Here is a 56,974-nt window from a genome sequence, read left to right on the forward strand (position 1 = left end):
GCGCGCCCCGCCCCCCGCCCCCCCCCCCCCGCCCCCCCCGCCCCCCCCGCCGCCCCCCGCCCCCCCCCGCCGCCCCCCCCCGCGCCGCCCCCCCCCCCGGGGGGGGGGGGGCCCCGGGTTCCGGGGAGGCGGGTCACCGGGCGGTGTGGACCTCCGCGAGGTAGCCGCCCGGGAACCGCACCATCGCGCTGTCCCGGCCGCCCGCCGTGACCGGTCCCCACAGCACCGAGGCGCCGGCCGCCTTCGCCCGGTCCAGGGTGGCGCCGAGGTCGGCGACGCCGTAGCCGGTCAGCTCGCGGCCGAACGGGTGCGGCAGGTGGCCGTCCGTCACGGTGACCGTGGTGGTGCCGAAGCCCGAGGTGAGGCGCAGCAGCCGGTACGTCGTCCCGGGCAGTCCGATCGCGGCGCCGTCGGCCCGCCGGTCGTCGGAGGTGATCCGGCCGCCGGTGAAGGCCAGGTAGCTGCGCAGGAAGGAGCCGACCGCGTCGGGGGACAGGTAGAGCCGGTTCTCCGGCACGCTCGCCAGGTCCGGGTAGGACGGCGGGGTGGTGTGCACGTAGAGCTGGGCGCTGATGCCGCCGGGGAACTGGACGACGGCGTCCCGGCCGATCGGGTCGGCGAACGGGGCGACCGTCACCGACGCCCCCTCCGACCGTGCGGCGGCGACGGCCCGGTCGAGGTCGGTGACCAGCCAGCCGGTGCGCTCGGTGCCGAACGGGTACGGGACGGGCGTGGTGTAGTCGAACACCGAGAGCGTGCCGACGGGGGAGAGCACCAGCTCCGAGAGCGTACGGCTGGGGGTCGGCGTCACCTGGGTGGCGTTGGGGCCGATCGTGGTGCCGCCGAAGGTGGCGACCCAACTGGCCACGAAGGCCTGCTCGGTGCCCGGTTCGACGTAGACGTGGGTGGAGTCGTACTGCGGGCCGACGGCGAACTGCCGGTGCGTGCCGGGTGCGCGAGCCGTGTCGCCGTAGGCCGCCGAGGCGGTGGGAACGGCGGTCAGCGCGGCGATCGCCGCCGCCAGTGGGACCAGCCGGCGGGCGAAGCCCTTCATCATGGGGAGGATCCTTCCGGTCGGGGCGTGTCGGGGTGTGTCGGGGTCAGGCCGTCGGCGGTGCCCAGTGGGCGTCCGGGGCGGAGACCCGATGGGCGGTCAGCGCGGTGGCCAGGAGGAACAGGGCGGCCAGGGCGAGGGCCGTGGCGGGCCACCCGTGCAGGACGAGGACCGCGCCGGCGAGTCCGCCGAGCAGCATCGCGAGGGCGGAGAGGATCCGCCGCCCCGGGCGCGGGGCCGTGCCCCCGGCCGGGGCCGAGTCGGCGGCGAGGCCGGTCAGGGTGAGGGTCAGCACGGTGGTGGTCAGGTCGGGCACGCCCAGGCGCCTGGCCACGGCGTTCTGCAGGCCCATGCCGAGGCCGAGCAGGACGATCAGCGCGTAGTTCTTTTCGTCGCCCGCGCCGCCGTCGGCCAGGGCTGCGATGACGGCGGCGGCGGCCGTCAGCACTGTCTGGACTCCGGCGGCCCGGGCCAGCAGCCGCCCGCGGTGGCCCGCCAGGCGGCTGCCGAGCCGCCCGCCGGCGAGCGCGCCGGTCAGGAAGGCGGCCAGCGAGACCAGCGAGGCGGGGGCGGACAGCCCCGGGGCGCCCGCGAGCGAGAACCCCAGGAAGACCACGTTGCCGGTCATGTTCGCCACGAAGACGTGCCCGAGGCCGAGGTAGCTGACGGCGTCGACCACGCCGGTGGCCATGGTCAGCAGCAGCATCAGCGGGGGCAGCGGCCCGTGCCGGTCCGTGCGGGGCGGGGCGAGCGTCCGGCGGACGTCAGCCAGCAGTTCGCGCACCGGCCGCCACCCCCTCCGCCGTCGGCGGGCGGTGCAGGACGGCCCGGGTGAGCAGCCCGCTGGCCGGGCCGAGCGCGGCGCACGCGAGCGACAGCCACAGCGGCCAGCCGGTGAGGCCGACCGCGTGGTCGGCGGACCACCGGCCCGGCCCGGTGAGGGCGAGCGACCCGGCGGTGACGACCAGCACCAGCGGGTACTCGTAGCCGTCGTCCTGCACCCACAGTCCGTGCGGCCGCTTGACGGTGATCGCCACCGTCATCACGCCCATGGCGACCATGGCCGCCAGCGGGATGAGCGCGCCCAGGGCCAGGAACAGGCCCGAACCGATCTGCCCGGCGCCCGCGGCGAGCGCGGTCAGCCGCCCGCCGGCGAAGCCGTCGTGCCGGAACTCCTCCGTCCCGCCCGCCAGGCCGTTGCCGCCCAGGCGGTGGCTCACCTTCTGTACCCCGTGGCCGGCGATGAGCAGGCCCACCACCACGCGGAGGATCAGCAGTCCGGTATCCGTCATGTCCTGTTCCTGGTCCCTGTGTTCCTGGTCGTTGTGTTCCGGCGTCCCTGAGGCCGGGTCAGCCGGCGGCGTGCTCGCCGATGACGGCCTGGGCGTAGACGACCCCGAGGCCGTAGGCGCCGGCGTGCTCCTTGACGATCTCCATGACGGCGCCGTAGGTCTCCGTCCGGGCCCAGTCGCGCTGGAGCTCCAGCAGCACCTGCACCCAGGTGACCGGCACGGCGCCGGCCTGGGTCATCCGCTGGATCGCGTGCTCGTGGGCCTTGGGGGAGACGCCGCCGGAGGCGTCGGTGACGACGTAGACCTCGTAGCCCTGCTCGATCATCGACAGCACGGGCAGGACCAGGCAGACCTCGGTCCACAGCCCGGCTATCACGACCTTGCCGCGCCCGGTGGCCTTGACGGCCTCGACGACCGCCTCGTCCTCCCAGGCGTTCATCGAGGTGCGGTCGAGGATCTTCGCCTCCGGGAAGACCGCGCCCAGCTGCGGCAGCAGCGGACCGGAGAAGGACTCGGCGGCGACGGTGGTGAGCACGGCCGGGACGTCGAAGGCCCGGGCGGCCTTGGCGAGGCCGACGGTGGCGTTGATGATCGCGGTGCGGTCGCCGCTGCCGGTGCCGAAGAACATCTGCGGCTGGTGGTCCACGAACAGCACGACGGCGTTGTCAGGGGTCAGCAGGTCGGGGCTCGGGGTGGCGCTGACCTGGGTCAGGTCGACCATGGTGGTGGTCCTTTCGGTGCGGGCCGGAGGAGTCCGGCGCGTTTCGGGAGGTCCTGCGCACGGTGGTCCGTGGCGGAGGTTCGGGGGAGCGGTGCGGTCAGAGCACGAAACAGGGGTCGAAGGGCTGCTGCCGTTCGGCCGCCAGGCCGCGTTCGACGCGCCAGTGGCGGTGCAGCTCCGACTCGGCGACGACCTGTCCGAGCAGTTCCGCCTGGCGGGCGCCCGCGCCGGAGGCCTGGTAGCCGCCGAAGCGGGCCACCGGGCTCCAGGCCGGGCTGACCGGCGGGAGTTCCTCGTCCAGGCCCTCGTACTCGGCCGCGGCGTGGACGATCCGGCCGCCGACGACGGTCAGCACGGACTCGATGTGCGGGATGTCCTGCTCGGGCACGGTGAAGTAGTCGTCGGTCAGGACCGCCAGGTCGCCGTAACAGCCGGGCCGCAGCACGCCCTTGACGTCCTGCTCGCCGGTGAGCGCGGCGCCCGCCGTGGTGTACATCGCGAGGGCGGTCGCGCGGTCGACCCGGTTCTGCGCCGGCCGCAGCGCCCGGCCGCCGACCGTGCGGCCGGAGACCAGCCAGTGCAGGGCGACCCACGGGTTGTACGAGGAGACCCGGGTGGCGTCCGTCCCGGCGGCCACCGTCAGGCCGCGGTCCAGCATCGCGCGGATCGGCGGGGCCTCGGCGGCGGCGCCGGGGCCGTAGCGGCGCTCGAACACCTCGCCCTGGAAGGAGAGCCGGTTCTGGACGGACAGCGAGCCGCCGAGCGCCGCGATCCGGTCGAGGCTGTCCGGGGAGACGGTCTCCGCGTGGTCGAAGAGCCACCGGTTGCCGGCGGGGAACAGCCCCTCCGCGGCGAGCTTCTCGAAGACCGCGAGGTCACGCCGGATCGTCTCGTCGTAGGTCGCGTGCAGCCGGAAGCCCCAGCCGTGTTCCATGAGCAGCCGGACGGCCTGCTCGAACTCGCCCTCGTAGCCGCCGAGTTCCGGGCGCGGCTCGGCGAAGTTCTCGAAGTCGGCGGCGGCCCAGGTGAGGTTCTCGCCGGCGCCGTTCAGCCGCAGCCACGCATCGCCGTCCCCGGGCCGGACGGTCCCGATCCAGCGGGTGAGGTCGTCGAGCTCCTGGCCGGCGGTCTGTGGGAACAGGTGGTAGGCGATCCGCAGCGAGAGCTGTCCGTCCCGGGCGAGTTCGGTCACCGTGCCGTAGTTCTCGGGGAAGTTCTGGAAGCCGCCGGCGGCGTCGATCGCGGAGGTCAGCCCGAAGCGGTTCAGCTCGCGCAGGAAGTGCCGGGTGGAGGTGCGGCGGTCCTCGCCCTCCAGGGCCGGGGCCTTGGCGAGCGTCGAGTAGAGGATCAGGGCGCTCGGGGCGGCCAGCAGCATGCCGTTGGGCTCGCCGCCGCGACCCCGGACGATCTGGCCGCCCTTCGGGTCCGGGGTGCGCGCGGTGAAGCCGGCGGCCTTGAGCGCGGCGCGGTTGAGCACCGCCGACTGGTAGAGGTGCAGCACGAACACCGGGGTGTCCGGCGCGGCCTCGTTCAGCTCGGCGGGGGTCGGCAGCCGCCGCTCGGCGAACTGCTCGGCGGACCAGCCGCCCACGACGCGCACCCACTGCCCCTTCGGGGTGCGGGCGGCCTGCTCCCGGAGCATCGCGAGCGCCTGGCGCAGCGACCGCACGCCGTCCCAGCGCAGCTCCAGCACGTAGTTGAGGCCGCCCCGGATCACGTGCAGGTGCGCGTCGTTGAGGCCGGGCACCACGCGTCGGCCGAGCGCGTCGACCACGGTGGTGGACGGGCCGATGACCGGGGCGACGTCCGCGTCCTCCCCGACGACGGTGATCACGCCGTCGCGGACGGCGAGGGCGCCGGCCCGGGGGCGGCGGGCGTCGCCGGTGTGGATCCTGGCGTTGCGGACGACGACGTCGGCGGCGTCCTCGACGGAGCGGGGCGTCAGCCCGCCGACCGGCATTGCAGGCACCTCGGAGGCCTCCTGTCACAGGGGTTGGGGTGGCCGCCCGGGGGCGGGCGGCGGAGGGCGGCGGCCGGGCTGGCCGGGCGTTGGCCCGGCGTTCCCGATCACATGACAGAACGTTAGATCCGTTGCAGGGCAAGGAGTTTGCGCACAGCGCACCGCCTCCGTTCCGTCCGCGCACCGCTGTCCCCGGAACGGTTCCGTACGAGCCCCGGAACGGCCGGGGCCCCGGCCCCTCCGCCGTCCGGTGGGACGGGGAGGGACCGGGGCCCGGGGCCGGGACCGGCCGTGCGGTCACTTCGCGAGGAAGGCCAGCAGTGCCTCGTTGACCTCCTCGGCGTGGGTCCACAGCAGGCCGTGCGGAGCGCCCTCGATCTCCACGTACTCGGCGGAGGGCAGGGCGCGGTGGAACGGCCGGCCGGTGCTGTCGATCGGCAGGATGCGGTCGGCGGTGCCGTGCACGATCAGGGCCGGCACGTCGATGCGCGGGATGTCCGCGCGGAAGTCGGTGTACCAGGTGGACGGCGCGGCGGCGGAGGCGTGGGAGCCGCTGGCGGCCGCGGTGTTCCAGCTGTTGCGGACGGCCTCCTCGCTGATCCTGGTCCCGAGGTTCTCGTCCAGGTTGTAGAAGTCCCGGAAGAAGGCGGTGAAGTAGGCGTAGCGGTCGGCCTTCACGGCCGCGACGATGCCGTCGAAGAACTCCTGCGGGGCGGCGCCGTCCGGGTTGTCGGCGGTCTTGAGCAGGCACGGCTCCAGCGAGCCCAGGAACGCGACCTTGGCGATGCGCGCGGAACCGTACGCGGACACGTAGCGGGCGACCTCGCCGGTGCCCATCGAGAAGCCGACCAGGACGACCTCGCGCAGGTCGAGGGTGTCCAGCACGGTCTTGAGGTCGGCGGCGAAGGTGTCGTAGTCGTAGCCGGTCGTGGGCTGCGAGGACCGGCCGAAGCCCCGGCGGTCGTAGGTGATCACCCGGTGGCCGGCGGCGAGCAGCGCGGCGCTCTGCCGCTCCCAGGAGTGCCCGTCGAGCGGGAACCCGTGGATGAGGACGACCGGCTGCCCGGAGCCCTGGTCCTCGTAGTACAGCTCGACGGGTGCGGAGTTCTCCTGGCCGACGGTGATGAACGGCATGGATGGTGCTCACTTTCTCTTGCGTGTAGCGTGCGGCCGACGGTCGGTGCGGCTGCGGTGCACGACACGCTAGGGCCGCTCGCGCCGGGCCGGTTGCCGCTGAGCGCACCGCGTGTTGCCCGGCAGCGCCGCCGAAGGTGCCCGGGCCTCGGCGGTCAGCGCAGGGAGCGGACCGCCGGGCTGGTGGCGACCAGGGCGGCGCAGGTGAGGACGGCGGTGCCGGAGGCCAGGAACAGGGTGGTCGTGCCGTACGGGAGCAGGGCGCCGGCCAGGACGTAGGAGAACGGGTCGAACGCCACCGTGGCCAGGACGACGAGGCTGAGCACCCGGCCCAACAGGTGCTCGGGCACCCGCTCCTGGAGGGTGGACACGACGACCACGCCGAGGAAGCCGGAGCCGAGGCCGATCAGCGAGGCCACGGCCGTCGCGGTGAGGACCTGGGTGACGGCGGCGAGGCCGAGCATGCCCGCGCCGATCGCGGCGACGCCGCCGACCACGGTCCGGCCGCGCCGGGCGGGCGGGCGCCAACCGGCCGCCAGGGAGCCGGCCAGTGAGCCGGCGCCGAAGCCGGAGAGCACGATGCCCAGGGCGCCCGCGCCGCCGAGGCGTTGGTCGGCGAGGACGGCGCCGCCCACCAGGACGGGGCCGACGACCGCGAGGTTGATCAGGGCGATGGCCGCGAGCATGCCCCGGACCACGGGCTCGCGCCAGGCGTACCCCAGCCCGGTGGTGAGGGCGCGCAGGTTGCCGGGCTGCTCGTCGCCGTCGCCCTTGTCGTCGCGGTCGCCGGTGCGTCGGACCACCCGGGCGAGGGTGCTGAAAGCGGCGGCGGCCAGGGCGGCCATCGCCGTGATCCCGCCGAGCGTGGCGGGGAAGCCGGCCGCGGCGATGCAGCCGGCGGCCACCGCCGGGCCGACCAGGTCGCCGCCCGACTCCGCGCCCTGCACCAGCCCGTTGACCCGGGCGAGCTGCTCGGTCGGCACGACGGCGGGCAGCAGTGCCAGCGCCGCGGGGAAGTACGCGGCGTCGGCGGCGCCGAGCAGGCCGCCGAGCAGCGCGACGGTGGTCAGCGACGGCGCGGCGAAGGTGACCAGGGCGCCGAGGGTGAGCAGCACGGCGACCCGGAGCCAGGCGGCGGCGGCCACCACCCGGTCGGGGCCGAGGCGGTCGACCAGTACTCCGGCGGGCGGCAGCAGCACCGCCCGGGGCAGGGCCACGGCCACCAGGACGAACCCGGTGGCGAGGCCGGGCTGCGCCAGGTCGAGCACGTAGAGGGTCAGCCACACGATGAACAGCGCGTCGGTCACGGCCGCCAGGCCCTGGCCGACGACCAGGCGCCGCAGGTGCGACCGGCCGAGCCGGCCGTGGCGCTCGCCGATCGTCACTCTCCGCTCCTCCGTGGTCGGGACGGTCAGGCGATGTGGGTACCGCCGTCGACGGTCAGGGTGGTGCCGGTGACGTAGGACGACGCGTCGGAGACGAGGAAGACCAGTGCGGCGGCGAGTTCCTCGGGCCGCCCGAGGCGGCCGGAGAGCACCCGGGGCAGCACCGCCTCCAGGTAGCCCTCGGCGTAGCCGTCGGTCATCGGGGAGGGGAACAGGCCGGGGGCGAGGGCGTTGACCCGGATGCCCCGGCCGGGGGTCCACTGCTGGGCGAGGTCGCGGGTGAGCCCGAGAAGCCCGGCCTTGGAGGCCGAGTAGGCGGCCTGCGGCAGGCCGCCGGTGACCAGGGCCAGGATGCTGGAGACGTTGACGACGGCACTGCCGGGCCGCATCACCGCGCCGGCGGCCTGGGCCATCCAGTAGGCGCCGTTGAGGTTGGTGTCGACGACCTCGCGGAACTGCTCCGGGGTCTCCTCCTCCGCAGGTCGTTCGCCGCTGATCCCGGCGTTGTTGACGAGGATGTCCAGCCGCCCGAAGGCCCGTACGGCGGCGGTCACCAGCGCGCGGCAGTCGGCCGGTTCGGTGACGTCGGTCCGTACGGCGAGGGCCCGGCGGCCGAGCGCCTCGACGGTCGCGCGCACGGCCTCCAGGCGTTCGGCGCGCCGGGCGGCGAGCACGAGGTCGGCACCGGCCTCGGCCAGCGCGGTCGCGAAGGCCACACCCAGGCCGGAGGAGGCGCCGGTGACCACGGCGACGCGGCCGTCCAGCCGGAAGCGGTCGAGGACGCTCACCGGCGCCCGGCGACGTAGTCCACCGCGTCGCCGACCGTCCGCAGGTCCTTGACCCGGTCGTCGGGGATCTTCACCTCGAACCGGTCCTCGACCGCCACCGCGATCTCCATCATGGCCAGGGAGTCGACGTCGAGGTCGTCGGCGAAGGAGGTCTCGGCGCTCACGTCGGCGGAGTCGACGCCGAGGACCTCCTCGATGATCTCGGCGATGGCGTCCAGGATGTCGTGGTCGTTCGTCACGGGTTCCTCCGGAGGGTGACGGGGGTGCCAGGGGGCGGTCAGACGCCGAGGCGGCGGCGGTAGTCGACGAGGGTGCGCAGGAAGCCGTCCACCTGCTCCTCGGTGTGGCCCGCGTGCGGGAACAGGCGCAGCAGCGCCTGGTTGCGGGTGACCGCCGGGTAGGAGAAGACGGGCACGAGGTAGCCGTCCTCGACGAACCACTCCCGCATCTGCAGGGCGGCGGCGTCGTTCCCGATCGGCACCGAGAGCATGTACGACTCGGTGGGCGTCGTCGCCGTGCCGGCCTCGTGCATCCGGCGGCGCAGGCGGGCGGCATGGGCCAGGTAGTCGTCGACGATCCGGGGATCGGCGGCCAGGGCGGCGATCGTGCGGTCGGCCGCGTGGGCGGTCGGCGGCTGGATGGCGGCCGTGAACATCGAGGTGCCGGAGAGGAGTTCGAAGGCGTCGACGGCCGCCGCCGGACCGGCGATGGCGCCGCCCTCCAGCCCGATGGCCTTCGACAGCGACACCATGACGAAGTCGGCCCGTTCCCGGATCGCGGCCGCCTCCCGGGCGTAGGGGCGGTGCTCCGGCCCGTAGACCATGAAGCCGTTCGCGTCGTCGATCATGCTGACGGCGCCGTGCCGGTCGCACTCGTCGAGGATCTCCACGATCGGCCCCATGGTGCCGTCGGCCGAGTAGATGCTCTCGGCGATCACCACCGTCTTGCGGGCGCGGACCCGGCGCAGGATCCGGGCCAGGTCGGCGACGTCGTTGTGCCGGAAGGCGTGCACGTGGCGGCCGTAGTCGAGCCCCTGGAGGCCCTTCCAGATGCTCCAGTGGACGTCCCGGTCGACGACGAAGACGGTGTCGTGGTTGCGGACCTCGATCCCGTCGTCGAAGTGCGCGGAACTGCTCATGGCGTGCACGAACCCGATGTTGGCCAGCAGTCCGGTGGCGAAACTGATGGCGCGTTCCTTGCCGGTGTGGCGGGCGATCGTCTCCTCCAGCACCTGGTGCGGGCGGCAGATCCCCTGGGTCATCCGGGAGCCGCTGGTGCTCAGCCCGTGGGCCAGCGCCCCCTCGGCGAAGTGGCGCCGCACCGGGAGGTGGCGCTCCAGGTCGAGGAAGCTGATGCTGGCGAAGTTCACCAGCTCGCGGCCGTTGCGGACGACGGTCGGCCCGACCGGGCCGTCCACCACCGGCGGGCGGTACGCCGTGTCGTGGGTGTTGGCCTCGACGAAGGCGGCGAAGGCCCACGGGGCCAGGCGGTCCTCGGGCGGTGCGGTGCTGCGGGGCGCGGTCATGGTGAGGTCCCTCCTGCACGGTGGGCGCGGGGCGGCAGGGGTGGTGGCGGTGCTGCTGGTGCGGGCTGTGCGGGCTGTGCGGGCAGTCCGGGCGGTGCGGGCGGTGCGGGCTCCAGGGCGGCGGCGAGGTGGCCGAGCGAGGCCGTTCCGGCCAGTTCGTCCGACGCGATCCCGGTGAGGCCGGACCGGCGGAGCAGCGCCAGCAGACGGGGGACGGCGACCAGGGTGACGCCGTGGTCGGCCAGACAGCGGTTCAGGTCCACGGTGTCCGGGCTGCCGGGTCCGCCTGGTCCGCCGGGGCCACCAGGTGCGGCGGCGGTGGCGACGGCGGCGGCCAGCGCCCGTTCGGCGGCCGTGCCGGGCGGGCGGCGCGGGACCCGCAGCGCTTCGGCGCGGGTCGTGGTGGTGGCGCCGGGCCCGGCCGGGGAGAGTACGTAGCGGCCCGGGGCCAGCAGGCCCGGAACCTCGTCGAGGTGGTCCAGCACGTGGCGGTGCAGGTCCTCCGGGGTGACGCCGGGGGCGGTGCGGGCCCGGGCGACGAGGTGCGGCTCCTCGTCCGCCCCCGTCACCTCCCCGCCGGGCGCCACCGTCACATCGAGCACCCCGGGGCAGTCGCGCAGCACCGCCGCGACCGCGGCCGGGCGCACCCAGCCCTGCGGGGCGCGCCACCACCCGGGGGCGGCCGGTGCGGTCGGGCGCGCCGGGACGGGGCACTCGGCGCCGTCGGCCGCCGCGCGCAGCAGGGCGCACAGCCGGACGGGCAGGGCGGCGGCCTGCCCGGCGTCGAGCAGGTGGTCCCCGACGGTGACGTCGAGGGTGACGGCCCCCGCGTCGAGGGCGAGGTCGACGTAGAGCGTGTCGCAGGGCTCGTCGGGCGCGCTGCGGAGCCAGCCGTCGCCGGACCCGTCCGGCGCGGTGCCCGGCGCCGGCGCCGGCGCCGGTGCCGGGACCGGGGGGTCGAGGTACCCCGGGGCCAGGTACCCCGGGACGAGGTAACCGCGCGGCCAGGAGTAGCAGTTGTACTCGATGGCGGGCACCGTCCTGACCCCGCGGCGACGGTCCGTCCGCGCCTGGGCGGCGACCAGTTCGGCGGGCCGCCAGTGGCCGTACCGGTAGGCCGTCGCGGAGGCGGCGGCGACCGAGGCGACCACCTCGCCGAAGGCCGCGCCCGGACGCAGGTCGATCTGCACCGGGACGGTCAGGGCCCGGACCCCGATGCTGCTCCGCACGGCGGCCCGGGCCCGGTTGGAGACCACCACCGAGGCGAGGAAGCGGAGTTCGCCGGTACGCGCGGCGACGTCGTGGGCCAGCGCCGCGAGCACGACGACCTCGGGGCTGACCAGGTGGCGCCGGGCGATGTGGCGCAGGTGCCGGTAGGCGCCCACCGAGCGGTGCTGGAGGCGGTGGCGCCCGGTGCCGTCCGGGGACCCGCCGAACGGGGCCAGCACCCCGGTGGGGTTGTCCGCGAGGCGCGTCAGCCACTCCCGCTCCGCCGCGCGGGCCCGCTCCGGCGTCTGGGTGGCGAGCGCGTCGAGCGGCTGCGAAGCCGTCCCCAACGGTGCCGCCGTGCCGCGCAGTTGATCGTGCAGCTGGTCGAGTAGCACGGCCAGCCCCCACCCGTCGATCAGCACGTGGTGGGCGGCGATCAGCACCGCCCGCGGCTGCCCCGCCGTCAGCAGCACCCGGGCGAGCCAGGGCGGGTTCCGCTCGGGGTCGATCGGGCGGGCGGCCAGGGCCGCGGTGGCGGCCTCCAGGGTGGCGGCGGGGGGCCCCCCGCCCCCGCCCGGGCGGGCGCCGGGCCCCGCGGGGGGCGGGGCCCTCCGCTTTCGGCGGCGCGGCCGCCCACGGCGACCACCCGGCCGTCGCCGAGCCTGCTGACGCTGTGTCCGCGGCGGGCGGTCGCCAGGGGCGGGGCGGCCGTCCAGGTGGCGGCGACCGGGTCGAACAGGGCGGCGGTGGCCAGGGCCGCGCCGGTGGCGTCCGCTCCCCCGGCGACCAGCACCGTGCCGCTGGTCAGCCGGATCGCCTCGACGCCCCGGGCGGCGGACGGGAGGCTGCCGCCGGCGCTCCAGCTCCCCGGTGTGGCGGGCGAGCCCACCGCCTCCTCCTCCGGGATGACGTGCAGCCGGTCGGCGAGGCTGCCGTCCCGGCCGATCCAGTCGGCGAGGGCGTCCTGGGCGGTGGTCCGGCTGCGGAAGGTCGCGGCGGCGAGGCCGCCGGCCGGCGGGTGGGCCTGGACGTTGTTGCGGAGGTTGGCGACGACGTAGCGCCGGTCGGTGAGGCGGACGGTTTCCTCGGGCGGGAAGGGCTGCCGGAGCCTGGACTCCCGCTGCGAGACCGGCGAGCGGCTGGTGCTGCTGCCCTGGAGCAGTTGGTTGAACACCGCGGGGCTGACGTCGTGGAAGCGCTTGGGCGCGGCGGTGCCGGAGCCGGCCGCCATCGGGACGACCCGGCGGGCGGCGGCGGCGCTCGCGGGCATCCCGCTGTCGATGACGTGCAGGTCGTACCGGGCGCTGCGGCGGACCACCCGGGGCGAGAGCAGGGTGCCGGCGGCCGCGGTCAGTTCCAGTCCGGCGTCCTGGTTCTCGTACGCCGGCCGGGAGAGCTTGGCGGCGTCGTCCATGTCCTGGAACTGCGCCATCGCGAACTTGTCGCCGGTGACGGAGACCCGGACCAGGCCGCTGTCCGGCGCCGGCGCGATGGCGAACCGCCGTCCGTCGCTGGGCCGTTGGGCACCGATCCGGTCGAGGCGGACGTCCAGCGGGATCGCGCGCTGGCGGACGAGGAGCGTGCCGAGCGGGTGGAGCACCAGCTGGTCGGTGTCGGGCAGGTGCCGGAGGGTGACGAGGGGGTTGAGGCCACCGGTGGGCAGCCTGGTCTGCCACCCCTCGGTCTTGCCGAACTCGCCTTCCAGCAGCGGGAGTACGGCTACCGGCGGGAGCGTGGTGTTGTGCTCCTCGCCCCAGCTGATGTCGAAGTCGGCGGAGATCTCGAAGAACAGCAGGGAGATGGAGCCGCGTCCGTGCGCGCGCCAGGGCGAGGGGCCTTCGAGCGCGAAGTCCAGGTCGATGCCGAAGACCCCGACGCCGAAGGCCTTCAAGGTGACCCCGGCGGAGATCGCGATGGTGAACGCGAACGGCGAGAAGCGGAACATCGCGTCGAAGGAGAGGTGCCCTTCGATGCCGAACCCGCCGAATCCCAGCCGGAGTTCGGCCGCCGCGCCGAACTGGACGGTGTTGCTGGTGACCGCGAAGTAGCCGGAGACCCGGATCAGTTGGCCGGGGCGGTTGAGGATGTCCACCGAGAGCCGCTTGGGGACGGGGAAGGGCAGCGGCGGCGGTTTGAAGGACGGGTGGAAGCCGCCGACCGTCAGGACGAAGTCCGGTGAGTCGCCCCAGGCGACGAGCAGGCCCATCCCGCCGTCGATGGTCATGGTGAGGATGTGGGAGTCGAAGAGTTCGGCGAAGAACCAGAGCCGCGACCGGTCGACCTCCAGCGCGCCCACGAAGTTGACCTGGAGCGCCAGCAGCGGGAGGTCCTGGCTGGGCAGGACGCACCGGAGCACCCCGAGGACGGCGATGTTCCCGGGCGGGATCTCGACCACGACCCCGAGCGAGACGCTGACCAGCGTCGGGGTCCCCCAGCCGATCTTCGCCATCGGCCCGATCAGGAACCGGCCCTCCTCGGGCGGGAAGAAGCGGCGCAGGTCGGAGAGGATCCGGGGGGCGTTGGCGATGACGTCCTTGGGGAACATCACCGATTCGACCGCGCCGGTCCGCACGCCCTCCGCCAGGGCCTGGAGGTTCATCCCGCGGTTGAGGCCGATCAGCCCGCCGACGGCGAGCAGGGTGAACCCGTAGCCGAGTTGGATACCGGTGGCGCCGAAGTCGGTGGTGATCACGATCAGCAGCGAGAAGCCGTCGCTGCCGTCGGGCATCCGGGTGGTGATCAGGCCGATCGCCTTGAGCTCGACCAGTCCGGCGAACTCCAGGTCGAGGGCGCCGGCGTACTCGCCGTGGTCCGGGTCGAAGGACAGGTACCCGCCGCCCTTGACCGGCCCGGCGTCCACGGCCAGGCCCACGCCCTTGGGCGGCTTGAAGCCGAAGGAGAGGTCGACCGGGCCCAGGTTGCCGTCACCCTTGGACCGGAACGCGATGTCCGCGGAGAGGCCGATCTGCTCCACGACGGCGGTGACCGGGCCGAGTCGGGCGCGGAACGACACCCCGAGGCCGATCGGCAGCCCGTCCGGGCCGGGCGAGGCGGAGATGGTCAGGCCCTGGATCTCCAGCGGGCCGAGCTCCAGGTGCGTCGGGAGCTGGATCTCCAGGTTGGAGGTGCCGCGGAAGTAGAAGCCCTGCCGGTAGGAGACCCCGACGGTGAGGTCTGCGCCCACGGTGAACCCGCCGGCCGGCAGGACGGCGCCGACGAAGCCGTCCGCGCCGGCCGGCGAGAAGACGAACTCCAGCCCCTCCAGGCCGAATTCGGCGAAGAAGTCGACGGCATCCCCGACCAGCCGGACCCCGCCCGCACCGGCGATCCGGCGCAGCTGGAGCCGCGTGCCGCCGGCCGAGCCGAACAGCACCTGCGGCTCGCCGGTCGGGCCGGACCGCTCCACCTGGACGTCGATCGACCCCTTGGCGTGGACCGGCCCGGTGGACGACTCGAAGCCGAGGACCATCTCGATACCCCGGCCGGGCCGCACCAGCAGCGCGACGCCGCCCTGGAGGTCCAGGTCCCCCCGGATGGTGACGGCGATGTCCGGCCCGAGTTCGAAGCGGAAGCCCTGGCGGCCGGTGAACGAGGGCAGCAGCGCGAGGCCCGGCGGGGCGCCGCCGGCGGCGGGCAGCGGCAGCAGCCGGACGGCGGCGGCCATCGAGGCCGAGGGCTGGACGCGTTGGAAGAGCACGGCGGCCAGCGTCGTGGGCGGCGGGCCGAACGGGTCCGGCGGCGCGCCCTGGAGCGCCAGCGCGGTCGACGGCGGGACCTCCCCGGTCTCGACGTTGGCGCCGATGGTCCGCAGCAGGTTGTCCAGCTGGGAGAGCAGCGCCGGCTGGTCGAAGTCGGCGGTGCCCCAGCCGAAGGCGTCCTTGAACACCTGCGAGGGGTCGGCGAGCGTCCGGGGCAGGTCGCCGAGGTCGAGGCCGAGGTGCACGTACGGCGGGCGGTTCCCGGCGGCCGGGGCGTACCGGGCCTTGACCACGCCGAGGCCGCGCAGGGCGAAGCCCAGTGTCGGGTGGTAGCGCTGGAGGTAGGTGACGATCAGGAAGTCGAGGAGCTGGCCGGGGAAGAGGGTGGGGAAGCCGTCCGCACGCAGCACGTCGGGGATCGCGGAGGCCGGTGCGTCGGTGATCGCGTGGATTCCCTTGACGACCGCCTGGACGGCGCCGAGGGCCCGCTGCACGTCGTCCGGCGAGAAGGAGGCCGCGGCGGAGGCACCGCCGTCGCCGACCGTGCCGTCGACGTTCAGCCCGCCGTCGCCCAGCAGGGTGTGCAGGCTGTCGTAGAGCGTCTCGACGGCGCCGCGCAGGTCCACGAAGGGCTGCGGGACGTCCGTGACGGACCAGCCCAGGCGGCGCAGCAGCCCGGCGAAGGCGGCCGGTCCGGCCAGCGCGTCGCGCAGCGGCAGCAGCGCCTGCCCGACCTCCGCCAGGATCCGTTCGAAGGTGCCCGGCTCACTCATGCCTCTTCGCCTCCTCCTTGGACTCCGGGTAGAGCTTGCTGTCGAGGAGCGCGTGGAAGGCGGGGTCGACCCGGTTGACGATCAGCCAGGCGCAGACGTGGCAGAAGTCCTGGGCGCTGCCGCGCATCTTGCAGCGGCCGGTCGGCCGGTAGTGGGAGGCGGAGTAGGTGGCGCCGCCCTCGTAGATCCCGATCAGCCGGGCGCCCTTGCAGGGCGGGCTGAAACCCGGGATGTCGACGGGGGTGTCCTCGCCGGAGTTCCGCTTCTTGTTGTCCGGGTCCAGGTTGAGCGGGGCGCGGCTGTTCCGGAGGAAGGTGAGGACCTCCGGCTCCACCACGAGGAGCGGCTGGTGCTGCCCGTCCTTCAACGGCGCGAAGACGATCGATCCGGCCCGGAACGTCGGGAAGGGGGCGCTGCCCGCCCTGGTGAGGATGATCGCGCCCTCCGCGGGGAGGACCTTGCCGACGATCAGCCCGTCCAGGTAGTGGGCGGGCTTGGTCTCCAGCGGGAGTTGCTGCCCGAGGGGTTTGATGCCGAAGTCGCGCAGCCGGACCTCGGTGAGGAGGGCCTGGGCCTGCTGCCACTGCGCGGTGTCGCGGGTGCCGATGGCGAGCCGGACGCCCTGGACCGGGCTGGTCACGTTCTGCGAGTCGGCGAGCAGGACGGCGGCGAGGCGGATCCGGGGCAGCTGGAGCCACTTGACCTTGTCCGCGTCGATCCGCCGGTCCTTCGGGTCCGTGCCCGGGCCGATCCGCAGGAATCCGAACACCGAGACGTTGTCCGCAGGCAGGTCCGCCGCCAGGCTCCCGTCACTGCCTTCACCGTCGAACTCCTCGTACTCGTCGGCCAGGTTGAAGCTGTGGCCGAACTCGTGGGAGACCGTGCCGATGATGTCGTCGACGTCCACGGCTATGTCGGAGGGCGGGTCACGGCGCAACTCCCGGCGGTCCGTCGCATTGGCGTAGACGTAGGAGAGACCCTGGTACTTGTTGACTGTCTGGGCCGTCACCGTCCGGCCGTTGAGATTGGTCCCGCCGGTCACGCCGTCGTTGACGATCATGGCGATCAGGCCCCGGCTGCGCTGGAACCTGCCGTCGTCGGGCTGCCACTGGTCGCCGACCGCCACCGCCACCGTCGAGTCGGCGACCTGGAGGCTCCGGACGTAGCGCAGGAGGGTGTTGGCGGGGTTGACCAGCCCCGCTCCCATGTACAGCTCCGGCGGGTGCCGACGCGGGTCGAAGGTCAGGCTCCGGGTCGGCCCGCTCTCGTAGAACTCGTACAGCCTGGCGACGAACTCCTTGACCCCCGCGGTTCCCACGCCGTCGTCGGCGGGCCTGCCCACCGGGCCCGTACCCGAGGAGCGGTCGGCGAGCCGGCGGCCCAGCTGGAAGCCGAAGACGGTGTCGCGGGCGTGCAGGATCCCGACCGACTGGTGCTTCTTCCACGCCGTGACGAGGTCCTCGCTGACCCTGGCCGGGTCGACGTCCAGATCCTGCGCCCGCCACGTCGCCACCAGGCCGGACCGCTGGTCCCCGCGCATGGGCAGCCCCACCCGGCGGACCAGCTCCTCCAGCGTGTAGAGCGCTCCGCCGCCGATCGCGTTGGACGGGATCGGGAAGCCGGTGCCCCTCGCCCGGCCCGCCTCGACCGTCTCCTCGCCCGCCGCGACCCGGAATCCGCAGGTGACGGTGTGCTGTGCGGAGGGGGTGAAGGACGCGAAGGCGTTGAAACCGCCCCCCAGCATCCCGTACGGCTCGTGCGCGGGCTTCTCGAACAGCTCGTGGATCGTCCTGGTGACGATGGAGTCGAACTTCGCCCGCTCCTGCTCGCGGAAGCCCTCGGCGAGGAACAGCACGTTGTGCTTGCGGTCGAGGACCGTCAGGTCCTTGGCGCCCCACTCCTGGGTCACCGCGTGCGGCGCGGCGTAGTCGACCACCTGGACCGGCAGCAGCTGCGCCCCGCCCAGGCCGGGGAACAGGCCCGAGAGCATCCAGGAGGCGCCCGGCTGGGTGGCCGCCACACCCCGGACCCGGCCGTTCGGCGTCACGGCGAGCTGCCGGGTGTCGGCCGGCACCAGCTGGACGTACCCGTGCCCGGTGATGTCACCGATCAGGTCCGTCCCGGTACCGGCGTCGTCGCTGAACTTCGCGTACAGCGACGGCTGGGCGTGCGCGACGGTGGCGTCCAGCGCGGTGGTGAGGGAGTCGTTGCCGAACCACCAGCCGACGACCGACCGGTGGACCTGGAGCCGGCCGACGAGGTACTCGCCCCCGGTGTGCGCCTGGAAGAGGAACACCCCGGGGGTGGTGGCCGTGACCACCCCGGTGTCCTTCCGGTACGTCGGCACCCCGTCGAACCGGTGCCCCTTGGCGTTGAACGGTGCGAAGAACTCGACGTCGCACGCGCCGGGCTGGACCGGCACGACGTCGAACCCGCCCGTCGCGGGCGTGCGCTCGGTACGGGTGGCCAGGGTCAGGGTCAGCGGCGGCGTACCGGCCAGCGCCATGTGCAGGTCGCAGTGCGGGAAGAGCACCAGGTCGGCAAAGGGAACGGGAACGGGATCGGTCACGGCGGCGACTCCTGTCTGCCGTCCACACGTCGGGCCCACCGGCGCCCGCGGGTGCCGGTACTCCGCCACCATAATGACCGGGACATGCGAATCCAACGATCCGTCAAGTCAATGCCCTGAAAGGGTATTTCCGCGCCGAGTGACGATCGGCCGGTGTCGGAGCACCGGCGGTTCGCTGCCACTTCCCGCCCCTTCCAGCCCGTTTCCGACCACCTCCGGTCGGAGGTGGTCGGCGGGCGCCGCAGCCCCGTCCCGTCCCGTGGCGGTCAGCCGAGGGGCTTGTCGAGGACGGCCTTGGCGTGGCTGAACGTGTCGATCGAGTACTCGCCGTGGTAGCGGCCCATGCCGCTCTCGCCCACGCCGCCGAACGGCAGCTCGGGGACGGCCAGGTGGGAGACGGTGAGGCCGAAGACGAGGCCGCCCGAGGAGGTCTCGGTCGCCAGCCGCTGCTTGGTGCGCTCCGACTCGGTGAAGGCGTACAGCGCGAGCGGCTTGTCGCGCTCGTTGATGAAGGCGATCGCGGCGTCCAGGTCGGGCACGGCGATGATCGGCAGGATCGGGCCGAAGATCTCCGACCGCATCACCGGCGCCTCCGGGGAGACCTCGGCCAGCACGGTCGGCGCGAGGTAGCGCTGCGCGCGGTCGTGGTCGCCGCCGATGACGGTCCGGCCGTCGCCGAGCAGGGCGGTGAGCCGGTCGTGGTGGCGCTCGTTGACGATCCGCCCGTACTCCGGGCTGCTCGCCGGGTCCGCCCCGTACAGGGCGTGCACGGCCTCGGCCAGGTGCGCCTCCAGGGCGGTGGCGGTGTCGCCGATGGCGAGGATGTAGTCGGGGGCCACGCAGGTCTGCCCGGCGTTCTGGAACTTGCCGCGCGCCAGCCGCTGGGCGGTGACCGCGAGGTCGGCGCCGGGCTCGACCACCACGGGGCTCTTGCCGCCGAGCTCCAGGGTGACCGGGGTCAGGTGCTCGGCGGCGGCCGTCATGACGATCCGGCCGACCTGGCCGTTGCCGGTGTAGAAGATGTGGTCGAAGCGCTGCTCCAGGAGCGCGGTGGTCTCCGGCACACCGCCCTCCAGTACGGCCACGGCCTCCCGGTCCAGGTAGCGCGGCAGCAGCCGGGCGATCGCCGCGGAGGTCGCCGGGGTGAGCTCGCTGGGCTTGACCAGGGCGGTGTTGCCCGCCGCGAGGGCGCCCACCAGCGGGGCGAGGGCCAACTGCAGCGGGTAGTTCCACGGCGCGATGATCAGCACCACGCCGAGCGGGTCGCGGACCACCCGGGCCTCGGCGGGCAGGAAGGCGCCGGGGACGGCGGCCGGCCGCGGCTCCAGCCATTCCTCCAGGTGCGCCACGGTGTGGTCGATCTCGTTCAGCGTGAAGCCGACCTCGCCGCGGTAGGCCTCGGTCGCGCTCTTGCCCAGGTCGGCGTGGAGCGCGGCCAGGAGGGCCTCGGACTGCTCGCTGAGCAGCGCGCGCAGCGCACCCAGCTGGGCGAGGCGCCAATCGAGCGGCCTGGTGCGGCCGGTGGCGAACGTGGCGCGCAGGCGTGCCACCACGGTGGCCGGGTCGGTGGACACGGCGGCGACCAGGGTGCGGGCCAACTCGGCGGAGGAGCCCGGGTTCTGGCCGGTGTAGAGGTTGCGGTCGATCACGGTGTGCGGCGTGAAGGGCGCGGCCTCGACGAAGTCGGCGCCGAGCTCGACCAGGCGGTCCTGGACCAGCCACTTGGCGCCCGCGGCCAGGCCCACGGCCTGCTCCTCGGCGTTGGTGAAGGCGGTCATCCGGTAGCCGGCGAACGGCCAGCCGCCGTCCTCGTCCCGGGCGGCGAGCAGCGCGGCGGGGGCGTGGCAGACGACGCCCAGCGGCTTGCCCGAGGCCAGCGCCCGGGTGAGCAGCCGACCGGAGTCCTCGTCCACGGCGAGGTCCTCCATCGGGCCGTGGCCACCCGGGTAGAAGACCAGGTCGTACGCCTGCGGGTCGACCTCCGCCAGCTTCGCGGGGTGCTCCAGGTCCGCGCGGACGGCCTCCAGGTAGGCGGCCAGCCACTCGGCCTTCTCCTGGCCCCTGCCCGCGGCGCCGCCGTTGGCCTCGACGCTCAGGCTGCCCCGGTCGACGGGGGCCGGGACGCCGCCGGGGGTGGCGATGGTGATCTCGAAGCCCGCCTCGGTGAAGATCCGGTGCGGCTCGGCGAGCTCCTCGGCCCAGAAGCCGGTGGGGTGCGGGGTGCCGTCGGCGAGGGTCCAGTGCGTGGCGCCGGTGACGACGAAGAGGGCGGAAGTCATGGGTGGTGCTCCAGGTCGGCAGGGAAGGGGCGTTGTGGGGTGGGGAGGGGTGGGGCGGGGTCGGCCGGTCGGTCAGGACTTGTCGGGGCCGGCCTCGGTATCGGCCGGCACGGCGACCGCCGCGGTGACCGCCACGGCGTGCGGCTGCTCGTCGGCCTGTGCGCCGGCCTCCGTACCAGCCTGCGCGGTGAGCGGCCGGTGGTGCTTGCTGAGTCCGACCATCGCGACCCCGGCGGCCAGCAGCAGCGCGACCGCGGCGATCACGAAGCTGAGGGTGAACTGGCTCTCCGCGGGCAGCGCGGCGCCACCGAGCGCGGCGTAGCTGACCGTCTTGGAGGCGAGCAGCGAGGTCACCACCGCGCTGGCGATCGAGCTCCCGACCGAGCGCGAGATGGAGTTGATCCCGTTGGCGATGCCGGTCTGCTCCAGGGGCACGCTGGCCGCGATCAGCGCGGGCATCGCGGCGTAGCCGAAGGAGATCGCGATGCCGGTGAGCATGCCCGCCGTGATCACCGCGGCCTCGGCGCCGTGCCCGAAGGCCAGCCAGGCGAAGCCCGCCACGCCGATCAGCGCGCCGACCGCGAGGGTGGAGCGGGCGCCGATCCGGCGCACCAGCAGTCCGCCGACCGGGGCGGCGGCCAGGGCGATCAGGGCGCTGGGCAGCAGGTACTCGACGGAGGCGCGCAGGACCGAGGCGGTGAAGCCGTAGCCGGTCAGCCGGCCCGGCATCTGGACGAGGTAGGAGATGCCGATGAACTGGGCGAACGAGGCGAAGCCCACGAAGAGCCCGGTCAGGTTGGTGAAGAGCACCTGGCGGTGGACGAACATCCGCATGTCCACGAGCGGGTTGCGCACCCGTCGCTCGACCAGCACCCAGAGGGCGGCGAAGACGGCGGAACCGGCCAGCGAGCCCAGCGTGCGGGCGGAGGACCAGCCCCACTCGTGGCCCTGCGAGATGCCGAGCAGCAGCAGGACCAGGAAGACGGCCAGGGTGAGCGCGCCCAGCACGTCGACCCGGCCGCCGGTGGGCGAGCCGCCGTGCGGTACCACCACGGCGACGGCCGCCAGGGCGAGCACGGTCAGCGCGGTGGAGAACCAGAAGACCAGGTGGTAGTCGGGGTGCGAGCCCTGGGTGAGCAGCCCGGTGGCCACCAGCGAGAGGCCGCTGCCGAACGCCAGCGTTCCGCTGACCAGCGCCATCGCCCCGTGCAGCTTCTCCTGCGGCACCTCGTCGCGGATCACGGAGAGGGCGAGCGGGAAGATCGCGGTGGCGGAGCCCTGCAGCACCCGGCCGATGATCAGCAGGGCCAGCGAGGTGGTGGTCGCGGCGATGACCGAGCCGACCACCATGACGGCGAGGACGGCGAGCAGCGTGCGCTTCTTGCCGAACTGGTCGCCGACCCGGCCCAGCAAGGGGGTGAAGACGGCAGCCGAGAGCAGCGCGGCGGTGGTCACCCAGCTGACGCCGGCGGCACCGGTGTGCAGCTCCTTCTGCAGCAGGGCGAGGATCGGGACGACCTGGGTCTGCGCCATGGCCACGACCATCGCGGCCAGGCCCAGCGCCAGGATCAGGGGCGTACTGCCGCGCCGCCCGGTGGCGGCGGTGGCCGTGGCCGTGGCCGTGGCAGATCTGGGCACGGCGCGATCGGCGGCGTGGCTCATCAGGTGGGGGTCCTTCCAGGAGGGGCCGGCCGCGCGCAGGCATGCGTCGGGCCGGCGCTCGAAGACAGCGGGCGGGACCTGGACGGTTGAAGCCTGCAAGGTTGATGTCTTCAAGCAATGCCTTGAAGGTAGACCTGAAAGATTGAAGAAGTCAAGCAATCCCGCCTACACTCGACCCATGACCCAGAGCGCCGCCCCGACCGCCACCCCGACCGCCACCGGCTCCGCCGCCCCCACGCCGGTCGAGCTGATGGACCAGGTCGCCGGCGCCGCGGCCGCCTACTACCGGAACTTCGCCGCACTGGCGGCCGAACGCGGCCTCACCCTCATGCAGGGCAAGACCCTCAGCCTGCTGCGCGAGCCCCGCCCGATGCGCACCCTGGCCGACCTGCTGGCCTGCGACGCCTCCAACGTCACCGGCATCGTCGACCGCCTGGAGGCCCGCGAACTCGTCCGCCGCGAGGTGGACCCGGCCGACCGGCGGATCAAGAACGTGGTGCTGACCGAGGAGGGCGAGCGCACCGTACGGCAGATCCGGCTGGACCTGATGTCCGGCCTCACCGGCCTGGCCCAGCTGGACGAGGCGGACCGGCACACCTTCCAGCGGCTCCTGGGCCAGGTCTTCCCCGGCTGACCGAGGCCCCCCGACCGGCGGGGCCCTCAACTCCCGTTCAGCGAACCGGCGGCCGCCTGGGCCACCGACTCGACCAGGGCGATGCCCCCGGACTCGTCGGCATTGCCGTCCGAGAGCACCGCGATCAGCAGCTGGTGCCCGTCGTGCTCCACCGTGCCGATGCTGTTGATCACCCACAGGCCGTCGGCGTCACGCGGCAGCCAGCCGTCCTTCACCGCGGACGTACCGCCGGTCGCCGCCGCGCTCACCCCCCAGCGCTGGTCGCTCTCGACCTGGCCCAGCAGCTGCTGGACGTAGCCGCGCGAGGCCGGGGAGAGGATCGAGTCACCGGTGAACACCTGGCACAGCAGCTGCGCCTGGTCGGCGGCGGTGGTGGCGGTGAGACCCCAATAACCGTCCGCGCCACCGGTGGTGGCGGTCAGCCCGAACCGCCGGTCGGCGGCGCTGCGCAGCGCCTCGTCCGCAACGGGGGCGGGGGCGGGCGTGGGCGTGGGACTGGGCGCGGGACTCGGGGTGGCGCTCGGGTCACCGGCAGCGGTAGCGGTAGCGGTCGGGGCGGCAGCGGCGCTCGGAGCGGACGTGGCGGGCGCCGAAGGCGCGGACACCGCGGCCGGGTCGGCCACGACGGACATCCGCGGCCGGCTCTCGGCGGCACCGGAACTCCCTTGCAGCACCCCGCTGATGATGCCTGCGGCCGCGAGGAGGCCGACGGGAGCCAGCAGCCTCGACAGGGGGACGCTTCGCTTCGTCATGTCCAGTGACGCTAGAGAGCGCCGCTTTGAGCAGTCTGAGGACGGGATGGGTGTTTCCTGACACCTGGTCCGCTCCTCGCGGCCGTCACCCCGCCGGGTGGCGGACCGTCACGCGACGCCGAGGACCCGGGCGACGTGGCGCGCCAGCTGCGCCCGCAGCTCCTCGCGGGAGGCGTGCTCCGTGCCGGCCAGGTGTTCCACCAGGTCGGCACGGGTGGCCGCGAGCAGCGCGTGGGCAGTGAAGCCGCCGTCGGCCGCCCCCGGGATCCGGTGCAGGAGTTCCCGGACGAGGGTGTGCCACCGCTCGTAGTGCTCCGTCCGGTAGGGGCTGTCCGCTCCGGTTCCCTCCAGGGCCAGGGCGAGGTGACGGTTGTCCAGTTTGAAGCACAGCAGGGCGTCGAGCAGGGCCGGTACGCGCTCCGGCGCAGGCGTTCCCGGGCCCAGCGGGGGCGGGCCGGCCTCGACGGCTTCCGTGAGCGGCTGGAGCCGCGCCGCGTACAGGGCCCGGATCAGGCCCGTGCGGTCGCCGAAGGCGCGGAAGAGCGTCCCCTTGCCGACCCCGGCCGCCGCCGCGATGTCGGCCATGGTGACGTCCTCGGCGCTTCCGCCGTGGGAGAAGAGCTCGTCGGCCGCCGCGAGGGCCGCGGCCCGGTTGCGGGTCGCGTCCTTGCGTGGCTTGCGCTCGGTCATCTGCTTCCTCCGATTGCGATCCGGACCGCCGGTCCGTATCGTTCTTGAAGCGGACCACTGGTCCGTATCGTAAGCGACGGAGGACCCATGCCCGCGAACACCCCACCGGCGGAGCTGTACCGCCACGGCCTGCGCCTGCTGCTGGACAAGGACATTCCCGCCTGGGTCGGCCTGTGGGCCGAGGACGGCGTGATGGAGTTCCCCTTCGCGCCGCCGGGCCTGCCCCGGCGCCTGGAGGGCCGGGAGGCCGTCGCGGCCTACATGCGCGACTACCCCGACCACATCGACCTGCACGACTTCCCCGAGTTGCGGATCCATCGGACCACCGACGCCGCAACGATCGTGGTCGAGATGCGCGGCGTGGGCCGCGTCGTCCGCACCGGGGACCCCTTCGACATGTCCTACATCGCCGTCGTGACCGTGCGGGACGGGCGCTTCACCGCCTACCGCGACTACTGGAACCCGCTCGCCGTCCAGCAGCCCGGTCTCGACTTCACGGGGAGCAGCGCGGGATGAACGACACCAGCACCGTCCTGGTCACCGGCGCCACCGGCACCACCGGGAGCCGCACCGCCGCGCGGCTCGTCGCCGCCGGGCACCGCGTCAGGGCCGCCGGCCGCAGTGCCGCACCAGTGCCCGGCACGGAGCCGGTGCGCTTCGACTGGTTCGACCCCAGCACCTTCGACGGCGCCCTCGCCGGCACCGACCGCGTCTACCTCGTGCCACCCGTGGGGGACCCGGAACCGGCGACGGTCATGCTGCCGTTCCTCCGCCGGGCCCGGGCCGCCGGCGTGCGCCGCGCGGTGCTCCTCAGCTCCTCGGCGGTGCCCGCGGGGGGCCCGGCGGTGGGCGTGGTGCACCGGGCCCTGCCGGGCCTGTTCGACCAGTGGGCGGTGCTGCGGCCGTCCTGGTTCATGCAGAACTTCACCGGCGAGCACCTCCACGCGCGCGGCATCCGCGCGGACGGCACCATCCTGACCGCGGCCGGGAACGGGCGGGTCGGCTTCGTGGACGCCGACGACATCGCGGCCGCGGCCGTGCACGCGCTCACCGACGACCACGCGCCCGACACCGACCTGGTCCTGACCGGGCCCGAGGCGCTCAGCCACGACGACGTGGCCGCCGTCCTCACGGAGGTCACCGGCCGTTCGGTCGTCCACCGCCACCTGACGTACGACGAACAGCGCGCCCGACTCGCCGCGCTGGTGCCGGAGGAGTTCGCCGCGATGCTGGCCGGGATGGACCGGGCCATCGCGGAGGGCGCCGAGGACCGCACCACCGACACCGTCCGCCGCCTCACCGGTCGCCCCGCGCGGAGCTTCCGGCTGGTCGCCGAACGGGAGTTGACCGCCGCCCGCTGACCCGCACCACCCGCCCGCCCGGGTACGGCCGGGGCCGGCGGGGCGTCACTGCCAGGCGCGGTTGACCGCTTCGCGGGCCTGGCCCAGGTACTGCTGGTAGGTGCCGAGGTTCCAGGCCGCCCAGGAGGCCCAGCCCCGGCCGGTGCCGTCGTTGTCGATCCGGTAGGCCTTGCGGGCCGACCAACCCATGTCCTGCCAGTTCTCGGCGGTGACGATCTCGGGGTCGTGGTAGTGCACCTCGGGGTACCAGCGCTCGTTGATCTGCCAGGCCCCGAGGTCCTTGGTGCCCGGGTCGGGGTCGGTGGGCAGGTTGGTGTGGACGGCCAGGCGGTTGCAGCCGGACTCGGCCATGGCGATCGCGACGGCGTAGATCGCGTCGTCGTTGCGGCCCTCACCGGACCTGTCCTTCGCGAAGCCCGCCGCCTTCGCCTCCCGGGCGCAGGCGTCGATGCCGCTCTGGTCCCCGGCGGCGTGGGCGGTGAAGCCCGTCGAGCTGACGGTGAGCGCCAGGGCGACGGCCGAACCGGTCAGCAGTGCGCGAGTCTTGCGGAGCACGCGTGTTCTCCCTTCGACGGCGGCCCGGGATCGGGCCGGGTACGAGGAGGGACGCTAGGCGGCACCGGTAGACAAGCGATCAACGCGGAACGCCCGTACCGCAGGCCCCGTACGGCCGCCGCCCCGGCCACCGTGGCACCCCGTGGGCGCGCGGGAGCGGCCCGGATAGGGTGGAACGGCACGTCAGAGGGCCGGGAGCGGCCGGGAAGGGCCTGGGGCATGGGGAAGAAGAGCGAGCTGGACGACCTGCGGGCGCGGGTGGCCACGCTGGAGGCCGAGGTCGACCGGCTGCGGGGTGAGGCGGCGGCGGCCGGCCGGGCGCCGGCGGTGACCGCCGGGCAGCCCCAGTCGATGACCCGCATCGCGGACGCCGTCGGTGTGATGGTCTCCGGCGGCCGGGCGGATCAGCCGACCCGGGTCCTCCAGGCACGGACCGGCAGCCCGGAGCGCAGGACCGTAGCGGCCCCGCAGGCCCCGCAGGCCCCGGAGGCCCCGCAGGCCCCGGAGGCCCCGGAGGCCACCGAGCCTGCGGAGACCCGGAGCCTCCCGGTCCCCGCGCACGGCCAGTTCCTGGAGAGCCTGCTGTCGGGTCGTTAGGACAGTCGGCGGCACTCAGATGCCGAGCAGGCCCGCCAGCCTCCCGTGCTCCTCCGGGGTGAGCGGGCGCACCTGGCAGGTGCAGCCGCGCAGGTCGGAGGAGCCCATCTCGGCGTTCGAACCGGCGTCGGTGGTGAGGAGGTTGACGTTGGAGAGGCGCCAGGAGTCCGGGCCGTCGAGCTCGGGGTACCACCAGGAGGCGGAGACGCAGACGCTGTCGTCGCGCAGCCGGTCGGTGACCTTGACCCGGAAGTAGGCCGCCCGGTCGTGCCGGGTGACGGCGGCCCAGGCGCCGTCGGCGAGGCCCCGGTCGGCGGCGGCGCGCGGGGACAGCTCGGCCCGGGGGTGGGGCTCCTTCTCGCGGAGCTGGCCGACCTGGCGGAACTCCGAGTTGAAGTAGAAGGTCGAGTGGCGCGAGGTGAGGATCAGCGGGTGGTCCTCGTCCGGCTGCTCGCGGTCGGTCCACCCGGGCAGCGGGTCGTAGCCCATCATCCGCAGGCCGGGGTGGTGGAAGGTGAACTTGCCGGAGCGCGTCCTGAACCCCTCCTGTTCGTACTTGCGGTAGCGCAGGCCGGTGGCCCGGTACTGCTGGGCCTGGAGGGCCTTCCAGTCCATGCCGATCGGCGCGAGCCGTGCGTCCAGGGCGTCCTGGGCGCTGTCCCAGAACCCCTCCAGGCCCAGCCGGTGGGCGAGTTCGTTGAGGATGGCCTCGTCGGGCCTGCTCTCGCCGAGGGGGTCGACGACCCGGTTGCGGCTGGCCACGTAGTTGGCGTGCTCGACGATCTGGTCCCGCTCCGTCCAACTGGGCACCGGCAGCACGATGTCCGCGTAGCGCACCGTCGGCGTCAGGAAGAGGTCGGCGGCCACGATGAAGGGGACGGCGCGCAGGGCCGCCTCCACCTTCGCCGAGTCCGCGTAGCTGACCAGCAGGTTCGACCCGAAGATGAGCAGGCTGTTCACCGGGTACGGCTCGCCGGTGAGGCAGGCGTCGAAGACCGCCCCGGGGTGCGCCCAGCCGGACATGCCCAGGATGGAGTGCCCGGCGACGAGCCGGTCGCCGCCGGCGCCGTCCGGGAGCAGGTCGTAGCCGGGCATCGCGCGCCTGCCGATGATCCCCGGGGGTTCCCAGAGCACGTCGCCGCCGGGGACGTCGACGTTGCCGCACAGTCCGGAGAGCTGGACGAGCAGTCGCGCGGTGCCGAAGGAGTCCCGGCTCTGCTGCGCCCCGGTGCCCAGTTCGATGCCCGCGCTCGCCGCGGTGCCGTACGCCGTCGCGGCCCGGCGGATGAGGTCCGCCGGGACGCCGGTGATCCCGGCCGCCCGTTCCGGTGTCCACTCCCGGACGTGGGCGCGCAGTTCCTCGGCGCCGGTGGCGTACCGGGAGACGAACTCCCGGTCCTCCAGGCCCTGTTCGACGATCTCGTGGAGGAGTGCCAGGGCCAGGGCGGTGTCCGTCCCGGGCCGCAGTTGCAGGTGGAGTTCGGCGCGCCGGGCGACGGGGGTGCGGACCGGATCGACGACGATCAGTCTGGTCCCCCGGCTGACGGCGTCGAGCAGCCGGGTGCCGATGACGCCGTCCCCGTGCGTCGCGGGCTTGTTGCTCCCCCACAGCACGACGAGTTCCGGACCGCCCTCGTAGTCGACGAAGCTGAACGCGCCCATCGAGAGGATCCCGGCCATGACGCGCGGGTAGAAGCACACGTGGGCCGGCCCGATGACGTTCGGGGTGCCCAGCGCGTTCCCGAAGCGGAACAGCCACTCCTGGTAGTTGCGGTCGGTGCCCTGGGCGAGCACGATGCTGCGCGGCCCGGCGCCGGCGAGGTCGGCGCGGAGCCTGGCGGCGATGGTGTCGAGCGCCTCCTCCCAGTCGATCTCCTCGAACTCGCCGCTGCCCCGGCTGCCGACCCGCCGCAGCGGGCGGGTCAGCCGGTCGGGGTGGCGGGCGAGCGCGGGCGCCGCCCGGCCCTTCGCGCAGAGGAATCCGCGGTTGTTCGGATTCTCCGGGTCCCCGGCCACGGTGAACTCGTCACGGTTCCCGGGAATTAGCAGAACCCCGCACCCGCCGTGGCAGCTGCGGCAGATGGATCGGACGGCTTCGTTGGTCATTCGGTCGGCCCCCACGTCGAATTAGGGAGAAGCGACGGCGCCCGCTATCGCGAGATCTTGGAATTCACGATCTTGGAATGGTCGTGCACCCGTGGACCGCCGACGGTGTTTTCGACGGTGACCTGTCAAGTCGGGTCGGGCTGAATCAACGTCAACTGTACTGTCCGGAAGCCGACTTGGCAGTGGAGTTCACCGTCGTCGACCACCCTGCTTCCGGGCGTTATGCGGCTTTTCCACCGGATGTTCCACGGGCCGCACGCCCTTTTTGCCCACGTTTTCGAAGTCCTGCATGATCCTTGAAACAGGAATCTTGCGCCCCGTTCAAAGCTGGCCCTAGGATGCCGCCAGTAGGCACCATGCGAAGTCCTTTTTGGAGGGCGTCATGGCATCCTTATCCCCGAAGAATTCCCGGGTCGACTTCTTGCCGGGCGCCGTTCCCACGTCGGACAATCGGTCTGATTCGACTCTTCCCAAACGTTGGTACAACTTTCTCGGCGATCTTCCCGGACACCTGCCGGAAGTCCGCAACGAGGGCAATCCGAGCCCTGCCGAGATTGCCGCGAAGGTGCGCCCGAAGGCCATCCTGGAGCACGACCGGCCGGCCGCACCGTGGGTCCCGATCCCGCAGCCGGTGCAGGACTGGCTGCGGCACGTCGGCCGGCCCACCCCGCTGCACCGGGCCCGGCGCCTGGAGCAGCGGCTGGGCACCGGAGCGCGGATCTACCTCAAGCGCGAGGACGTACTGCCGACCGGCAGCTTCAAGCTCAACTCCGCCATCGCCCAGGCGTACTACGCCGCCGAGGAGGGGCGCCGGACCCTGGTCACCGAGACCGGGGCCGGCCAGTGGGGCATGAGCGTGGCGCTGGCGGCCGCCATGTTCGGCCTCGACGCGGAGGTCTTCATGGTGCGCTGCTCCCTGGAGCAGAAGCCCTACCGCCGGCACTACATGGAGCTCCTCGGCGCGAAGGTCCACCCCTCCCCCTCGCCGTTCACCCCGGTCGGACGCGAGCTGCTCGCCCGCGTCCCCGACCACCCGGGCAGCCTCGGCACCGCGATCAGCGACGCCATCCAGTACGCGCTCGGGAAGGAGTCGGCCGCCTACCTCTCCGGCAGCGGCACCCCGCACGTCTACCTGCACCAGACCCTGCTCGGGCTGGAGGTGCGGGCGCAGCTGGAGGAACTCGGCGAGGACCTCGGCGCCCCCGGGCGGGGCGACCACCTGGTCGCCTGCGCGGGCGGCGGCAGCAACCTCTGCGGCCTGATCGGGCCGTACCTGCGGGCCCGTACGGACGGCGCCGACCTGAGCTTCCTCGCGGCGGAGTCCACCGCGGCGCCGCGGCTCACCGCCGGGGTCTACCGGTACGGCCGCTCCGACGTGGCCGGCTTCACGCCCGAGGTGATGGGCTACTCGATGGGGATGGACTACATCCCCCCGGCCGTCCACGCCGCGGGCCTGCGCAACCACCACAGCTCCGCGATCGTCAGCCTGCTGCGGCACGAGGGCGTCCTGGACGCCGTCGCCTTCGGCGACCCCGAGTCCTTCGCCGCCGGGAGGCTGCTGCTGCAGACCGAGGGCATCCTGCTGGCGCCCGAGTCCAACCACGCGCTCGCCGCCGCCCTCGGTGTGGTGGCCGAGGCCGACGCGCGGCGGCAGCGGCCGGTCGTGGTGGTGCTCGCCAGCGGCTCGGGCCTGCTGGACCTGCAGAGCTACCACGACGTCGGCCGGCCGGCGTAGCACCCGCACCGGGGCGGCGCACGGGCGCGCCCCGCACCACTGGAACTCGTTGCTAGGGGGGGCAATGCGGTTGGCACTACAGGCGCGGCCCGGCGTGCACTGCGAGACGACGACGCTGGGGGCCATGCTGCGCCACGCCGGCGCCGACGTCTCGGAGCCGATGCTGTTCGGGCTCGGGCAGGGCATCGACTTCCAGTACTGGGAACCGCCGGCACCCGGGCTCACACCGATGCTCACCGGGCGCACCGGCGCCGGGGAGCTGGCGCGGAACGCCTGCGCCGCCCTCGGCGTGGAGCTGCGGGAGTCGCAGGAGGCGGACCAGGCCGCCGCCGAGCAGCGGGCCGCCGAGCTGCTGCGCGCCGGGTCCGTGGTCGGCGTGACGGTGGACATCTACTACCTCGACTACTTCACCTCCAAGAGCCACTTCGCCGCCCACTGCATCGCGCTGTACGGCCTCGACGACACCACGGCCTATGTCATCGACACCGAACAGCAGGGCGGGGCGAGGGAGTTGAGCGTCGAGTCGCTCCGGCTGGCGCGCGGCTCGACGGAGGGGTTCATGCCCTCGCCGAACCGGCAGCTGCACCTCGGCCCGCTGCCGGAGCGGCTGACCGCCAACCCGGAGCCGCTGCTGCTCGACCGGGCGTGGGGCGCGATGCGCGCGGCCGCGCGGACGGTGCTCGACGACCGGGGGCCCCGGTTCGGGATCGCCGGGCTGCGCCGGGCGGCGGCGGAGATCCCCGGCTGGCGGGACGCGCTGGCGTCCGACGTCGAGCTGGTGCCGGCCACCGGGCGGTTCTGGCGCTACGCCGGGACCGGCGGCACCAACTTCCGGGGCCTCTACCTGGACTTCCTCCGCGAGGTGCGGAGCCGCTCCGGGGAGGTCCGGCTCGACCCGGTGATCGGGGCCTTCGAGCAGCTCCGGCAGGACTGGGACGAGGTGATCGAGCTGCTGCTCGGCTACGGCGACGCCGGCAACGGCGCGGCGGGCGGACCGGAGCAACGGCAGCAGCAGCTGAACACGGTCGGGGCCCGGCTGGCCGCGATCGCCGACGCCGAGCAGGCCGCCTTCGGCCGGCTGCTCGACGTCACCACCGACATCGCGGGCTGAACGGCCCCGGGGGATCGCAGAAAGCGGGTCGACCATGGCTGGTGCGCGGGGCAGGGCCGCCGATCGCGTCCACGAGACCGAGGACGGTCTGCAGGGCGACGAGATCGCGGTGAAGTACGACGAGATGCAGCGTCACATCCGGGACCACGGCTGGCTCCAGGAGAAGGTGGACGACGTCCTCGGGGCCGGCATCCGCTCCGGGTCGGTGCTCGAACTCGGTTGCGGCCCAGGATACTTGGGGCTGGAATGGATGAAACAAACGGAAAGTCCGGGTAAACTCACCGGGGTCGACATCTCCGAGGCGATGCTCCGGCGGGCGCGTGCCAACGCCGCCGGTTACGGCCTCGCGGAGCGCTGCACCTACGACTGCGCGGACGTCCTGACCCTGCCCTACCGGGACGACTCCTTCGACCACGTGTTCAGTTCCGCCTCCCTCCACGAGTGGGCGGACCCGGTCCGCGCGCTGTCCGAGCTCCACCGGGTGCTGCGGCCCGGCGGCCACTACTGCGTTACCGACCTGCGCCGGGACGTCGACCGCGTCACCTTCCAGTTCATGAAGGCCAACATCGCGGCGGACATGCGGCCCGGGTTCCGTTCCTCGATCAACTCCTCGTACGTCAGGAGCGAGGTCGAGCAGCTGCTCCGGCAGGCCGGCCTCGTGGCCGAGGTGAAGGAAGTGCTGTTGGGGCTGGTCATCACCGGCAGGAAGGAAGCGTCGTGAACGCACTCGCAGGGAGCACGCCGAGACTCTCCACCACCTACGACGGACGCTTTCCCGGGCCCGCGGACTTCGACGCGGTCTGGGAGGCCGTCCTCGACGCCTCCGGCAGCTGGCAGGACGTCGACTGCGCCGAGCACCTGCGCGGCTGGTGCGGCCCCGGGACGGACCGCCTGGTCACCGGGCTGGCCGACGGACTCGCCCGGGTCAACCACATCGGGATCTACCTCGGCGACTACGAGCGCGACGACGCCGTCCTGGACTGGCACGCCCACCTGGTCGGACTCCGCGCGGCCGGGCGGATCGCCGAGGTCGAGACCGGCCCCTCGTACATCTCGCCGCGCCAGTACGGCACCCAGGGGTGGTGGAACTCCGTCGTGCTGCCCGACGGCCGCGCCATCGAGACCTTCGCCTGCAAGCACTACGGCAGCTGGCGGGAGCGCAGCACCGAGGAGCGCCGACTGCTGATGTCCCACCTCGCCGTCGAGGTCCGCGCCGAGGCCGACGTCCGGCGGACCCTCGACACCCTGGCGCGGGACGCGGCGCACCTGGAGGTGATCGCCTTCACCGAGGCCGACGAACTCGGCCACACCTACGGCCATCTGCGCAACAACGCCGACGGGACGGTGCTGGAAATCGTCCACCAGGCCCCGCGCGAGGGGAGAACCGCCTGATGGGGACCACCGCTCCCGCCCCCTACTCGGGCGACCACTGCGAGTCGACGGCCCTGGTCAACATGCTCCGCACCAAGGGCATCGAGCTCAGCGAGCCGCTGGTCTTCGGCCTGGGGCAGGGCCTCTCCTTCCTCTACTGGCACTCGAAGCAGATGCCCGGTCCCTTCCTCGGCGGCCGGGTCAAGCCCGACCACCTGATCCGCAACGCCGTCCGGGCGCTGGGCCTGGAACTCCACGAGCAGGAGACCACCTCCCGGGAGCGCGCGGAGGCCGGCCTGCTGGCCGCCCTCGACGCGGGCGAGGTGGTGGGGTTGAAGCTCGACCGCTTCCACCTCGACTACGCCGAGGAGAGCCACCACTTCGCCGCGCACTACGTGACCTGCGTCGGCTACGACGGGGACGCCTTCCTGCTCGCGGAGACGGCGCCGCTCGGCGTCCGGCGCACCTCCCGGCAGAGCCTGCGCGAGGCCCGCGCCGCCAAGGGGCCGATGAGCTCCCGCAACCTGGCCTTCCGCCTCGGCGCGGGCGACTTCGACCCGGCCGGGCTGCCGGAGGGCTGCCGCGGCGCGGTCCTGGCCACCGCCCGGGACTTCCTCGCCCCGCCGATCACCAACCTCGGCTTCAAGGGGATCGCCAAGACCGGCTCGCTGATGCGCAGGTGGTCCGAGCAGCTGGACGACCCGGTCGCGGCGGTGCGCCGGATCGGCGTCAGCATGGAGGACGGCGGCACCGGCGGCGGCTTCTTCCGGGCGCTCTGGGCCCGCTTCCTGGACGAGGCACACGGCCTGACCGGCATCGAGGCCTACCGCCTCGCCGCGGCCGACTACCGCCGGACGGCCGACCGCTGGACGGAGGTCGCCACCCTGCTGCGGAAGGCCGACGAGGCCTCCCTGCGGGGCTCGCTGGAGGAGGCGGCCGCGATCGTCGGCGAACTCGCCGGGCAGGAGCGCGCGGCCATGACCGCCCTGGAGGAGGCGTCCCGATGACGACCGCCACCACCACCGCCGGGCACGCGTCGACGGGCCGGCTGCGCGACCGGGTCGCCGCCCGCATCGCCATCGCCCGGCGGGTCGCCGAGGTGAGCGCGCTGGACCGGCCGGGGCTCGACGACTGGGCCCGGCAGGCCCTCGCCCGCGCCGTGCGGCACGCGTGCGCCAACTCGCCCTTCTACGCCGCCCACGTGCCCGGGGAGGTCGCCGAGGCCGCCGCGGCGGGCCGGCCCGGGGCGTTCCGGCGCCTGCCCTTCACCACCCGCGAGCACCTCAAGGCCGGGTACCCGCTCGGGCTGCTGGCGGTACCGAAGCGGGAGGTCATCCGCTTCGACGAGAGCTCCGGGACCGGCGACGGCCGCTCGATCGGCGCGTTCTTCACCGTCGAGGACTGGCTGGAGAACAACCTGACCGTCGCGGGCCTGCTCGCCGCGGTGGTCGACGCACGGGACGTGGTGGCCGTCGCCGTCCCGTACGAGCTGGCCGGCGTGGGCCAGGACCTGGACCGGGCGTTCGAGATCCTGGGCTGCACGATCGTCCCGCTCGGCGCGGCCTCCCCCGGCTGCCCGCCCGAACGGATGGTCCGGGCGCTGCGCAACGCGGGCGCCACCACCCTGGTGTGCTCCGGGACGAGGGCGCTGTTCCTGGGCGAGACCGCCCGGCGGGCCGGCCTCGACCCCCGCCGGGACCTCGCCGTCACCCGGATCCTGATGGCGGGCGAGGGGTCGTCCCCGGCCAAGAAGCAGCGACTGCACGACCTCTGGGGCGCGACCGCCTACTCGATGTTCGGCATGACCGAGACCAACACCCTGGCGATGTTCTGCGCGCTCGGCGACCTGCACCTGGTGGAGACCCGGAGCTACTTCGAGGTCGTCGACCCGGCGTCGGGCGCACCGCTGCCGGACGGCTCCGTCGGCGAGCTCGCGGTGACCACCCTGGCGAGCCGGGCCATGCCGCTGCTGCGCTACCGGACCGGCGACACCTGCCTGATCGAGGCGGCGCCCTGCGCCTGCGGCTCCCCGCTGCGGCGGCTGCGGCACCGGGGTCGGATGGGCGACCGGATCCGGGTCGGCACCCGCTGGACCTCCCAGCTGGAGGTCGAGGACATCGTCCTCGGGGCGATGACCGCCGCCCCCTACTACTTCGCCTTCGACGTCGACGGCGACGCACTGGAGATCGCCCTGCCGCCGTCCTCCGGCGACGACGCCACCCGCGCCCTGATCGCCGACCGCGCCCGGGAGCGGCTGGGCGCCCCGACCCGCTTCCGCGCCCTGGACGTCGCCCGCTTCGAGCAGGCGCTGCGGACCTCGGCGAAGCCGACCATGCGGAACTTCACCGCGCCGCACGGCCGGCCCGGGGGCGAGGGGGGCGGCGGGACGTGACCGAGCTGCCGCTGCCGACCGGGCTGCCGCTGGACGGGAGGTTCACCATCGACGAGACCTGCATCGACTGCCGGCTCTGCCAGGACCTCGCGCCCGAGAACTTCGAGGGCGACCTCGACAACGACGTGCACTACGTCAGCAAACAGCCGGAGACGGACCGCGAACTCGACTGCGTGCTGGACGCCGTGGACTCCTGTCCGACCGACTCCATTCGATACGTGGCGACGACCACCGGGGGATGATGTGAATGTCAAGGCCGGATCCGCAGGGCTCCCCCGTGGCAGAGGCTGAACCCGCCAGGGGCGGTCCGAGGACGACCGCGCTCGGCCCGGTGGCCGAGAGCTACGACCAGCTCCACCGCATCGACCTGCTGGCCCGGGCCAGGGCCGGCGGCGGGGTGGCGCCCGCCTCGTACGAGTCGCTGGTGCGCGCCGTCTTCCAGGCCGCCGAGGTGTCCCTGCGCAACCTGAGCCGGCTCGCCGAGCGCACCCGGGCCGGCACGCTGGCGGGCGAGCTCGGCGACACCGCGCGGTTCAGCCGCTGGAGCATCGGCTTCCACCGGCTGCTGCGCCACCTCGGCACCGCGCTGTTCGACGCCCGCAGCGTCTTCGGGCAGGGCGACCTCGCCGGGACCTCCGAGATCGGCCTCGCCGAGTCCGCCGGGTACCGGGCGTACGTCGAGGCGGTGCGGGACCTGGAGCAGGCCGTACGGACGGCCCTGCTGGAGCGCGACCAGAAGGCGGTCCGCTCGACCATCGCCACCCGGAGCATCGACGACCCGCTGTACTCCTTCCTGCACGACCTGCGCACCGGCAGCCACGACGCGACGAAGTGGGAGAGCGACCTCTCCGGCGTGCGGGTGCGCAAGCCCGTCGGACAGACCCTGGACGAGTTCACCCGGGCCGCCCTGCTCGCCGAGGCCGTGGCCGCCACCGAACTCCACGGCGCCACCCTGCACGGCGAGTTCGTCGCCCTCCACCAGATCCCGGAGCTGCTCTGCGCCGAGGCCAACGACCACCTGGAGGCCGCCGTCCGGGCGCTGCGCGCCGCCGACCTGAGCCGCGCCGTGGAGCACCTCGCGGCCTGCCGGGCACTGCTGGTGCCGGTCGTCGAGGCGCAGCGGGTGATGGCCGAACTGCTGGCCACCGGCGAGTACCACGGCTTCCGGGAGAACCTCGGTCCGGCCAGCGGCACCCACTCGCTGGCGATCAAGCAGCACATGTTCCGGGACCTCTTCAAGTGCTTCTGGGGGGACCTGGAGAGCTGGCTGCTCTCCTTCCACCAGGGCTCGCTGAGCGACGCCGTCCGGTCGGTCGACGAGGGGCGGCACAAGGATCCGGAGCTGTGGCTGCGGCACTCCGTGATCGACCACGCCTTCCGGCTGCACTTCGTCCACCAGCAGTGGCGGCACGAGCACCTGCACATGCCGCGGAACTGCCTGGGCAGCGGCGGCACCAAGTCGATGATCGGGATCCCGGACGGGCCGCAGGCGGTCTACAAGATGCGGGACGCGGCGAACGCCCAGCGGTCGCTGGTGGCGATCCACGCGGCGCGCGGCGTGCGGCTGTCGAACTCCGTCCCGGACTCCCCGCTCAACCGGCTGGTGGCCGGCCCGGCCTCGGTCGACGCCGAGCTGATGCGACTGGTGGGCGAGGCCACCCGGGAGTACTTCCCGGACGTCCAGGAGCAGAGCTACAAGCCGTTCCATTCCGGCGCGGCCGAGCGCAAGCCGTAGGAGAGAGGGCAGTGACGACTACTCAGTCCGCGGCAGCCGACGGGGCCGCGTCCACCCCAGGGGTCGAGCTCCTGCCCGGGTCCCCCGGCGGGGCCTGGCGGGGGCAGGACTTCATCCGCAGCATCGACGACGGTCGCGAGGTCTGGTCCGACGGCCGGCGGGTCGACGTGGTCGGGGATCCGAGGTTCCGGCCGATGCTGGACTCGCTCGCCGCGCTGTACGACCTCCAGCACGCGCCGGAGCACTCCGCGGAGATGCTCTGGCGGTCGGACCTCTCGGGGCGGCCGGTCAGCCTGTCCTACCTGGCGCCGAGGACCCGGGAGGAGCTCGACCGGAAGTGGCGCAACTCGCGCCGGTGGGCCGAGGCCTCCCACGGGCAGTTGTCCCGGCTGCCGGACTTCATGGCGAACGTGGTGGTGGGCCTCTACCACTTCCGTTCCCAACTCGCCCAGGTGGACCCGGAGTTCGGCCGTAATGCCGAGCGCTACTACCACTGGTGCCGGGAGAACGACATCGCGCTCACCCACGGCCTGGGGGACCCGCAGATCGACCGCTCGTCGACCCCGAGGGAGCGCCCGGAGATCGGGCTGCGGGTGGTCAAGCGCGACGCGGACGGCATCGTGGTGCGCGGCGCCAAGCAGATCGCCACCCTGGCCCCGTACGCCCACGAGGTACTGATCTACCTCTCCCCCGCCAACTACCTGCGTGAGGACCCGAGTTACGTCTGCTGGTTCGGCATCCCGCTGGCCACCCCGGGGCTGCGGATCCTGTGTCGCAGGTCGTACGCCGAGGGCTCCGGCGGCCTCGCCGCCCGGCTGGACGAGCAGGACGCCATGCTGGTGTTCGACGACGTGTTCGTCCCCCGGTCGCGGGTGTTCCTGCTCGACGACGCCGGTGTGGCGGCCCGCGGGTTCCACGAGCTCAACCGGTGGTCGCTCTACACCGGCCAACTGCGGTTCCACCAGCGGCTGCGGACCCTGCTCGGCACCGCCTCGCTGCTGGCGCGCTCGATCGGCGTCGACCGCTTCCGCGAAGTGGGCGCCATGCTGGGCGAGTTGACCTCCTACGTCGAGCTGGTGCGACTGGGACTGGCCGCCGTGGACGCCGAGAGCGCGGTCACCTCCTCCGGCCTGCTCGCCCCCGGCTCCACGGCCGCGCTCGACGCCGTCGCGGGGGACTTCTCCACCCGGGCGTCGGCGATCGTGCGGCAGATCGGCGCCTCGGGACTGATCATGCAGCCCTTCGAGGGCGATCTGGCGGCCCCCGAACTGCGCGGCGCGCTGGACACGTACATGGGCGGGCGGGACATCGGCCCGGACGAGAAGTCCCGGATCTTCCGGCTCGCCGCCGACCTGGTCATCGACCGCTTCGGCACCCGCCAGGAGCTCTACGAGTCCTGGAACCGCGGCGACCCGGCCCGGGTCCGCGCGGTGCTCCACTCCACCTACCCGGACCTCGCGGCCTGCGAGGGCCAGGTCCGCGACCTGATCGAACGGGGGCGGCAGTGAGTCCTGACAGCATCGTCCTTGAGGGCGTCACGACCCACAACCTCAAGTCGGTCGACGTCCGCCTCCCCAAGGGGAAGCTCATCGTCGCCGCCGGCGTCTCGGGGTCGGGCAAGTCCTCGCTCATCATGGACACCCTCTTCGAGCACTCGAAGTCGCTCTACCTGGGCGCCCTGTCGAGCAAGTCCCTGGACCTGGGGGACGGTGACTACCAGTTCGACCGGATCGCCGGGACCCAGCCGCCGGTGGCGCTGCGCCAGCGCGACGGCGGCCACTCCAACCCGCGCTCGACGGTCGGGACGCTGACCGGCCTGGACGGGCTGTACCGGCTGCTGTTCGGCGCCGGCTCCAGGCCCGTCTGCCCGGTCTGCTTCGGCCCGACCGGCCCGGACCTGCGCTGCGGGACCTGCGGCTGCTTCGCCGAACCGCACTCCGCGAAGCACTTCAGCGCCAACCGGCGCGAAGGAAAGTGCCTGCGCTGCGACGGGGTCGGCGAGCTGATCGGGTTCTCGCTGGAGCGGATCGTCCCCGACCCCTCGAAGACGCTCACCGAGATCTGGGACGGCGCCGACCCGGGGACCTTCGCGATCCCCAATGTGCGCAAGGCCTTCGAGACGATGGCCGCGGACATCGGCCTGGACCTCGACACGCCCTTCGCCGAGCTCAAGCCGGAGCAGGTCGAGCGGGTGCTGCACGGCTCGGACACCGTCTACACCATCAAGATCCGCAAGGTCACCAACGACGTCCGCTTCGAGGGCATCCTCGGCTTCGCCGAGCGCGCCTACAAGAACGCCTCGACCGCGGCCCGGCGGGGCGCCTTCTCCAACTACCTGGCGAAGGAGACCTGTCCCGACTGCGGCGGCGGGCGGCTGCGGCCCGAGTCGCTCCGGGCGACCGTGGCCGGCCACACCTTCCACGCCTTCCAGAGCGACGAACTCGGCGACTCCGTCGTCCGGTTGCGCGAGGCGCTGGCCTCCGGCGCCCTGCCCCCGCAGGTCCGCGAACTCGCCGCGTCGATCATCCGGCAGAGCGAGAACATCGAGGAGGTCGGCCTGGGCCACCTCCAGCTGCGGCGGCCGGTGCCCACCCTCTCCGGCGGCGAGCTCCAGCGGCTGCTGCTCGCCCAGCACCTCGCCAGCGACCTCACCGGCGTCATGTACGTCCTGGACGAGCCGACCGCCGGACTGCACGAGAGCGAGACCGGCCGGATCATCGCCTCGCTGCGCCGGCTGCGGGACCTCGGGAACACCGTCATCGTCATCGAGCACGACGAATCGGTGATCCGGGCCGCGGACTGGATCGTCGAACTCGGCCCGGGCGCCGGTTCCCGGGGCGGGCAGGTCGTGGTCGAGGGCCCCTTCACGGAGGTGCTCCGCACCGAGGGCTCGCCGACGGCCGCCGCGCTGCTGTCGGACCCGCCCACCCGGCGCCGGGTCGACACCGCCGGCACCCCGTGGCTGGAGGTGCGCGACATCTCCCGCAACAACGTCCGCAACCAGGCCGTCCGACTGCCGCTCACCGCGCTGACCTGCGTCTCCGGGGTGTCCGGCGCTGGGAAGAGCTCGCTGGTCGCGGGCCTGCACGACAGCGTCGCCCGGGCCGTCGCCCGGGGCGCGGACGGCGCCGTGGTCACCGGGGCCGGCGCCCTGACCGACGTCATCCACGTCGAGCAGCGGGCCATCGGACGCTCCAGCCGGAGCACCCTCGCCACCTACATCGGCATCGGCGACCACCTCCGGGACGCCTTCGCCGCCAGCCCGGACGCGGTCGAACTCGGCCTCGGACGGGCGGAGTTCAGCACCAACGTGGCCGGCGGCCGGTGCGAGGCCTGCAAGGGCCTGGGGCTCGCCGAGATCGACCTGACCCTCTTCAAGAGCGAGTCCGTGGTCTGCCCCGAGTGCGACGGCCGGAAGTTCCAGGAGCACGTCCTCGCCGTCCGGCTCAACGGCGCCACCATCCACGACGTCCTCGCCATGACCGTCGAGGACGCCGTCGGCTGGTTCGACCCCCAGGCCCACGCCAAGATCGTCCGGGCCCTCACCGTCCTCGCCGAGTTCGGGCTCGGCTACCTCCAGCTGGGGTGCGCGACGACCGTGCTCTCCGGCGGCGAGGCCCAGCGGCTGAACCTCGCCGGCGAGCTGCTCAAGCAGCGCCGCAGCGGCACCCTCTTCATCTTCGACGAACCGACCCGCGGCCTGCACCCCGCGGACATCCGGCACCTGCTGGCCCTGTTCGACCGGCTCATCTCCACCGGCAACACCGTCATCGCGATCGAGCACAACCTGCGCGTGCTGGCGATCTCCGACTGGGTGGTCGACCTCGGACCGGGCTCCGGCGCCGAGGGCGGGCAGGTCATCCACTGCGGGCCCCCGGAGGCGCTCGCCGAACACCCGGACAGCGTCACCGGCCGCCACCTGCGCGGGCGTTCCGAGCCGACCGCGCCCGTCCCGGTGGAGCCCGGCGGCCCCCGGGACCTCGCCGCCCTCGCCGAGCTGCTGCCGCGGTCCGTCGCGGTGGTCGCCGGCACCCGCCACCACCCCGGGCAGGACGGCCCGACCCCGTACGGACTCGCGATCGGCTCGCTGACCGTCGTCTCCGGCGAACTCGCCCTGCTCGGCTTCGTGGTGGCGTCCGGGAGTTCGAGCTGGTCCGCGCTCGCGGACGGGCGGCCGTTCTGCCTCAACGTGCTCGCCGACGACCAGCGCGAGCTGGGCACCAGGTTCTCCCGGACCAGGCCGGACCTCCGCTTCACCGCGCTGCCGTGGGCCCCGACGTCCAGCGGCAGCCCGCACCTCGCGGGCGCCTACGCCGTCCTCGAATGCCGGCTGGAGGGCACCTACCGGATGGGCGACCACGACCTCGTGCTGGCCAAGTGCCTCGGCGTCGACGTCAACCCCGCGGCCGGGTGCGCGCCGCTGCTGCGCACGGACCGGCCCGGCGGCGCGCTCCAGGACTACGGGTGGCGGACGCCGGACGACCAGGGCACGGGGGTGTGACCGTGGCGACGACCGCTTCCGGGATCTACGAGCACTTCCTCGGCCTGCTCGGGCCGGGCGACGGCGGAGCGCACCGACCCGGCCCGCGCGCCGGGGCCGACACCTGGCGCGGTTCGGCCCGCGCCCGCTACGGCGAGTGGTCCGACGCCGCCGGGCACACCCACCCGGCCTTCCTGACCCGGGACGAGTGGGTCCGCAACCAGATCGACCTGGCCCGCTGCCTCGACGGCCTGCTGACCGAGGACGACGTGGTCATCGTCGCCGTCCCGTACGAGCTGTCCTTCGTCGGCGCCGAGGTCGAGCGCGCGATCGAGCTGGTCGGCGCGGCCGTGATCGGGGTCGGCACGAGCGACACCATCTGCCCGCTGCCGCGGGTCCTCGACCTGATGGGGCAGTACGGGGCGACGGTGCTGGTCTGCTCGGCGACCGTGGCGGCCAGGCTGGCCGCGCTGGCCGTCGCGCGCGGGCAGCGGCCGGCGGACTCCGCGGTCCGCCTGGTCGTCACCACCGGCGAGGCCAGCTCGGCCGAGCGCCGCGAGCGGGTGGCGGCCCTGTGGGGCGCCGACGCGTCCGAGCTCTACGGGACCGCCTCGACGCCCACGGTCGCCGTCCCCTGTGCGGCCGGCGCGCTGCACCTGTGCGACCACCGGCTGCGGGCGGCGGTCCGGACCCCCGGAGCCGACGGCCCGGCGGCGTTCCGCGGTGAGCTGCTGCTGGCCTTCGGGACGGCGGACACCCCCGACACCCCCGACACCCCGGACGCCCCGAACGGCGCGAACGGCGCGAACGGCGCGGCGGAACCGACCGGGCAGTTCGTGGAACTGGGCCCGGCCGACGGCGGCTGCGGTTGCGGCGCCCGGAGCCCGGTGCTCGCCCCGCTCGGCCGGGTGGCCGAACTGGTCGGCTCGGCGTCCGGCCCGGTCTCGGCGGTCGACGTGGAGCGGATCGTCTTCGGCTTCCCCGAGTTCGCCCCGTACTTCGCGGCCGAGCTCCGGCCCGGCGGCTTCACGGTGACCTGCGCGGTTCCGGACGGCGCCGCGGCCGCCGCCGACGAGGTGCTGCGGCAGGCGGTGGAGGCCGAGGTCCGTCGCGGCCTCGGCATCGACGTCGACGTCCGGATCGTCGAGGCGAAGGACTGGGAGGCCGTGACGTCATGACCCGCCTCCGGTGGTGGGACCGGCGCGAGCCCGAGGTACCGATGGCGCCCTTGAGGAGGCGACGCACATGAAGGTAGCGGTGGTACAGACCCTCTGGGTCGAGGATCCCGCGGAAGGTCTGCAGAACGCGTTCCGGGCGGTCGAGGAGGTCTGCGCCGGCGGTGACGTCGACGTCGTCTGCTTCCCGGAGTTCTTCCTCGGCCCCCCGTGGTACATGCCGGGGCAGGACCACCTGAGGGGGCGCACCGACACCCCGATCCCCGGCCGGATCGTGGACGGCTTCCGGGAGCTCGCCCGCGGGCTGCGCACCAACGTGCTGCTGGGCTCGATCGTCGAGGACCTCCGGGACGGCATGTACCGGAACACCTCGCTGTTCATCGACCGGCAGGGCGTCGTCGCGGACAGCGCGATCAAGGCGCACGCGTTCGGCAACGAGATGGTCGTCTGCCGCCAGGCCGAGTCGCTGGGCGTGATGACCACCGAGTTCGGGCTGGTCGGGGTGGCCGTCTGCTCGGACTTCTGGATCCCGGAGGTCATCCGGCTGCTCGCCGTGGCGGGCGCGCGGACGATCTTCGTGCCGGGCGGGACGCTGCTGCAGAACCAGTCGCTGATGGTGAACGCGCTGAGCTCGGCGGCCTACCTCAACGACGTGAACATCGTCTACGCCAGCTCGGTGGGCGTGGTCCGGGGCAAGCGCGGCGACCGCCTGGTGGAGGTCCGCTTCGCCGGCACCAGCCTGGTCACCGGGCCGGAGGGCGTCATCGCCCAGGCCGGGACGGACGAGCCGGAGGTGCTGGTGGTCGACCTCGACCCGGACGGCGCCGACCCCGGCGACGCGGGCTCCCCGCCCGGCGACGGCCGGCGCTGGATCGGGATGCGGCGGCCGCAGGCGTACGGGGCGCTGCTGGGCGACTACGTGGGCGCCCGGCGGGACCTGGCCGCCGAACTGCGGACGGCCATCGCCCCGACCGGCGGGGCGGACGGCCGGGACCGGGGCGCCGGTCCGACGGATTCGGGCGAGAGGACTGGTTCGTGACCATCATCGTCGCGCAACACGCGCGCCGGGCGGACGAGGCGGCGACGGTCGAGGCCGTGCTCGCCGACCTGGAGCGCCGGGTGACGCCGGAGGCGTCGTTCGTCGTGCTCCCGGAGAACGCCTTCGCCGTCGGTGACGGCGTCCGCGCACTCCCCTCCCGGCTGCGGGACCAGGCCCTCGAACGCCTGGCGGAGCTGGCCCGGACCCGCCGCGCCCACGTGCTCACCGGCTCGTGGGCGGAGCCCGCGGCCGGCGGCGGCCTGGAGCAGGTGGCCCGGCTGGGGGGCGGGGCGCGGGGCGGCGCGCCCGCGGCGGGCGGGGGCGGGGCGCGGGGGCCCGGGCGGGTCCACCCAGACGGCGGGGTCGGGGTCGAGCTGCGGCGGGCGGTCCTCGCCGACGGCAGCACCGGCACCGGCGACGACTTCCCGGTCGTGGACACCGAGTCCGGCCGGGTCGGGGTGCTGCTGGGGCCGGACTTCTGGCTCGTGGAGCCGCCGCGGATCCAGTGCCTGAACGGCGCGGAGCTGCTCCTGGTGGCCGGTTCGCTGGACGGCCGCAACCGGGCCGCCCAGGCGGCGGCGGTCTGGGGCATCGCCACCCTCAACACCGTGGCGGTCGCCTTCGCGAGCGCGCTGGGCGCCCGCTCGGCCGGCTCCAGCGCGATCGCGATGCCCGAGCGGTTCCTGGCCCGGGCGGGGGCCGAGGAGTGCCTGCTGGAGGCCGGGTGCGAGGTCGAGCACATCCGCTACCTGCGCGAGCCCGACCTCCGCTTCCAGCAGACGCTCTGGTTCGGGCTCTGGGCCCGCCGCCCGCAGCTGTACGCGGCGCTGACGGACGGCCCCGCCCCGGGCACCGGCGCGGACCACCGTGAGCGGGTGAGCTGACGTGGAGCACGTCGGCCTGTCGGCCTCCGAGGTGAGGCGCCGGATCGCAGCGGAGCTGGAGGACGACGTCCCCTGGAACCGGGTGCTGAACTCGATCTGTACCGAACCCCACCCCCTGGCCGTGGAGATGGCGGCCGCCGCCGCCCGCACCAACCTCGGGGACGTCCGGATCTTCCGCGGGACGAAGCGGATCGAGCGGGAGGTGGTACGGATCCTGCTGTCGTTCCTCGGGGGGCCCACCGGTTCGGGGACGCTGGTGTCGGGCGGGACGGAGGCCAACCTGCTCTCGATGGCCGCCGCCCGCGAGTCCGCCCGGGCGGACGGGCGGCTCACCGACCGGCCGGAGGTGATCGTCAGCAGCACGGTGCACTTCTCCTTCGCCAAGATCTTCGCGATCCTGGGCCTGACGCCGGTCGTGGTGCCCGTCGACGACTCGCTGCGGCTGCCCGCCGAGGAGGTGCTGCGGCAGGTCACCGAGCACACCGTCGCCGTGGTGGCGACCGCGGGCAGCAGCGAGTTCGGGGTGGTCGACGACGTCGAGGCGATCGCGTCCCGGCTGGCCGGCCTGGGGCCGCACCTGCACGTGGACGCGGCCACCGGGGGGTTCATCATCCCCTTCGCCCGCGAACTCGGCCGGGAGCTGCCCCGGTTCGACTTCTCGGTGGACGGCGTGGACTCGATCACCATCGACCCCCACAAGTACGGGCTGGCGCCCGTCCCGGCGGGGGTGATCCTGTTCCGGGAGCCCGAAGGCGCGCAGCGGTTCGCCTTCGACTCCTTCTTCAAGGACACCCCGACCCACCACACCCTGCTGGGGACCAGGCCCGGCAGCGCGGCCGTCGCCACCTACGCCGTGCTGGAACACCTGGGCCGCTCGGGCTTCCTGGCGGTCACCCGGCACAACTACGAGGTGACCGACCACCTGGTGGCCCGGCTCCGGGAGGCCGGCCACGAGCTGTTCGTCGAACCGCAGCTCAACATCGTGGTGGTGCGGATGCCGCACGCCGCGCGGATCTCGGAGCGGCTCGAAGAGCTCGGGTGGATCGCCTCGACCTCGACCCGCTTCGTGGAGACCCTGCGGCTGGTGGTCGCCCGGCACGTGACGACGGAGATGGTGGACGCGTTCCTGCCCGTGCTCGAACGGGCCCGGCGGGATGTGGCGGCGGAGGTGGCGTACCCGTGAGCTTCCTGCGCACGCGCAACACCCGGGTCGCCGCGCTCCAGATGCGGATCACCCCCGGCGAGCCGGACGAGAACCTCAAGTGCGCCGCCGGACTTCTGTCCACCGCGGCCCAGCGCAAGGCCGAACTCGCCTGCCTGCCGGCGAACTTCGCGACCGGCCTGAACTTCCCGACACTGCGCCGGGACGCCACGCCGGCCGACGGGCCGGTGGTGGAGTTCCTGGTGGACCAGGCGCGCGGCCTGGGCCTCCACATCGCCGCCGGGGTGCTGCTGGCCGAGGGCCGGGAGGTCTACGACGCGGCCGTGCTGGTGGGCCCCTCGGGCGAGGTGCTGAGCTGGTACCGGCGGCCGTGCGTGTGGGCCGGGGAGGCCGACCACATCACCCCGGGGGCGCCCGGCGAGGTCGTCGACACCCCGGTCGGCCGGATCGGGCTGCTGGTCGGCTACGACCTCCGGTTCCCGGAGGCGAGCCGGCAGTACCTGCTCCAGGAGGTCGACGTCATCGTCTGCGTGGCCACCCTGTTCGCGCCGTTCTCGCACCAGGTGCGGTCGATCTGCCGGGCCCGCGCCGCCGACGCCGAGTGCGCCCTGGTGCTGGCCAGCGGTGCGGGCGAGAACCGCTTCGCGATGATGCCGTACCTGGGGCGCAGCATGATCGTCAACGGGCTGGTGCAGGACGCCGCGCAGCCCCCGGACGCGGACGTGCTGGCCGAGGTGGAGCGGGGCGCCAGGGAGGCCGTCATCGAGGCGGACATCCCGTTGCGGACGCAGCGCAAGGTCCGCGAGCGGCTGCCGTTCCACGACGACCTGCGGTCCACCTGGACCACCGGGTACGGGGGGCGGTCCTGATGGCGGGGGTGCAGGCGGCCCGGCCGCGGCGGCCGAACTGGTTCACCGACGTCCTCGGGCTGGTGGTGATCGACCTGCGGCAGTTCTTCGACAACCGCCTGTTCGCGGTGTCGACCTTCCTGACCTCGGTGTCCATGGTGCTGGCCTTCGGCGCGGCCACCCAGCAGATGGGGAGCCCCTCGGTGGGGGCCGCCAACTACTTCGGCTTCGTCTTCCCCGGGATCCTCGCGGCCGGCATCATGTTCAGCTGCACCTACACCGTCGGCTACACGATCATCATCGACCGCAACCGGCGGACGATCGAGGACCTGATCCTCTCCCCGCTGTCCTACTCGGGGTTCCTGCTGGCCCGGCTCATCGGCGTCGTGGTGAAGTGCCTGTTCCAGTTCGCGCTGGTGCTGGTGCTCGGGGTCGCGGTGTTCGACGCGAGCATCGACTCGCCGGGGCTGCTGGTGTTCGACTTCCTGGCCGGCTGCCTGGCCTTCGCCGCGCTGGGGATCCTGGTGGCGACGTACACCACGGAGATCTCCTTCCCGGCGGTGGTGAACATCATCGTGATCCCGCTGATGTACTTCGCCGGGATCTTCTTCCCGCTCGGCAACCTGGGCTGGCTCGGGAAGGTGATGGAGCGGCTGCCGCTCTCGGTGCACGTCGACGTCTTCCGGGCCGCCCTCGGGCAGGGGCCGTCACCCTCGGGCCTGACGCTGGCACTGACCGCGGTGTACGCGGTCGGGGGCTGCGCGCTGGCCGCCTACGCCTTCCGCAGGAGGATCGGACGTGGCTGAGTCGCGAACGGACGCCGGGGTGCCGGTGCTGGCGGTCTCCGGACTGGAGTGCCGGGTGAGTTCCGCCTTCGCGCTGCGCGGCGTGGACTTCTCGGTGGCCGCCGGGGAGGGCGTCGCCGTGATCGGCACGAACGGGGCCGGCAAGACCACGCTGATCCGGCTGCTGGCCGGGCTGCTCCAGCCCACCGCCGGCCAGGTGCGCATCTGCGGTACGCCGCCGCGCAGTTGGGGGCGGGCCAGCCGGCACCTCGGCTACGTCCAGCAGGCCAAGGAGCTGCCGGACGGCGTCACCGTGGAGACCTACCTCAGGCACCAGTTGCGGCTCCGGCGGGCGGACCCGGGCCGCTACCGGGAGTTGGTCGGCCTGGCCGGGCTGGGGCAGTACGTCGACCAGTACGTGCGCCGGCTCTCCGGCGGGAGCCAGCGCAAGCTGCACATCATCAGCGCCGTCGCGCACCGGCCCGACCTGCTGATCCTGGACGAGCCGACCACCGGGCTGGACCCGACGGCCCAGGAGACGGTCCTGGACCTGCTCCGGGGCCTCAAGGCGGAGGGCACCGGGGTGCTGTTCGCCAGCCACCACCGGGAGGAGCTGGTCGCCCTGGCGGACTCGGTGGTGATGCTCCACCAGGGGCAGCAGGTGAAGGAGGCCTCGCTCGCCGAGGTCGTCCTGTCGGGCGGGCGGTCGAGCCTGACGCTGCACGCCTTCGCGGACTCCGACGTCGAGCAACTGCGGGTGTGGGCGGCGAAGTCGGCGGCCGCGGACGGCCCGGCCGGGGCGGTGCGGCCGGTCGACGGCGGGGTGACGGTCGAGCTGTCCGGCGGGGCGCGGCCCGACGCCCTCGGCGAACTCGTCGCCCGCGCCCACGCCGACGGGCTGGCGCTCCGCTCCGCGTCGTACGGCTCGCCCACGCTGGCGGAGGTCGTCCGATCCATCGTCGAGCAGGTTGAAGGGAACGGGACACAGACATGAGCATCTCCACGACGACGACCAGCATGCCGTTCTGGAAGGAGTACCCGGAACGGGACAACGAGTGGGTGCGGCAGTACCCGACGAAGCACGTCGCGGTGACCGAGGAGGAGGTGTTCGCCCGGGAGCAGATGGGCGTGTACGTCCACATCCCGTTCTGCAACCGGCTGTGCTTCTCCTGCCCGTACATCAAGTTCCAGACCGACCGGGACCTGACCCGGACCTTCCTGGACGCGCTCAAGGCGGAGATCACGCTCTACGCGCAGCGCCCGTACGTCCAGGACCACGTGATCACCCTGGGGTACATCGGCGGCGGCACCCCGACCTCGCTCACCGCGCCCCAGCTGGACGAGCTCCTGGGCCACCTGTTCGGCAGCCTCAACACCGCCCCCGACGCGGACTTCTCGATCGAGACCACGCCGATCGACATCAGCGAGCGCAAGGCGCGGGTGCTGCTGGACCGCGGGGTGCGGCGGATCAGCCTCGGCGTCCAGACCTTCGTCGAGGAGGAGTTGAAGAGCCTGGGCCGGCCCAGCGACCCGGAGATGCTCAAGAACAGCATCCGGCTGCTGCGCGACTGCGGCTACGAGAACATCAACATCGACCTGATGCACGGCATCAACGGGCAGACGATGGAGAGCTGGGAGTACAGCCTCGACGTCGCCATCGAGCTCGGGGTGACCTGCGTCTCCTTCTACACCTACATGGAGTTCGCGCAGATCTCCACCAAGCGCCGCAAGCTCCCGCCGGTGCCCGAGCGGGCGCTGGTCGACGAGATGTTCCTGTTCGCCGCCGAGAAGCTCACCGCGGCCGGCTTCCTCGGCTACTACGGCGACTGCTTCGCCAAGCCCGGGTTCCAGCCGAAGTACGGAGAGACCTCGTGGAGCGAGGACGTGCCGATCATCCCGCTCGGCCCGACCGCCACCGGACACCTGCGCGAGCACTGGTACTTCAACGAGCCCGACATCGGCCGCTACGTGCAGACCGTCATGGAGGGCCGGCTGCCGATCTCCATGGGCAAGCACATCACCAGGTCGGAGTCGATCCGGCGGTCCATGGTGCTCGGGGTCAAGGCCGGGCGGGTCGACCGGGAGCGGTTCCGCCGGCTGCACGGGGTCGACTTCCTGGAGATGTTCCGCGAGGAGATCGCCGACCTCGCGGGGAAGGGCCTGGTCACCGTCCGGGAGGACGGGATCGAGGTCACCGGCCCGAAGGGCTGGTACTACCTGGACAACATCTCCAAGGCCTTCTACTCGCCGGAGTTCCGGCGCTACCCGCAGCACCTCGGGGCGGACATCACGGGCTTCATCAACCCGCAGATGAGAACGCTCCCGCTGACCGTCGTGTCCGGTTCCCCGCAGAAGGGTGACGCCTGTGAGCACCACTGAGACGCCGCTGCTGGACCTCAGCGTGCGGGTCCCGCAGACCGCGCCGTACGCCGACCTCGACGGGACGAGGGCCTACGACCTCGGCATGCGCCGGTCGGCGCTGATGGCGTACAAGCGGCCGACGGACCGGATCACGGCGAACGTCCGCGAGGGCATGACCGACCTCGTCGAGGTGGGCTTCAACACCGGACTGCTGTCGCTGCACGTGGCCGGCCGGCTCCCGGAGCTGGCGGTGTCCGGGGTCGAGGAGATCCAGAACCTGGTCGAGGTCGCCGAGGACAACCTGACCCTGGCCGTGTGGGCGAACGCGGCCGGCGACGTCGAGTTCGAGATGGGCCGGCTGAGCCGGCTGCCCTTCCCGGACGCCTCGGCGGACATCGTGTTCTCCTTCTCCTCGCTGCACCGCTGGTCCCGGCCGGTCGAGACGCTCAGGGAGTGCGCCCGGATCTGCAAGCCCGACGGCGTGGTGATCATCGAGGACATCAACCGGCACGCGGAGGAGGGGCACATCACCTTCATCCTCCAGTTCGTGAAGGAGGGCGGCGAGCAGTTCATGCGCTCGCTCCAGTCGGGCTACACCCGCGACGAGGTCGCGGAGCTGCTCCGGCAGGCCGGCCTGGACGGCTGGCAGGTGGTCGAGGAGGACCTCGGCCTGGTGATCTCCTCCCGGCCGCTCGACCCGGTGGCCCCGTGATGGCGGCCGTCACCATCGCCGTCGTGCAGATGGAGTCCAAGCTCGGCCGCAACGCCGCCAACCAGCGGCGCGCGGAGCGCTTCGTCGCCCAGGCGGTCGAGCAGGGCGCGGACCTCGTCTGCCTGCCGGAGGCCTACCTGACCTCCGGCAACATCCTCGAAGTCGCGGACGTGTCGGTGCCGATCCCCGGGCCGGAGACCGACCGGCTGTGCGAGCTGTCCCGGGAGCACGGCATCCACCTGGTGGCCGGCCTGCTGGAGCGCGGCGGGGACGGGAAGTACTACAGCACCTCCGTGCTCACCGGCCCGCAGGGCGAACTCCTCGGCCGCTACCGGCGGGTGCACTGCCACGAACTGGAGAGCCGCTACCTGGCCGGCGGTTCGGAGTACCCGGTGTTCGACGTCGGCTTCGGGCGGATCGGCCTCCTCCAGGGCTACGACATCAACTTCCCGGAGGCCGCCCGCGAGTACCTTCGCCGCGGCGTCGACGTCCTGGTCTGCTCCGCCCTGGTGCCCGAGATGTTCGCCTACGTGGCCAACCTGCGGCTGCCGGTCCGCGCGGTGGACACCGAGTGCGTGCTCGCCTTCGCCTCCGGGGTCGGCACCAACCTGTACGCGGGCTTCGGCTACATGGGGCGCAGCCAGGTCCTGGCCGACCCGCTCTTCCTGGAGGCGGAGCGCTTCGACTTCGTCGACGGCGACGAGCGGATGGTGCTGATCGAGGAGGGCGAGGGCGTCGGCGTGGTCCGGGTGGACCTGGAGCGGATGCGCCGGTACCGGGTGAAGGCCACCCTGCGGCACGACCTCCGGCCGTCCACCTACTGGGCGGCCCTCGACGACCGGGCCCGGCCCGCCAGCGGCGGGGGGGAGTGACCGGCGATGCGGGTACTGCTCATCTCCACCAACAAGATCCGGGTGCCGAGACCGGCGCTGCCGATCGGCATGGCGTACATCAGCGCCGCGCTCAAGCGGGCCGGCCACCAGGTCGACGTGCTCGACCTGCTGTGGGAGTCCCGGGAGTTGAAGGCCGTCCGGGAGCGGCTGACCTCCCAGCGGTACGACGTGGTCGGCATCGCCGTCCGCAACCTGGACAACCTGACCTTCGTCGACCCGATCTTCTTCGGCCCGATGACGGAGAAGATCGTCCAGTGCGTGCGCAAGTACACCTCGGCCAAGGTCGTCCTCGGCGGCTCGGGCTTCTCGGTCGAACCGCTGGCCTTCTTCGAGTACGCCCAGCCGGACTACGGGATCGCGGGCGAGGGCGAGGCCGGGATCGTCCAGCTGATGGAGCACCTCCAGGGCGGCGGGCGGAAGCTGGAGGAGATATCCGGGCTGTGCCACCTGGACGGCAACGGGCACTTCGTGCAGAACCCGGCGGACTCCGCGTTCGACCTCGGGGCGCTCGAACCCGACCGCTCGGTCTACGACCCCCGGTACTTCGAGGAGGGGGTCTCGGCCGCCTCCGACCTCACCCGCGACCACCAGCCGGCCATCGAGACGCTGCAGACCAAGCGGGGCTGCAAGCTCTACTGCTCGTACTGCATCATCCGCAAGACGGAGGGCAAGGGGAACCGGTTCAAGGAGCCCGCCGAGGTGGTCGGCGAGATCCAGCGGGCGATGGCGGAGAACCCGGCCGTCCGTGAGTTCGAGATCGTGGACGCGACCTTCAACTTCCCGATCGAGTACGCCTCGGAGGTCTGCGCGGAGATGATCCGCGCCAAGCTGGACGTCGCCTGGTACTGCCAGCTGACCCCCAACGCGGTCACGCCGGAGTTCGTCGACCTGCTCGCCGCGGCCGGCTGCATCCGGGTCGACCTGGGCACCGACGCGCTGACCGACGAGGCGCTGGCGGACCTCCAGAAGGGCTTCGACATGGCCAAGGTGCTGGAGGTGGACCGGCTCTTCACCGCCAGTCCGATCGAGCACACCCACTGCGTCTTCCTCGGCGGCCCGGGCGAGACCCCGGCCGCGCTGCGGGAGTCGATCGGCTTCACCGAGCGGTTCCTGAACCCGGCCCAGATCTACGCCAACCTCGGCATCCGCATCCTGAGCGGCACCAAGCTGCAGCAGCAGGCGGTGAAGGCCGGGATCCTCACCGAGGGGCAGGGCACCTTCGTCCCCGCGTACTACGTGGAACCGGCCATCGTCGAGGACCGCGACACCCTCGACTTCGTCCGCAACGCCTACCTCGGCCACCGGAACTGGTACTTGTGGTGGGGGCTGCGCGGCCAGAGCCTGTCGGACCGCGCGGTCCACTCCAAGCGGACCGTGGCCGACATGCAGCGCGAGTACGACTACGTGATGAGCGCCAAGCCCCGGTTGGAGAAGGCACCGAAACGGACGACCGGAAAGCCGGTCATGCTCAACCTGGGAGTGGTCTAGGTGAACACGGAAGCGGTCGCCGGCGAGCTGCTGGCGTCCCTCGCGGCCCGGGGCGACGCGGACTTCGCGGTGGGGATGCAACGCTACTTCCCCCACGAGATCCGCGCCCTCGGCGTCGGCAACGCCGCGGTGGTGGCGCTCGCCGGCGACTTCTTCCGGGAGCACGGGGACGTCCCCGCGGCCGCCAGGCTCCGGTTGGCGGAGGAGGTGCTGGCGCGCGCCGAGCACCACGAGGAGGTGCTGCTCGGCTTCGCGCTGCTGCACAAGGTCGCCCGGACCGGGCTGGGCGACGAGTTCCTCGACCGCTGCGAGGGCTGGCTCGAACGGTACGTGTCCAACTGGGCGCAGTGCGACGACCTGTGCCTGAAACTGCTCTACCCGTACTTCCTGGGCCACCTCGACCGACTCCCCCGGACGGCGCGCTGGGTCGGATCGGAGTCCCCCTGGGCGCGGCGGGCGGCGAACGTGGCGGTGGTGAAGTTCGTGCGGCGCAAGGTCGGCAAGGTCACCTACGAACTGCCGGTCGCCCACGTCCTCGACAACTGCACCCGGCTGATGCACGACAAGGACCCGTACGTGCAGAAGGGGTCCGGGTGGCTGCTCAAGGTCACCGCGCAGGTCCACCCGGCCGAGGTGGAGGCCTACCTGCGGCGGTGGCGGCCGGTCATGAAGCGGGACACCTTCCGGTACGCCCTGGAGGGCCTGGACAAGGAGACCCGGGGAGCCCTGATGGCCCTCGGCGGGAAGGCGGAGGCTTGAGTACCGGCGGTTACGTGCACCGGCGCGGGATCCACTGCGAATCGGCGTGCCAGTGCAACATCCTGGCGGCCGCCGGCCACGAGGTCGACGAGGACGTGGTGTTCGGCCTGGACGGCGGCTTCGGGTTCTCCTTCTTCCCCGCGCGGGGCGGCGCCCCGGACATCGTGGTGGGCAAGCAGGCGATCATGCCGCTGCGGGCCGCCCGGCTGATGGGCGTCGAGGTCGCCGCGCACGCGCCCGCGTCCGGCAAGGGGCTGGCCCAGCTGCTGGAGTCGGCCCCGGCCGTCATGGTGCGGGTGGACCTCGGCCGGCTGCCGTACTGGGGGCTGGAGGGCCGCTCCTCCTTCGGCGGGTACTTCGTCAACGTGGTCCGCGCCCTCGACGACGACCGGTTCGAGGTGTCCGACCCGGCGCTCGACACCACCGTCCTCGTCACGGCGGCGGACCTGGAGGCGGCCCGCTCCAGCCGCGACTCGCCGCCGCTCAACCCCGACCGCAAGGCGTACGTGTTCGGCGCCCGGCGGAGCGCTCCCCAGCTCGGCCTGGTCGGACCGGTGGCGGTGCGCAACCTCTGCCGCGACGTCCTCAAGCCCGGCAGCCGGAGCCTGGGCCTGGCCGGGATGAAGCAGCTGCAGTCCACCGCCCCGACCTGGCCGCGGACCAAGCTCGGCGAGGTCGACGACGTGGACGCCGCGGGCCGGGTGGTGCGCACCGACGCGCTCTCCCGCCAACTGCTGCACCTGGGCCGCCAGATCGAGACCTTCGGCACCGGGGGCGGGCTCTTCCGCCCGATGATCGGGCGCTTCCTGGCCGCCGTCGCCGAGGCCTCCGGCGACGCCCGCTACACCGGACCCGCCGAGCTCTTCCGGGCGAGCGGCCGGCACTGGCAGACCCTGGGGCGCGCGCTGCTGGACGGCGCCGCCACCCCGGGCGGGGACCGGCAGCAGCTGGTGGACGCCGTGGTGGACACCGTCGGCACCGCGATGGACCTGGAAAAGCGGGCGCTGCGCGCGCTCGGCGGCGTGTAGGGCGGGAGGAAGCCATGCCGAGCGCGGACGAGACGATCCTGGCCCAGGGCCCCGACCGGTGGAACGAGTACGCCCGCCGGCGCCGGGCCGAGGGCCCGTTCCGCCCCGACCTGCGGGCCGCCCGGCTGCACGGCGCGGACCTGCGGGGCGCGGACCTGGTGGACGCCGACCTCAGCGGCGCGGTGCTGACCGAGTCGTACCTGATGTCCGCCGACCTGCGCGGCGCCAACCTCCAGGACGCCGACCTGGTCGAGGCCTACCTCATCCAGGCGGACCTGGCGAACAGCCGGCTGGTCGGGGCGGACCTCGACGGGGCCGACCTCAGCGGGGCCGACCTCACCGGCGCCGTGCTCGACCCGGGCTTCCGGCGCCGGGGCGTCATCTCGGACTTCCTCACGATCTGGCCGCAGGACCTCTGAGGCCCCGACCCCTGCGGCTGCGGCCTGGACCCGAGCCGGGGGCGGACCGCCACCGTCAGCACGCGAGCAGGAGGAGACAGCAGTGACGGCGACTTCGTCCACCGACGAATGGGGCGTGGACCAGCTCGACCTGGACGCCTACCTGAAACGGATCGGCCGACCGGACCTGGGCGACGCCAAGCCCAACCGGGAGACCCTCCGGCGGCTGCACCGCGCCCACGTCGAGTCGATCCCCTTCGAGAACATCGACATCGTGCTGGGGCGCGAGGTCCCGATGAGCACCGCCGACATCCAGCGCAAGCTGGTGGCCGCCGCCCGCGGCGGCTACTGCCACGAGCACGGGCTGCTGTTCGGCGCGGTGCTCAACCGGCTCGGGTACCGGGTCGACCGGCTGCTCGCGCGCCCCCGGGAACGCCCCGGCCGCCCCTGGCCGTGCACCCACCTCACCCTGCTCGCCTCCGGCGTGGACGGCGACTGGCTGGCCGACGTCGGCTTCGGCGCGGGCCTGCTGGAGCCCCTGCCGCTCACCGAGGACGGCTGGAGCACCCAGGGCGAGGGCTGGTCCTTCGCCGTCGCCGCCCACGAGGAGGGCCGGCAGCTGATGGAGCGGGCGGTGCCCGGCACCCCGGCCGGGAACACGCCGGACGCCTCGACCGGGAGCACCCTCTACTCGTTCTCGAACCGGGCGCAGCGGGCCGCCGACGTCGACGCGGCCAACTACTACACGTCCACCCACCCGGACTCGCCCTTCACCGGCCAGCTGATCGTGATGCAGCGTTTCAGCGGCGAGATGCGGCGCCTGCTCAACCGCGACTTCTCCCGCGTCCGGCCGGACGGCACCGCCGAGCGCCGGCAGCACCTCGACGACGGGCAGTTCGCGGCCGTGCTGACCGAGGAGTTCGGACTGGCCCTGACGGCGGAGGAACTGCGCGGGCTCGCCGCGCGGGTCGGCGACGTCCGCTCCAGCCTGATGGGCGGCCCGTGAGGGCTCACTGCGCGGCGGTGGCCCCGGCCGGGGCCACCGGCTGGCGGAGGATGGTGCGCAGCCGGCTCGGGTGCGCCCGGCGGGCGTCGGAGAGGTAGATCTCGTGGTGGCGCCCCCGGAGGGTCAGCCCCTGGGCCGGCACGAACTCGTCGTGCATCCGGGCGATCGTCGGCCCCTCCTCGTCGTACGGTCCGACGTGCAGGACCTGGACGCTGGGCCCCTCGGTGAACTCCTCGAACCGCACCAGCTTCACGGCGCTGAGGTCCTTCGTCCGGTGCACCCGCTCCAGCGCCGCGTCGACGATCCCCGGGGTGATCCAGTCCGGCTGGACGATCATCAGCGTCCAGTCCCAGGCGTCCTTCTCCCGGGTCCGGAAGACCTCCAGGTCCTTGGAGGACCACAGGCCCTCCAGCGGCCCGACGGTGTGGGTGCGCCCCAACTCCTGCTTGGCGACGGCGCGTACGGCGTAGGAGGTGGTGTAGAGCGCGGTGACCACCTCCGCGTACTCCGGCGAGGTGTTCGGGTTGCCGTGCCCGTCCGCCATCAGGAACCTCATCCGCGGGACGTCGATGACCTCGAACTTCCGGCGACCGGCCGAATAGAGGCCCGGCCGTTCCTTCTTGACGTCGTAGTTGTCCATCGCGGCGCTGCTCCCGGTCGGTCGGCTTGGTCCGGTCGGGAGCCATCCTAGGAGCCGTGACGGCGGGCCCCGCGCCCGGTTCCCCGGGTTCCCCCCATCGGGCGAATCCGGCCGCCGGGGGCGGGGGGGGGGGGGGGCCGCCGGCACGGGCCCCGGAGAACAGCCGGGCGGGCGCGACGCGGTAGGAGCGGGAGGCCGCGACCCTGGCGGCCGGAACCGACGGGCGGC

49 protein-coding genes are annotated in these 56,974 nt (G+C 73.4%); 29 read left to right on the top strand and 20 right to left on the bottom strand.

Going from position 1 to position 56,974, the window contains the following annotated elements; translation table 11 throughout:
* Window positions 1-133: 133 nt before the first annotated feature.
* From ACFWXO_RS11230 to ACFWXO_RS11300, 15 genes are all read right to left on the bottom strand, one after another.
* On the bottom strand, window positions 134-1,057 hold the full coding sequence (locus tag ACFWXO_RS11230) for a VOC family protein (protein WP_380523291.1): 924 nt from the start codon (window positions 1,055-1,057) through the stop codon (window positions 134-136).
* A 43-nt stretch (window positions 1,058-1,100) separates the two neighbouring features.
* Window positions 1,101-1,838: a YoaK family protein gene (locus tag ACFWXO_RS11235; RefSeq protein WP_380523292.1), complete on the bottom strand. Its 738-nt coding sequence runs from the start codon at window positions 1,836-1,838 to the stop codon at window positions 1,101-1,103.
* Complete coding sequence (locus ACFWXO_RS11240; protein WP_380523293.1) at window positions 1,819-2,346, bottom strand: DoxX family protein; 528 nt, start codon at window positions 2,344-2,346, stop codon at window positions 1,819-1,821. The genes ACFWXO_RS11235 and ACFWXO_RS11240 overlap by 20 nt, the downstream gene beginning before the upstream one ends.
* 58 nt (window positions 2,347-2,404) lie before the next feature.
* Window positions 2,405-3,067, bottom strand: a complete 663-nt coding sequence (locus tag ACFWXO_RS11245; RefSeq protein WP_380523294.1) for a hydrolase — start codon at window positions 3,065-3,067, stop codon at window positions 2,405-2,407.
* A gap of 97 nt (window positions 3,068-3,164) precedes the next feature.
* Window positions 3,165-5,027 (bottom strand): amidohydrolase, encoded by a 1,863-nt coding sequence (locus tag ACFWXO_RS11250; RefSeq protein WP_380523378.1) that lies wholly within the window; start codon window positions 5,025-5,027, stop codon window positions 3,165-3,167.
* Window positions 5,028-5,324: 297 nt separating this feature from the next.
* Window positions 5,325-6,161: an alpha/beta fold hydrolase gene (locus tag ACFWXO_RS11255; RefSeq protein WP_380523296.1), complete on the bottom strand. Its 837-nt coding sequence runs from the start codon at window positions 6,159-6,161 to the stop codon at window positions 5,325-5,327.
* Between the two features lie 155 nt (window positions 6,162-6,316).
* Window positions 6,317-7,546: an MFS transporter gene (locus ACFWXO_RS11260; protein ID WP_380523297.1), complete on the bottom strand. Its 1,230-nt coding sequence runs from the start codon at window positions 7,544-7,546 to the stop codon at window positions 6,317-6,319.
* A gap of 26 nt (window positions 7,547-7,572) precedes the next feature.
* The gene (locus ACFWXO_RS11265) at window positions 7,573-8,334 is read right to left on the bottom strand and encodes an SDR family NAD(P)-dependent oxidoreductase (RefSeq protein WP_380523298.1); all 762 of its coding nucleotides are present in this window, start codon (window positions 8,332-8,334) and stop codon (window positions 7,573-7,575) included.
* Window positions 8,331-8,573: an acyl carrier protein gene (locus ACFWXO_RS11270; protein WP_380523299.1), complete on the bottom strand. Its 243-nt coding sequence runs from the start codon at window positions 8,571-8,573 to the stop codon at window positions 8,331-8,333. Before ACFWXO_RS11270 ends, ACFWXO_RS11265 begins: the two co-directional genes overlap by 4 nt.
* A 38-nt stretch (window positions 8,574-8,611) precedes the next feature.
* On the bottom strand, window positions 8,612-9,859 hold the full coding sequence (locus ACFWXO_RS11275) for an aminotransferase class I/II-fold pyridoxal phosphate-dependent enzyme (protein WP_380523300.1): 1,248 nt from the start codon (window positions 9,857-9,859) through the stop codon (window positions 8,612-8,614).
* On the bottom strand, window positions 9,856-11,613 hold the full coding sequence (locus ACFWXO_RS11280) for a condensation domain-containing protein (protein WP_380523379.1): 1,758 nt from the start codon (window positions 11,611-11,613) through the stop codon (window positions 9,856-9,858). The genes ACFWXO_RS11275 and ACFWXO_RS11280 overlap by 4 nt, the downstream gene beginning before the upstream one ends.
* Window positions 11,532-15,539, bottom strand: a complete 4,008-nt coding sequence (locus ACFWXO_RS11285) for a DUF6603 domain-containing protein (protein ID WP_380523302.1) — start codon at window positions 15,537-15,539, stop codon at window positions 11,532-11,534. Before ACFWXO_RS11285 ends, ACFWXO_RS11280 begins: the two co-directional genes overlap by 82 nt.
* Window positions 15,532-18,108: a hypothetical protein gene (locus ACFWXO_RS11290; RefSeq protein WP_380523303.1), complete on the bottom strand. Its 2,577-nt coding sequence runs from the start codon at window positions 18,106-18,108 to the stop codon at window positions 15,532-15,534. The genes ACFWXO_RS11285 and ACFWXO_RS11290 overlap by 8 nt, the downstream gene beginning before the upstream one ends.
* A 266-nt stretch (window positions 18,109-18,374) precedes the next feature.
* A complete protein-coding gene (locus tag ACFWXO_RS11295) occupies window positions 18,375-20,387 on the bottom strand; it encodes an aldehyde dehydrogenase family protein (protein ID WP_380523304.1) in 2,013 nt (670 codons plus the stop codon).
* 72 nt (window positions 20,388-20,459) lie between these two features.
* Window positions 20,460-22,049: an MFS transporter gene (locus ACFWXO_RS11300; RefSeq protein ID WP_380523380.1), complete on the bottom strand. Its 1,590-nt coding sequence runs from the start codon at window positions 22,047-22,049 to the stop codon at window positions 20,460-20,462.
* Between the two features lie 178 nt (window positions 22,050-22,227).
* On the opposite strand from ACFWXO_RS11300, the gene ACFWXO_RS11305 reads away from it, so the two are divergent.
* Window positions 22,228-22,683, top strand: coding sequence for a MarR family winged helix-turn-helix transcriptional regulator (locus ACFWXO_RS11305; RefSeq protein WP_380523305.1), 456 nt, complete (start codon window positions 22,228-22,230; stop codon window positions 22,681-22,683).
* Between the two features lie 26 nt (window positions 22,684-22,709).
* Here ACFWXO_RS11305 and ACFWXO_RS11310 read toward each other — a convergent pair whose 3' ends face one another.
* Both ACFWXO_RS11310 and ACFWXO_RS11315 read right to left on the bottom strand, forming a co-directional pair.
* On the bottom strand, window positions 22,710-23,435 hold the full coding sequence (locus ACFWXO_RS11310; RefSeq protein ID WP_380523307.1) for a hypothetical protein: 726 nt from the start codon (window positions 23,433-23,435) through the stop codon (window positions 22,710-22,712).
* 108 nt (window positions 23,436-23,543) lie between these two features.
* Complete coding sequence (locus ACFWXO_RS11315; protein ID WP_380523308.1) at window positions 23,544-24,125, bottom strand: TetR/AcrR family transcriptional regulator; 582 nt, start codon at window positions 24,123-24,125, stop codon at window positions 23,544-23,546.
* A gap of 87 nt (window positions 24,126-24,212) precedes the next feature.
* Between ACFWXO_RS11315 and ACFWXO_RS11320 the strand changes: the two genes are divergently transcribed.
* Both ACFWXO_RS11320 and ACFWXO_RS11325 read left to right on the top strand, forming a co-directional pair.
* Complete coding sequence (locus ACFWXO_RS11320) at window positions 24,213-24,641, top strand: nuclear transport factor 2 family protein (protein WP_380523309.1); 429 nt, start codon at window positions 24,213-24,215, stop codon at window positions 24,639-24,641.
* Entirely contained in the window at window positions 24,638-25,486 is an 849-nt protein-coding gene (locus tag ACFWXO_RS11325; protein ID WP_380523310.1) for an NAD(P)H-binding protein, read from the top strand. The genes ACFWXO_RS11320 and ACFWXO_RS11325 overlap by 4 nt, the downstream gene beginning before the upstream one ends.
* 45 nt (window positions 25,487-25,531) lie before the next feature.
* Here ACFWXO_RS11325 and ACFWXO_RS11330 read toward each other — a convergent pair whose 3' ends face one another.
* Entirely contained in the window at window positions 25,532-26,041 is a 510-nt protein-coding gene (locus tag ACFWXO_RS11330; protein ID WP_380523311.1) for a hypothetical protein, read from the bottom strand.
* Between the two features lie 219 nt (window positions 26,042-26,260).
* Between ACFWXO_RS11330 and ACFWXO_RS11335 the strand changes: the two genes are divergently transcribed.
* On the top strand, window positions 26,261-26,638 hold the full coding sequence (locus tag ACFWXO_RS11335; protein WP_380523312.1) for a hypothetical protein: 378 nt from the start codon (window positions 26,261-26,263) through the stop codon (window positions 26,636-26,638).
* 15 nt (window positions 26,639-26,653) lie between these two features.
* Here the strand turns inward: ACFWXO_RS11335 and ACFWXO_RS11340 are convergent, their stop codons facing one another.
* Window positions 26,654-28,744 (bottom strand): molybdopterin-dependent oxidoreductase, encoded by a 2,091-nt coding sequence (locus ACFWXO_RS11340; protein WP_380523313.1) that lies wholly within the window; start codon window positions 28,742-28,744, stop codon window positions 26,654-26,656.
* Window positions 28,745-29,165: 421 nt separating this feature from the next.
* On the opposite strand from ACFWXO_RS11340, the gene ACFWXO_RS11345 reads away from it, so the two are divergent.
* The 25 genes from ACFWXO_RS11345 (at window position 29,166) to ACFWXO_RS11465 (ending at window position 56,106) form a co-directional block, all read left to right on the top strand.
* A complete protein-coding gene (locus ACFWXO_RS11345; protein WP_380523381.1) occupies window positions 29,166-30,479 on the top strand; it encodes a TrpB-like pyridoxal phosphate-dependent enzyme in 1,314 nt (437 codons plus the stop codon).
* Between the two features lie 64 nt (window positions 30,480-30,543).
* Window positions 30,544-31,590, top strand: coding sequence for a BtrH N-terminal domain-containing protein (locus tag ACFWXO_RS11350; protein WP_380523314.1), 1,047 nt, complete (start codon window positions 30,544-30,546; stop codon window positions 31,588-31,590).
* A 34-nt stretch (window positions 31,591-31,624) separates the two neighbouring features.
* A complete protein-coding gene (locus ACFWXO_RS11355) occupies window positions 31,625-32,311 on the top strand; it encodes a class I SAM-dependent methyltransferase (RefSeq protein WP_380523315.1) in 687 nt (228 codons plus the stop codon).
* Window positions 32,308-32,982, top strand: a complete 675-nt coding sequence (locus ACFWXO_RS11360; RefSeq protein ID WP_380523316.1) for a hypothetical protein — start codon at window positions 32,308-32,310, stop codon at window positions 32,980-32,982. Before ACFWXO_RS11355 ends, ACFWXO_RS11360 begins: the two co-directional genes overlap by 4 nt.
* Window positions 32,982-33,968 carry a BtrH N-terminal domain-containing protein gene (locus ACFWXO_RS11365; RefSeq protein ID WP_380523317.1) on the top strand — a complete coding sequence of 329 codons (987 nt, stop codon included), beginning with the start codon at window positions 32,982-32,984 and terminating at the stop codon, window positions 33,966-33,968. Before ACFWXO_RS11360 ends, ACFWXO_RS11365 begins: the two co-directional genes overlap by 1 nt.
* The gene (locus ACFWXO_RS11370) at window positions 33,965-35,353 is read left to right on the top strand and encodes a phenylacetate--CoA ligase family protein (RefSeq protein WP_380523318.1); all 1,389 of its coding nucleotides are present in this window, start codon (window positions 33,965-33,967) and stop codon (window positions 35,351-35,353) included. The genes ACFWXO_RS11365 and ACFWXO_RS11370 overlap by 4 nt, the downstream gene beginning before the upstream one ends.
* On the top strand, window positions 35,350-35,595 hold the full coding sequence (locus ACFWXO_RS11375; RefSeq protein ID WP_380398479.1) for a ferredoxin: 246 nt from the start codon (window positions 35,350-35,352) through the stop codon (window positions 35,593-35,595). Before ACFWXO_RS11370 ends, ACFWXO_RS11375 begins: the two co-directional genes overlap by 4 nt.
* Window positions 35,596-35,630: 35 nt before the next feature.
* The gene (locus tag ACFWXO_RS11380) at window positions 35,631-37,088 is read left to right on the top strand and encodes a hypothetical protein (RefSeq protein ID WP_380523319.1); all 1,458 of its coding nucleotides are present in this window, start codon (window positions 35,631-35,633) and stop codon (window positions 37,086-37,088) included.
* Between the two features lie 11 nt (window positions 37,089-37,099).
* On the top strand, window positions 37,100-38,596 hold the full coding sequence (locus ACFWXO_RS11385) for a 4-hydroxyphenylacetate 3-hydroxylase N-terminal domain-containing protein (RefSeq protein ID WP_380523320.1): 1,497 nt from the start codon (window positions 37,100-37,102) through the stop codon (window positions 38,594-38,596).
* Window positions 38,593-41,589: a flavin reductase gene (locus tag ACFWXO_RS11390; protein WP_380523321.1), complete on the top strand. Its 2,997-nt coding sequence runs from the start codon at window positions 38,593-38,595 to the stop codon at window positions 41,587-41,589. Before ACFWXO_RS11385 ends, ACFWXO_RS11390 begins: the two co-directional genes overlap by 4 nt.
* Before the next feature lie 2 nt (window positions 41,590-41,591).
* Window positions 41,592-42,746 (top strand): hypothetical protein, encoded by a 1,155-nt coding sequence (locus tag ACFWXO_RS11395; RefSeq protein WP_380523322.1) that lies wholly within the window; start codon window positions 41,592-41,594, stop codon window positions 42,744-42,746.
* 67 nt (window positions 42,747-42,813) lie between these two features.
* A complete protein-coding gene (locus tag ACFWXO_RS11400) occupies window positions 42,814-43,782 on the top strand; it encodes a carbon-nitrogen hydrolase family protein (protein WP_380523323.1) in 969 nt (322 codons plus the stop codon).
* Window positions 43,779-44,666 (top strand): carbon-nitrogen hydrolase family protein, encoded by an 888-nt coding sequence (locus ACFWXO_RS11405; RefSeq protein WP_380523324.1) that lies wholly within the window; start codon window positions 43,779-43,781, stop codon window positions 44,664-44,666. The genes ACFWXO_RS11400 and ACFWXO_RS11405 overlap by 4 nt, the downstream gene beginning before the upstream one ends.
* Window position 44,667: 1 nt before the next feature.
* Window positions 44,668-45,849, top strand: a complete 1,182-nt coding sequence (gene mfnA / locus ACFWXO_RS11410) for a tyrosine decarboxylase MfnA (protein ID WP_380523325.1) — start codon at window positions 44,668-44,670, stop codon at window positions 45,847-45,849.
* Window positions 45,846-46,697 (top strand): carbon-nitrogen hydrolase family protein, encoded by an 852-nt coding sequence (locus tag ACFWXO_RS11415; RefSeq protein WP_380523326.1) that lies wholly within the window; start codon window positions 45,846-45,848, stop codon window positions 46,695-46,697. Before mfnA ends, ACFWXO_RS11415 begins: the two co-directional genes overlap by 4 nt.
* Window positions 46,697-47,482, top strand: a complete 786-nt coding sequence (locus ACFWXO_RS11420; RefSeq protein ID WP_380523327.1) for an ABC transporter permease — start codon at window positions 46,697-46,699, stop codon at window positions 47,480-47,482. The genes ACFWXO_RS11415 and ACFWXO_RS11420 overlap by 1 nt, the downstream gene beginning before the upstream one ends.
* Window positions 47,475-48,455: an ABC transporter ATP-binding protein gene (locus ACFWXO_RS11425; RefSeq protein ID WP_380523328.1), complete on the top strand. Its 981-nt coding sequence runs from the start codon at window positions 47,475-47,477 to the stop codon at window positions 48,453-48,455. Before ACFWXO_RS11420 ends, ACFWXO_RS11425 begins: the two co-directional genes overlap by 8 nt.
* The gene (locus tag ACFWXO_RS11430; RefSeq protein WP_380523329.1) at window positions 48,452-49,840 is read left to right on the top strand and encodes a coproporphyrinogen-III oxidase family protein; all 1,389 of its coding nucleotides are present in this window, start codon (window positions 48,452-48,454) and stop codon (window positions 49,838-49,840) included. Before ACFWXO_RS11425 ends, ACFWXO_RS11430 begins: the two co-directional genes overlap by 4 nt.
* A complete protein-coding gene (locus tag ACFWXO_RS11435) occupies window positions 49,827-50,534 on the top strand; it encodes a class I SAM-dependent methyltransferase (RefSeq protein WP_380523330.1) in 708 nt (235 codons plus the stop codon). The genes ACFWXO_RS11430 and ACFWXO_RS11435 overlap by 14 nt, the downstream gene beginning before the upstream one ends.
* Complete coding sequence (locus ACFWXO_RS11440; RefSeq protein WP_380398453.1) at window positions 50,534-51,406, top strand: carbon-nitrogen hydrolase family protein; 873 nt, start codon at window positions 50,534-50,536, stop codon at window positions 51,404-51,406. The genes ACFWXO_RS11435 and ACFWXO_RS11440 overlap by 1 nt, the downstream gene beginning before the upstream one ends.
* Before the next feature lie 6 nt (window positions 51,407-51,412).
* On the top strand, window positions 51,413-52,915 hold the full coding sequence (locus ACFWXO_RS11445) for a B12-binding domain-containing radical SAM protein (protein ID WP_380523331.1): 1,503 nt from the start codon (window positions 51,413-51,415) through the stop codon (window positions 52,913-52,915).
* A complete protein-coding gene (locus tag ACFWXO_RS11450; RefSeq protein ID WP_380523332.1) occupies window positions 52,916-53,674 on the top strand; it encodes a DNA alkylation repair protein in 759 nt (252 codons plus the stop codon).
* On the top strand, window positions 53,671-54,702 hold the full coding sequence (locus tag ACFWXO_RS11455; protein WP_380523333.1) for a DUF4872 domain-containing protein: 1,032 nt from the start codon (window positions 53,671-53,673) through the stop codon (window positions 54,700-54,702). The genes ACFWXO_RS11450 and ACFWXO_RS11455 overlap by 4 nt, the downstream gene beginning before the upstream one ends.
* A gap of 14 nt (window positions 54,703-54,716) precedes the next feature.
* On the top strand, window positions 54,717-55,121 hold the full coding sequence (locus ACFWXO_RS11460; protein WP_380398443.1) for a pentapeptide repeat-containing protein: 405 nt from the start codon (window positions 54,717-54,719) through the stop codon (window positions 55,119-55,121).
* A gap of 82 nt (window positions 55,122-55,203) precedes the next feature.
* Entirely contained in the window at window positions 55,204-56,106 is a 903-nt protein-coding gene (locus ACFWXO_RS11465; RefSeq protein WP_380523335.1) for an arylamine N-acetyltransferase, read from the top strand.
* Between the two features lie 4 nt (window positions 56,107-56,110).
* On the opposite strand, the gene ACFWXO_RS11470 is transcribed toward ACFWXO_RS11465, so the two are convergent.
* Window positions 56,111-56,746, bottom strand: coding sequence for a GyrI-like domain-containing protein (locus tag ACFWXO_RS11470; protein WP_380523337.1), 636 nt, complete (start codon window positions 56,744-56,746; stop codon window positions 56,111-56,113).
* Window positions 56,747-56,974: the final 228 nt, after the last annotated feature.

It is taken from the genome of Kitasatospora sp. NPDC059088 (assembly GCF_042738155.1).
Classification (GTDB): domain Bacteria; phylum Actinomycetota; class Actinomycetes; order Streptomycetales; family Streptomycetaceae; genus Kitasatospora.

Bases quoted from the DNA above. Each gene is read 5' to 3' on its own strand.
- ACFWXO_RS11230 (WP_380523291.1), bottom strand. From the start codon at position 1,057: ATGATGAAGGGCTTCGCCCGCCGGCTGGTCCCACTGGCGGCGGCGATC.
- ACFWXO_RS11240 (WP_380523293.1), bottom strand. From the start codon at position 2,346: ATGACGGATACCGGACTGCTGATCCTCCGCGTGGTGGTGGGCCTGCTC.
- ACFWXO_RS11245 (WP_380523294.1), bottom strand. From the start codon at position 3,067: ATGGTCGACCTGACCCAGGTCAGCGCCACCCCGAGCCCCGACCTGCTG.
- ACFWXO_RS11250 (WP_380523378.1), bottom strand. From the start codon at position 5,027: ATGCCGGTCGGCGGGCTGACGCCCCGCTCCGTCGAGGACGCCGCCGAC.
- ACFWXO_RS11255 (WP_380523296.1), bottom strand. From the start codon at position 6,161: ATGCCGTTCATCACCGTCGGCCAGGAGAACTCCGCACCCGTCGAGCTG.
- ACFWXO_RS11275 (WP_380523300.1), bottom strand. From the start codon at position 9,859: ATGACCGCGCCCCGCAGCACCGCACCGCCCGAGGACCGCCTGGCCCCG.
- ACFWXO_RS11285 (WP_380523302.1), bottom strand. From the start codon at position 15,539: ATGAGTGAGCCGGGCACCTTCGAACGGATCCTGGCGGAGGTCGGGCAG.
- ACFWXO_RS11295 (WP_380523304.1), bottom strand. From the start codon at position 20,387: ATGACTTCCGCCCTCTTCGTCGTCACCGGCGCCACGCACTGGACCCTC.
- ACFWXO_RS11300 (WP_380523380.1), bottom strand. From the start codon at position 22,049: ATGAGCCACGCCGCCGATCGCGCCGTGCCCAGATCTGCCACGGCCACG.
- ACFWXO_RS11305 (WP_380523305.1), top strand. From the start codon at position 22,228: ATGACCCAGAGCGCCGCCCCGACCGCCACCCCGACCGCCACCGGCTCC.
- ACFWXO_RS11310 (WP_380523307.1), bottom strand. From the start codon at position 23,435: ATGACGAAGCGAAGCGTCCCCCTGTCGAGGCTGCTGGCTCCCGTCGGC.
- ACFWXO_RS11315 (WP_380523308.1), bottom strand. From the start codon at position 24,125: ATGACCGAGCGCAAGCCACGCAAGGACGCGACCCGCAACCGGGCCGCG.
- ACFWXO_RS11320 (WP_380523309.1), top strand. From the start codon at position 24,213: ATGCCCGCGAACACCCCACCGGCGGAGCTGTACCGCCACGGCCTGCGC.
- ACFWXO_RS11325 (WP_380523310.1), top strand. From the start codon at position 24,638: ATGAACGACACCAGCACCGTCCTGGTCACCGGCGCCACCGGCACCACC.
- ACFWXO_RS11335 (WP_380523312.1), top strand. From the start codon at position 26,261: ATGGGGAAGAAGAGCGAGCTGGACGACCTGCGGGCGCGGGTGGCCACG.
- ACFWXO_RS11340 (WP_380523313.1), bottom strand. From the start codon at position 28,744: ATGACCAACGAAGCCGTCCGATCCATCTGCCGCAGCTGCCACGGCGGG.
- ACFWXO_RS11350 (WP_380523314.1), top strand. From the start codon at position 30,544: ATGCGGTTGGCACTACAGGCGCGGCCCGGCGTGCACTGCGAGACGACG.
- ACFWXO_RS11355 (WP_380523315.1), top strand. From the start codon at position 31,625: ATGGCTGGTGCGCGGGGCAGGGCCGCCGATCGCGTCCACGAGACCGAG.
- ACFWXO_RS11365 (WP_380523317.1), top strand. From the start codon at position 32,982: ATGGGGACCACCGCTCCCGCCCCCTACTCGGGCGACCACTGCGAGTCG.
- ACFWXO_RS11370 (WP_380523318.1), top strand. From the start codon at position 33,965: ATGACGACCGCCACCACCACCGCCGGGCACGCGTCGACGGGCCGGCTG.
- ACFWXO_RS11400 (WP_380523323.1), top strand. From the start codon at position 42,814: ATGAAGGTAGCGGTGGTACAGACCCTCTGGGTCGAGGATCCCGCGGAA.
- ACFWXO_RS11420 (WP_380523327.1), top strand. From the start codon at position 46,697: ATGGCGGGGGTGCAGGCGGCCCGGCCGCGGCGGCCGAACTGGTTCACC.
- ACFWXO_RS11430 (WP_380523329.1), top strand. From the start codon at position 48,452: ATGAGCATCTCCACGACGACGACCAGCATGCCGTTCTGGAAGGAGTAC.
- ACFWXO_RS11440 (WP_380398453.1), top strand. From the start codon at position 50,534: ATGGCGGCCGTCACCATCGCCGTCGTGCAGATGGAGTCCAAGCTCGGC.
- ACFWXO_RS11445 (WP_380523331.1), top strand. From the start codon at position 51,413: ATGCGGGTACTGCTCATCTCCACCAACAAGATCCGGGTGCCGAGACCG.
- ACFWXO_RS11460 (WP_380398443.1), top strand. From the start codon at position 54,717: ATGCCGAGCGCGGACGAGACGATCCTGGCCCAGGGCCCCGACCGGTGG.
- ACFWXO_RS11470 (WP_380523337.1), bottom strand. From the start codon at position 56,746: ATGGACAACTACGACGTCAAGAAGGAACGGCCGGGCCTCTATTCGGCC.